Annotated in this window: 42 protein-coding genes (1 of these 42 running past the window's edge); 17 read left to right on the top strand and 25 right to left on the bottom strand. The window is 64.8% G+C overall.

Annotation, left to right across the window (positions count from 1 at the left end; all coding sequences use genetic code 11):
* On the bottom strand, positions 1-1622 hold the 5' portion of the coding sequence (locus tag ACJ7C5_RS12670; RefSeq protein ID WP_412704100.1) for a TonB-dependent receptor plug domain-containing protein. It extends 955 nt beyond the left edge of the window; the window shows 1622 of its 2577 coding nt (coding positions 1-1622); its start codon is at positions 1620-1622; its stop codon lies off the left edge, out of view.
* 312 nt (positions 1623-1934) lie between these two features.
* Between ACJ7C5_RS12670 and ftrA the strand changes: the two genes are divergently transcribed.
* Together ftrA and ACJ7C5_RS12680 are read left to right on the top strand one after the other, a co-directional pair.
* Positions 1935-2936 (top strand): transcriptional regulator FtrA, encoded by a 1002-nt coding sequence (gene ftrA / locus ACJ7C5_RS12675; RefSeq protein ID WP_412704101.1) that lies wholly within the window; start codon positions 1935-1937, stop codon positions 2934-2936.
* 79 nt (positions 2937-3015) lie between these two features.
* The gene (locus ACJ7C5_RS12680; protein ID WP_412704102.1) at positions 3016-4260 is read left to right on the top strand and encodes a hypothetical protein; all 1245 of its coding nucleotides are present in this window, start codon (positions 3016-3018) and stop codon (positions 4258-4260) included.
* 18 nt (positions 4261-4278) lie between these two features.
* Here the strand turns inward: ACJ7C5_RS12680 and ACJ7C5_RS12685 are convergent, their stop codons facing one another.
* The 3 genes from ACJ7C5_RS12685 to ACJ7C5_RS12695 all read right to left on the bottom strand — a co-directional run bounded on the left by ACJ7C5_RS12685 (position 4279) and on the right by ACJ7C5_RS12695 (position 6510).
* Complete coding sequence (locus ACJ7C5_RS12685) at positions 4279-4779, bottom strand: hypothetical protein (protein ID WP_412704103.1); 501 nt, start codon at positions 4777-4779, stop codon at positions 4279-4281.
* A gap of 90 nt (positions 4780-4869) precedes the next feature.
* A complete protein-coding gene (locus ACJ7C5_RS12690; protein WP_412704104.1) occupies positions 4870-5457 on the bottom strand; it encodes a TetR/AcrR family transcriptional regulator in 588 nt (195 codons plus the stop codon).
* 108 nt (positions 5458-5565) lie between these two features.
* Positions 5566-6510 (bottom strand): AraC family transcriptional regulator, encoded by a 945-nt coding sequence (locus ACJ7C5_RS12695; RefSeq protein WP_412704105.1) that lies wholly within the window; start codon positions 6508-6510, stop codon positions 5566-5568.
* Between the two features lie 108 nt (positions 6511-6618).
* Between ACJ7C5_RS12695 and ACJ7C5_RS12700 the strand changes: the two genes are divergently transcribed.
* The gene (locus ACJ7C5_RS12700; protein ID WP_412704106.1) at positions 6619-7458 is read left to right on the top strand and encodes an oxidoreductase; all 840 of its coding nucleotides are present in this window, start codon (positions 6619-6621) and stop codon (positions 7456-7458) included.
* A 48-nt stretch (positions 7459-7506) separates the two neighbouring features.
* On the opposite strand, the gene ACJ7C5_RS12705 is transcribed toward ACJ7C5_RS12700, so the two are convergent.
* Positions 7507-9276, bottom strand: coding sequence for an oleate hydratase (locus tag ACJ7C5_RS12705; RefSeq protein ID WP_412704107.1), 1770 nt, complete (start codon positions 9274-9276; stop codon positions 7507-7509).
* A gap of 206 nt (positions 9277-9482) precedes the next feature.
* On the opposite strand from ACJ7C5_RS12705, the gene ACJ7C5_RS12710 reads away from it, so the two are divergent.
* From ACJ7C5_RS12710 to ACJ7C5_RS12725, 4 genes are all read left to right on the top strand, one after another.
* On the top strand, positions 9483-9938 hold the full coding sequence (locus ACJ7C5_RS12710; RefSeq protein WP_412704108.1) for an SRPBCC family protein: 456 nt from the start codon (positions 9483-9485) through the stop codon (positions 9936-9938).
* A gap of 10 nt (positions 9939-9948) precedes the next feature.
* Complete coding sequence (locus ACJ7C5_RS12715) at positions 9949-10281, top strand: ArsR/SmtB family transcription factor (protein WP_094001837.1); 333 nt, start codon at positions 9949-9951, stop codon at positions 10279-10281.
* 2 nt (positions 10282-10283) lie between these two features.
* Complete coding sequence (locus tag ACJ7C5_RS12720; protein WP_094001836.1) at positions 10284-10751, top strand: SRPBCC family protein; 468 nt, start codon at positions 10284-10286, stop codon at positions 10749-10751.
* A gap of 101 nt (positions 10752-10852) precedes the next feature.
* Positions 10853-11617, top strand: coding sequence for a COG4705 family protein (locus ACJ7C5_RS12725; protein ID WP_412704109.1), 765 nt, complete (start codon positions 10853-10855; stop codon positions 11615-11617).
* On the opposite strand, the gene ACJ7C5_RS12730 is transcribed toward ACJ7C5_RS12725, so the two are convergent.
* Both ACJ7C5_RS12730 and ACJ7C5_RS12735 read right to left on the bottom strand, forming a co-directional pair.
* Entirely contained in the window at positions 11614-12396 is a 783-nt protein-coding gene (locus ACJ7C5_RS12730) for a 3-hydroxybutyrate dehydrogenase (RefSeq protein ID WP_412704110.1), read from the bottom strand. The two genes, ACJ7C5_RS12725 and ACJ7C5_RS12730, sit on opposite strands and share 4 nt — an antisense overlap.
* Before the next feature lie 38 nt (positions 12397-12434).
* Positions 12435-12935 (bottom strand): tetratricopeptide repeat protein, encoded by a 501-nt coding sequence (locus ACJ7C5_RS12735; RefSeq protein WP_412704111.1) that lies wholly within the window; start codon positions 12933-12935, stop codon positions 12435-12437.
* Between the two features lie 166 nt (positions 12936-13101).
* Between ACJ7C5_RS12735 and ACJ7C5_RS12740 the strand changes: the two genes are divergently transcribed.
* The 3 genes from ACJ7C5_RS12740 to ACJ7C5_RS12750 all read left to right on the top strand — a co-directional run bounded on the left by ACJ7C5_RS12740 (position 13102) and on the right by ACJ7C5_RS12750 (position 16887).
* The gene (locus tag ACJ7C5_RS12740) at positions 13102-14481 is read left to right on the top strand and encodes a hypothetical protein (RefSeq protein ID WP_412704112.1); all 1380 of its coding nucleotides are present in this window, start codon (positions 13102-13104) and stop codon (positions 14479-14481) included.
* A 151-nt stretch (positions 14482-14632) separates the two neighbouring features.
* Positions 14633-15007, top strand: a complete 375-nt coding sequence (locus ACJ7C5_RS12745) for a nucleotide pyrophosphohydrolase (RefSeq protein ID WP_412704113.1) — start codon at positions 14633-14635, stop codon at positions 15005-15007.
* Positions 15004-16887: a DNA/RNA helicase domain-containing protein gene (locus ACJ7C5_RS12750; RefSeq protein ID WP_412704114.1), complete on the top strand. Its 1884-nt coding sequence runs from the start codon at positions 15004-15006 to the stop codon at positions 16885-16887. Before ACJ7C5_RS12745 ends, ACJ7C5_RS12750 begins: the two co-directional genes overlap by 4 nt.
* A 69-nt stretch (positions 16888-16956) precedes the next feature.
* Here the strand turns inward: ACJ7C5_RS12750 and ACJ7C5_RS12755 are convergent, their stop codons facing one another.
* Positions 16957-17691 (bottom strand): hypothetical protein, encoded by a 735-nt coding sequence (locus ACJ7C5_RS12755; RefSeq protein ID WP_412704115.1) that lies wholly within the window; start codon positions 17689-17691, stop codon positions 16957-16959.
* 98 nt (positions 17692-17789) lie between these two features.
* Complete coding sequence (locus tag ACJ7C5_RS12760) at positions 17790-18629, bottom strand: type 1 glutamine amidotransferase domain-containing protein (protein WP_412704116.1); 840 nt, start codon at positions 18627-18629, stop codon at positions 17790-17792.
* Between the two features lie 97 nt (positions 18630-18726).
* Here ACJ7C5_RS12760 and ACJ7C5_RS12765 point away from each other — a divergent pair, with 97 nt between their 5' ends.
* Both ACJ7C5_RS12765 and ACJ7C5_RS12770 read left to right on the top strand, forming a co-directional pair.
* Positions 18727-19644 (top strand): LysR family transcriptional regulator, encoded by a 918-nt coding sequence (locus ACJ7C5_RS12765; RefSeq protein WP_329764028.1) that lies wholly within the window; start codon positions 18727-18729, stop codon positions 19642-19644.
* A 548-nt stretch (positions 19645-20192) separates the two neighbouring features.
* Positions 20193-20549: a hypothetical protein gene (locus ACJ7C5_RS12770; RefSeq protein WP_049449683.1), complete on the top strand. Its 357-nt coding sequence runs from the start codon at positions 20193-20195 to the stop codon at positions 20547-20549.
* Positions 20550-20584: 35 nt separating this feature from the next.
* On the opposite strand, the gene ACJ7C5_RS12775 is transcribed toward ACJ7C5_RS12770, so the two are convergent.
* On the bottom strand, positions 20585-21673 hold the full coding sequence (locus tag ACJ7C5_RS12775) for an MBL fold metallo-hydrolase (protein ID WP_412704117.1): 1089 nt from the start codon (positions 21671-21673) through the stop codon (positions 20585-20587).
* Between the two features lie 2 nt (positions 21674-21675).
* The gene (locus tag ACJ7C5_RS12780) at positions 21676-22308 is read right to left on the bottom strand and encodes a hypothetical protein (protein WP_412704118.1); all 633 of its coding nucleotides are present in this window, start codon (positions 22306-22308) and stop codon (positions 21676-21678) included.
* 155 nt (positions 22309-22463) lie between these two features.
* On the opposite strand from ACJ7C5_RS12780, the gene ACJ7C5_RS12785 reads away from it, so the two are divergent.
* Positions 22464-23444 (top strand): hypothetical protein, encoded by a 981-nt coding sequence (locus ACJ7C5_RS12785; RefSeq protein WP_412704119.1) that lies wholly within the window; start codon positions 22464-22466, stop codon positions 23442-23444.
* Positions 23445-23537: 93 nt separating this feature from the next.
* Here the strand turns inward: ACJ7C5_RS12785 and guaA are convergent, their stop codons facing one another.
* From guaA to ACJ7C5_RS12820, 7 genes are all read right to left on the bottom strand, one after another.
* Entirely contained in the window at positions 23538-25103 is a 1566-nt protein-coding gene (gene guaA, locus ACJ7C5_RS12790) for a glutamine-hydrolyzing GMP synthase (protein ID WP_412704120.1), read from the bottom strand.
* Positions 25100-25627 carry a hypothetical protein gene (locus tag ACJ7C5_RS12795; protein ID WP_412704121.1) on the bottom strand — a complete coding sequence of 176 codons (528 nt, stop codon included), beginning with the start codon at positions 25625-25627 and terminating at the stop codon, positions 25100-25102. Before ACJ7C5_RS12795 ends, guaA begins: the two co-directional genes overlap by 4 nt.
* A 56-nt stretch (positions 25628-25683) precedes the next feature.
* Complete coding sequence (guaB, locus tag ACJ7C5_RS12800) at positions 25684-27141, bottom strand: IMP dehydrogenase (RefSeq protein ID WP_005409308.1); 1458 nt, start codon at positions 27139-27141, stop codon at positions 25684-25686.
* Between the two features lie 482 nt (positions 27142-27623).
* Complete coding sequence (folD, locus tag ACJ7C5_RS12805; protein ID WP_005409307.1) at positions 27624-28502, bottom strand: bifunctional methylenetetrahydrofolate dehydrogenase/methenyltetrahydrofolate cyclohydrolase FolD; 879 nt, start codon at positions 28500-28502, stop codon at positions 27624-27626.
* Between the two features lie 169 nt (positions 28503-28671).
* The gene (locus tag ACJ7C5_RS12810; protein ID WP_412704122.1) at positions 28672-30504 is read right to left on the bottom strand and encodes a monovalent cation:proton antiporter-2 (CPA2) family protein; all 1833 of its coding nucleotides are present in this window, start codon (positions 30502-30504) and stop codon (positions 28672-28674) included.
* Between the two features lie 217 nt (positions 30505-30721).
* The gene (gene moeB / locus ACJ7C5_RS12815) at positions 30722-31858 is read right to left on the bottom strand and encodes a molybdopterin-synthase adenylyltransferase MoeB (protein WP_412704123.1); all 1137 of its coding nucleotides are present in this window, start codon (positions 31856-31858) and stop codon (positions 30722-30724) included.
* Positions 31859-31909: 51 nt separating this feature from the next.
* A complete protein-coding gene (locus tag ACJ7C5_RS12820; RefSeq protein ID WP_412704124.1) occupies positions 31910-32839 on the bottom strand; it encodes a LysR family transcriptional regulator in 930 nt (309 codons plus the stop codon).
* A gap of 110 nt (positions 32840-32949) precedes the next feature.
* Here ACJ7C5_RS12820 and ACJ7C5_RS12825 point away from each other — a divergent pair, with 110 nt between their 5' ends.
* Positions 32950-33984, top strand: a complete 1035-nt coding sequence (locus tag ACJ7C5_RS12825) for an alcohol dehydrogenase catalytic domain-containing protein (protein WP_412704125.1) — start codon at positions 32950-32952, stop codon at positions 33982-33984.
* An 87-nt stretch (positions 33985-34071) separates the two neighbouring features.
* Here ACJ7C5_RS12825 and der read toward each other — a convergent pair whose 3' ends face one another.
* The 7 genes from der to ndk all read right to left on the bottom strand — a co-directional run bounded on the left by der (position 34072) and on the right by ndk (position 40703).
* Positions 34072-35469, bottom strand: a complete 1398-nt coding sequence (gene der, locus ACJ7C5_RS12830; protein WP_014036905.1) for a ribosome biogenesis GTPase Der — start codon at positions 35467-35469, stop codon at positions 34072-34074.
* A gap of 17 nt (positions 35470-35486) precedes the next feature.
* Complete coding sequence (gene bamB / locus ACJ7C5_RS12835) at positions 35487-36695, bottom strand: outer membrane protein assembly factor BamB (RefSeq protein ID WP_094001817.1); 1209 nt, start codon at positions 36693-36695, stop codon at positions 35487-35489.
* A complete protein-coding gene (locus tag ACJ7C5_RS12840) occupies positions 36695-37333 on the bottom strand; it encodes a YfgM family protein (RefSeq protein ID WP_094001816.1) in 639 nt (212 codons plus the stop codon). Before ACJ7C5_RS12840 ends, bamB begins: the two co-directional genes overlap by 1 nt.
* A 65-nt stretch (positions 37334-37398) precedes the next feature.
* Positions 37399-38253: a RodZ domain-containing protein gene (locus tag ACJ7C5_RS12845; protein WP_412704126.1), complete on the bottom strand. Its 855-nt coding sequence runs from the start codon at positions 38251-38253 to the stop codon at positions 37399-37401.
* A gap of 36 nt (positions 38254-38289) precedes the next feature.
* Positions 38290-39075, bottom strand: coding sequence for a type IV pilus biogenesis/stability protein PilW (gene pilW / locus ACJ7C5_RS12850; protein WP_412704127.1), 786 nt, complete (start codon positions 39073-39075; stop codon positions 38290-38292).
* Entirely contained in the window at positions 39062-40267 is a 1206-nt protein-coding gene (gene rlmN / locus ACJ7C5_RS12855; protein ID WP_005409296.1) for a dual-specificity RNA methyltransferase RlmN, read from the bottom strand. Before rlmN ends, pilW begins: the two co-directional genes overlap by 14 nt.
* Positions 40268-40277: 10 nt before the next feature.
* Positions 40278-40703: a nucleoside-diphosphate kinase gene (gene ndk / locus ACJ7C5_RS12860; RefSeq protein ID WP_008265389.1), complete on the bottom strand. Its 426-nt coding sequence runs from the start codon at positions 40701-40703 to the stop codon at positions 40278-40280.
* Between the two features lie 321 nt (positions 40704-41024).
* Between ndk and ACJ7C5_RS12865 the strand changes: the two genes are divergently transcribed.
* The 3 genes from ACJ7C5_RS12865 (at position 41025) to ACJ7C5_RS12875 (ending at position 45398) form a co-directional block, all read left to right on the top strand.
* Entirely contained in the window at positions 41025-41678 is a 654-nt protein-coding gene (locus ACJ7C5_RS12865) for a TetR/AcrR family transcriptional regulator (RefSeq protein WP_014036900.1), read from the top strand.
* Positions 41679-41717: 39 nt separating this feature from the next.
* Positions 41718-44090, top strand: coding sequence for a 3-hydroxyacyl-CoA dehydrogenase/enoyl-CoA hydratase family protein (locus ACJ7C5_RS12870; RefSeq protein WP_097047913.1), 2373 nt, complete (start codon positions 41718-41720; stop codon positions 44088-44090).
* Between the two features lie 99 nt (positions 44091-44189).
* A complete protein-coding gene (locus ACJ7C5_RS12875; protein ID WP_088025721.1) occupies positions 44190-45398 on the top strand; it encodes an acetyl-CoA C-acyltransferase in 1209 nt (402 codons plus the stop codon).
* Positions 45399-45814: the final 416 nt, after the last annotated feature.

A 45814-nucleotide genomic window follows, 5' to 3' on the forward strand; every position in this document is an offset into this window, starting at 1 on the left:
CGCACACCCAGCGCGTCGGTGAAGTCGAATCGCGTGGTCAGGCGGCCGGTAGAGACACTGCCGAAGTCGGAATGGTCCTCCCAGCGCGCGGCCGCATCCAGGTACCAGCGCGAGGTGATGTTGGTGGCCGCACCCGCGTACACCGCCTTGCTGTTGCGGGTCGCCTTCACCGCGTCCGCAGTGGAATAGCCGACGAAGGCCGCCGCACCGAAGCCGGTATACGACTCCCACTGCCCTGCCCCGCGCTCGTACTGTTCATGCTGGTACTCGGCGCCGGCGCTGACCTCCAGCGGCGAGGCGAACGCCGCCACCTCGAAGCCACGCCGCAGGTCCAGGTTGGCGATCCCCTGCTGGTAGTCCAGCTTGCCGTCGTAGAAGTCGGTGGGCGAGCCGGGGTACGGCAGCGAGTAATTCACCGAATTGCGCGTGTAGGTGCGCAACGTGCTGCGGTTGCTGGTCAGGCTGGCGTCGTAGTCCCAACCCGCGATCTGGCCTTTCACACCGGCCGTACCGGTGTACTGCTTCTCCTTGGTTTCCAGCACCGGCAGGAAGCCGTCGGGAAACACGCTCAGTACGCCGGGGGCCTTGTAGGTGGTGAAGATGGTCGCCGGCAGACGGAAATTCTGGATCGCCTGTGCGGTGCGATCGCTGGCCGTAGCATTGGCGTAGAACTGCGCGCTGTCGCCCAGGCCATGGCCCACGTTCACTGCGAAGGCCTTCAACGCATACGACGGCGAGCTGAGGATGGTGTTGGCCTCGGCATTGCGGTTGGCCTCAGCCGGGTTCGGCGTGGCACCTGCAGGCAGTCGATTGTTCGGCCGCAGCGCCACCAGATTGCCGTTGCCATCCACCGCCGGGTAGCTCAGGTAGCCATCGATGTAGCGGCGGGTGCGGATCGCATGGTGCTGGCGGGTGGTCTCACCGGACAGGTTGACGAAGCCATCCTCGCCCCACGGCAGGCCGACGTTGGCGCGCACGCTGGTACGCGAACCATCACCATCGATGCTCTGCCCGCTTTCCACGGCAAACTCGCCACCGTGCGCCTGCGATTTCAGGATCACGTTGACCACGCCGGTGATCGCATCCGAGCCGTAGATGGCCGAAGCGCCATCGCGCAGCACTTCCACGTGGTCGATGGCCGAGACCGGAATCAGCGCCAGGTCGGCCCAGGCATGTCCGGGGAAGCCGCCCCCATTGGCACCGCTCACATAGGCACTGGCATTGCGGCGCTTGCCGTTGACCAGTACCAGCGTGTAGCCCGGTGACAGGTTGCGCAGCTGATAGCCGCGGATGAGGCTTTCCTGGTCGCTCTGGTAGCCGCCGATCTGGCTCAGCGACGGCAGGCTGCGCTGCAGGGCTTCGAGCAGGTTGCCCTGGCCGGTTGCCGCAAGATCTTCGGCGGAAATCACATCGATGGGCGTGGAGCTGTTCTTCACCGTGCGCGTGCTGGTGCGCGAACCGGTGACCACCACCGCATCCAGCGTGGAAGCCGCCACATTGGCGGTGGCTGCAGTGGTGGCAGGGTCTGCATCGGCTTCCGCCGCATGGCTGGGCGATGCAGCGAGGGCGGCCGTGATCAGGACGGCAAGAGTGCTCAGGACTGGGGCGTAGGCGGCAGGCATGGGGGCTCGTGGGGGTGGGCCGGAAACACGCTTCCATTCAAGGGCCTGTTCACCCACCGCGACAGGCGGGATCGCGTCACCCAGCCGTAACATCCGGCCACCCACATGACCGCTGGTAATGACGTTAGGCGGCCTGCACCGGCGCACTGCTCTCTGTAGAGCCGAGCCATGCTCGGCTCAATGCCAGACGAAGCCCATTCAATTGAGCCACAAAGAGCAGCCGAGCATGGCTCGGCTCTACATGCTCCGCAGGCATCACCTCATGCCCGCGCACCACTCTGCGGCGCGCACCTCCACCCGTAGCATCAGGCCATGCCCAGCCCACCCACCGATCCCACCGCGCCGCTCGTCGCCATCGTTGCCTGCCACGGCCAGGGGCTGTTCGAGTTCGGCTGTGCGGTGGGCCTGTTCGCGCCGATAAGGCCCGAGTTGGGCGTGGCCTGGTACCGCACCCAGCTGTGCGCAGGCGAGCCCGGCGCACTGCGCATGCTCGGCAGCACCCAGGTGCAGCTGCCCTACTCGCTCGACGCCGTTGAAGACGCCGACATCATCGTCATCCCCGGTTGGCGCGAACCCAGCGAACGTCCTCCGCAGGCCCTGCTCGATGCACTCATCCGCGCCCACGCACGCGGCGCACGCATCGCTTCGATCTGCTCCGGTGCCTTCGTGCTGGCCTGGGCCGGTCTGCTCGATGGCCGCCAGGCCACCACCCATTGGCGCCTCACCGAAGCGTTGGCACGCGAGTTCCCGCGCATCGATGTGCGCGAGGATGTGCTGTACGTGGATACCGGCAGCATCATCACCTCGGCCGGCTCGGCCACCGGCATGGATATGATGCTGCACATGGTGCGCAAGGATTACGGTGCGCGCGTGGCCAACCTGGTGGCCGAACGGCTGGTGCTGGCGCCCTGGCGTGATGCTGGACGCAGCCAGCGCGTCAGCCGCGCGATCCCCAACGGGGAACCGACACGTCTTGCGAAACTGATGGAATGGATGCGCCGCAACCTGCGTGAACCGCATTCACTTGGCAGCCTCGCCGAGCAGGCCGCGTTGAGCCAACGCACCCTGCAGCGGCAGTTCCTGGAAGCCACCGGGCTGTCACCGATCGACTGGCTGATCCGCGAGCGCGTGGCCTTCGCGCGCGAACTGCTGGAAACCACCGACCGGCCGCTGCAGTGGATCGCCGAGCAGGCCGGCTTTGGTTCGCAGGAGTCGTTCCGCCGCCATTTCCGCAGCCAGGCCGACGCCAGCCCGACCGAGTACCGCAGCCATCATCGCAGCGGCATCGGTGCCGACCGCCTGGTTGGCTGCTGAGCGCCCTCGTTCCCGACTTTCCACGCCATCACCACCGCTGCACTATAGGGGCACGCCCCACACTGCCGATGGAACGGTGATGACTGACAGCCCCTGCAGGCCCTACCGCGTTGGCATCGGCGTGTCGCTGCTGCTGGCCGTGCTGATCGCCGCGCTCTCACTCATAGCGGTGGCAACGCCCAACCTGGGCTGGGGCATCGTGGCGCTGGCCACCGTCGCGATCTGGGTCGGCCTCCCGCTGCTGCTGGTCCTGCTGCTGGTGTGGCTGCGCTACATGGTGCGGCAGCGCGGGCGCGTGCCAGGCCGTGTACACGCGTTGATGTTCGCACCGACCACCGCGGCCCTGCTCATCGTCCCCGTGTGGCTCTCCCTGCAACGCAGTTGGGACAGCGTTGCCGGTGGCTCGCGTGCGCCCATCGCGGAGATGCATATCAACCTCAGCGGGCAGCCCCTGTGGCTGGACACCTCACCGTATGCGTCCACCGGCTCCGGCGCTGGTCCGGACCTGCCCATGCAGGGCGACACGCCCGAGCGCTTCATGGCCTTCCACCGCTACCCCAACACGCAGTCCGACGCAGACCGCGCGTTCCCGTACGAAGACGCACGCCTGAAGCGCTCCGTTGACCACTACCGCTACGCCACGCCGTCCGGAGATCGCGCCGTCACCGATGTGCCACTGGTCCGCCAGGCGTATCCGGACACCACGCCGTTCAACGCCGGATGGCGCCGCACGGGCACACCAGAGCTCGTGCACCTCTATTACCACTACAGCGATCATGTGGAGGTCGCGCCCACGCTGGCACGCCTCAGCGGTCTCACCGCCGACGAGCTGGAGCGCAGCCGCTTCGAAGGCCTGGTGCTGTTCAAGATCCACAACTACGGCAGCGCGCCGATCGTGCGGATGGAAGTCAATGGCATCGCACTGGATATCGGCGACAGGGCCATTGCGAGCATCCCGGTCGCGCCCGTCGATTGCACCGCCTACGGCTTTCCTGCCGGTGTCGCGCTGATGTCGCTCGACCTGCCGCTGCGGGTGCGCTGGCAGACCGTCGCTGCGCCCACGCAATGGCACAGCGCGCGCGTGCAGGTGCCCACCTTCCGGCAACCGCAGCCACTGCAGGGTCAATCAACCTTGCAGCGCGTTCTGCTGTACGTGCTGCCCGATGATGCGCTGGCCGCAGAGCGCTACGCCGAGGTGTTTGACGGCGATTCTCGGCGCGGCATCAAGGCCACCGGCCTGCCGGCCAGTGCCGCGGCCCACGCGCGGTGTGGCAGCGCCCGCGCCACCTACGGCGAAGGCGCCGACACCGTGCTGGCTGACTGACGCCCGGCGGCGGCGCTGTCAGCCACGCGCGCGTACGCTGCGCTCATGAATCATCCAGCACTGCGCCAGAAAGCCGATCGCAAACACCACCGCACACCCCAGCAGCGTCTGCTGTATCACCGGCGCCAGCGGTGCGGCGGCAACAGGGTGGCCCACCGGCAAGCGGGTCAGCGTTTCGTTCACACCCGGCACCAGCGACAGCAGGAAACTGAAGGACAACGCGAACGTCGACAGATAGCGCGCCGAGCGTCCCAGCCAGCGTAGGCGTGCCGCCAGAACTCCGCCGAACGCCACCAGCAGCACGATCACGCCGAAGGCATGGCCTGGATTGAGCCCGCCTGTGCTGGAGACGGTGAACGAGGTCGCCACCGACAGCACCAGGCCAATCAGATAAACCTTGCCCGAGCGCGTGCCGGGGTCGATTGCCCGGTGGCGGATGAGGCCGTACAGGCCGGCCAGGATCGGCACCAGGCTGATGGCGGTATGGATCGCTCCGAGAAGGGAAAGGGGATGGGCCATGGCTCTCTCCGTTGATGAATTAAACCTACTAGTAGGTAGGCATGCAAACCCAAAAAAGGCCCGCGTAACCGCAGGCCCATCACACAAACGTCAGGCGGCCGCGCTCACCCGCGCGATGGCCAGCCGGGCCAGCGTCGCGAACGTGGCCGCATCACCGAAGCCGCGCGCAGCCAGCATGGCGCCGTGCACCGATGACATGAACGCCTTGGCCTCATCGGCCGCCGAGCCCTGCAACTGCAGTTGACCCATGGCAGCGCCCTTCTCCAGGGTCACCGCCAGCCAGCCGCTCAGATCCTCGAAATGGCCGCGCACTTCCTCGGCGATCTCCGCCGGAATCATCGGCGCTTCGGCGGCCAGCATCGCGCAGATGCAGAACGACGACGTGCCACCCGCAATGCAGCTGGACCAGTAGTCCACATAGGCATTGAGCTCCTGCAACGGATCGCCCAGCTGCCGGTCCAGCAGCGCCAGGCCTTCGCGCGCCTCGGCTCGGTAAATTTCCACTACCGTGCGCACCAGGTCCGCCTTGCTGGGGAAATGATGGTGGATGCTGGCCTTGCTGATGTTCACCCGCGCCGACACGTCGGCATAGCTGAAGCCGTTGTAACCACCGGTTTCCAGCAGCGATCGGGCATGCGCCAGGATCTCCTGGGCCTTGGGTGAGAGCGACTCTTTCATGGCAATTAACCTACTAGTAGGTAGACGCACTGTCAACCACTCAGATTCCCTGGTAGTGCCGGCCGCTGGCCGGCATGTCGAGAAAGCCGGTGAATCCCCGGCCGCCGCTCAATGCGAAGACACGTACAGCGCATCCGCTGGCGGCGGTGGCAGCGCAAAACTGCGCCGCATCCGCGCAACCTCGGCCGCCGGCGGCAGCGCGAACAGGCGCTTGAACTCGCGGTTGAACTGGGACGGGCTGGCATATCCCACCGCCAACGATGCCGCTTCGGCGGTCATTCCCTGCCGTAGCATCAGCAGCCGCGCCTGGTGCAGGCGGGTCGACTTCACGTACTGCATCGGCGACGTGCCGGTGATCGCGCGGAAGTGGTCGTGGAACGTCGCCACGCTCATGCCCGCTTCGGTGGCCAGTTGTCCCACGTCCAGGGCGGTGGCATATCCCGCATGGATCGTGCGCAGCACCCGGCCGATGCTGCCGAAGCGCCCACGCATGGCCAGCGCCTCGCGCATTGCGCCGCCCTGTGCCCCGGTAAATACGCGGAAGTACACCTCACGCACCAGCGCCGGCCCGAGCACGGCAGCCTCCAACGGGTCAGCCAGCGCCTCCAGCAGACGCAGCACCGTGGCCTGCATCGGCGCCTGCATCAGGCTGGACATCATGCTCTGTGCCGGTGCCTCCGATGTGCCCGCCTGTTCGCCCAGTTCAATCAACAGATCCGCGGCCAACTGCAGATCCAGATGCAGGTAGATCGCCAGCAGCGGCGCCTCTGCAGAGGCATCGGTTTCCATCGTGAACGGCACCGGCACCGACACCGCCAGATAGTGCTGCGCGTCGTACTGGTAGACCTGCCCGCCCAGGTAGCCGCGCTTCACGCCTTGGCAGACGATCACGATGCCGGGGTCATACAGCACCGGCGTGCGTGCCAAAGGCCGGTCGGAGCGCAGCAGCCGCACCCCGGGCAGCGGCGTGAGCGTATAGCCCTCCTCCACCGCCAGCGTCTTCAGCAGGCCGACCATGCGTGCCTGCACCTGCCACTGCAGGGAATCGACCACCGGCACAGGCGCTCCAGAGCAATAGGCAAGAATGGACGAATCCTAGGCCTGGGGCGGGCACCGTTCAAGCACTAACGTGCAAGCCCTGTCCACCACAAGTACCCCCTCATGCCCTCCACCCACCTTCTCCTCATCACCGGCGTCAGCAGCGGATTTGGCCGTGCCCTTGCCCAGCAGGCGCTGCTGTCCGGCCATCGCGTGGTCGGCACCGTGCGCAACGAACCCGCCCGCCAGGCGTTCGAAACGCTGGCGCCCGGCCGCGCGTTTGGCCGCCTGCTGGACGTAACCGATAGCGCCACCATCGATGCGCTCGTCGCCGATATCGAAACAAACGTCGGCGCCATCGACGTGCTGGTCAACAACGCCGGCTACGGTCACGAAGGCATCCTCGAGGAATCCACGCTCGCCGAGCTGCGGCAGCAGTTCGACGTGAACGTGTTCGGCCCGGCCGCGCTGATCAAGGCCGTGCTGCCGCACATGCGCGCGCGCCGCCGCGGCCACATCCTCAACATCACCTCCATGGGCGGATTCATCACGATGCCCGGCATCGCCTGGTACTGCGGCAGCAAGTTCGCACTGGAAGGCATCAGCGAAGTGCTTGGCAAGGAAGTCGCGCCGTTTGGTATCCACGTCACGGCCGTCGCGCCGGGTTCCTTCCGCACCGACTGGGCAGGCCGCTCGATGGCGCGGGCACCGCGCAGCATTGACGACTACGACGCGCTGTTCGATCCCATCCGCAGCGCGCGCGAGGCAAAGAGTGGCCACCAGCTCGGTGATCCGCTGAAGGCTGCGCAGGCCATGCTGCAGGTCATCGACAGCGACGCGCCGCCCAGCCACCTGCTGCTGGGCAGTGATGCACTGCAGCTGGTACGGGCGAAGCTGGCGTCGATGGCCGGCAGCATCGATACCTGGGAACATCTGAGCCGTTCGACCGACGGCGCGGTTTGAGGCCCGGAGGCAGCCGATGGTTTCATCGGCTGCCTCCATTCCACCCGCTCAGTCCTCCTGCACCAGCTTGAACTCGCGCAGCAAGCCACCGATCTGGGTCTTGTCCAGCTTGTTCATCAGCAGGTTACGCAGGAACGCCGGCCCAGGAATATCCAGTTCCTTGCCATCGCGCAGGCGACCGGTCGCCGCCAGCAACGAGCGCACGTCATAGGTGGAATTGAACACCTCCGGCACGCCGCGCTCGATACCCAGCAGGGTGTACACCGCTTCCATCGGTGTGCGCACCGAATACTCGGTGGTGAAGATGCAGTCGCGCTGCTTCGATTCGGCAAACTGGCCGATGAAGGCGAAGTTCACCGCCCCCTCCGGCACCACGTCCGGGCGGTCACCGGCCTGGCGCGGCATGAAGAACGCGGTGATGTACGGCATCATCACCGGTACCGTCTTCGCGCCGGTCGCGGCCAACTCATCGATCTCCTCCACCGGCACGCCCAGGTGATACAGCCACTCGCGGGTGATCTCCTCGCCGGTGCAGTCCTGCATCGGCTTCTTCACGTAATCCCCGGGCGTATCGACGAACAGTGAGTACACCCAGACCACGATCTGGTCCTTGGGCTGGTTCTTGAAATGCGGCTGGCGGTTCACCGTCCAGCTCATCAACCAGCGCGAATCGCGCACGCTGACGATGCCGCCGGTCACCACCTTGCCACTGAACGGGTCGCGCTTGGCGATCTTCTCGATGTAGGCCGGGATGCGCGCATCCAGCGTGGTCACCGTCGCCGATTCCCACTTGGTCTGCGGAATGTGCGCGCCGAATACATCTGGGCGGCCAAAGGCCTCGTCCTTCGCGGCGATGCGGCGCCACAGGTCCCAGGCCGGCGCCGCGCCTTCATTCAAGCGCGCAGCAGTGTGGTGATCGCCGTTATCCGAATTCTCGGTCAACGAACCGATCGTCATGAAGACAAGGTCATCCGCGCTCAGATCCACACTGCCCGTCACGCCCTCACGCGTCCAGTGGATGCGCGTGGCCTGCTTGCGGCCGGCCGCCAGATCGAAGTCGACGTCGGTCACCTCGGTGGCGTACTGGAACACCACGCCCTCGTCCTGCAGCCACTTCACCAGCGGCAGCACCAGCGATTCGTACTGGTTGTACTTGGTGAACTTCAGCGCCGAGAAATCCGGCAAGCCGCCGATGTGGTGGATGAAGCGGTGCAGGTACAGCTTCATCTCCAGCGCCGAATGCCACTCCTCGAACGCGAACATGGTGCGCCAGTACAGCCAGAAGTTGCTGTCCAGGAAATCACGGCCCAGCACCTCGTCGATGCGCTTGTTCTCCATCTCCTGCCGGGTGGCCAGGAACAGCGCGATGATGTCCTTCTGCGCCTGCTCGGTCAGGGTGAACAGGCCGTCGGTGTGTGCATCTGCGCCGCGATTGATCGTGGCCCGCTGCAGCGAATAGTTCGGATCATCCTTGTTCAACCAGTAGAACTCGTCCAGCACGCTGGCATCTTCAATCTCCAGCGACGGAATCGAGCGGAACAGGTCCCACAGACACTCGAAATGGTCTTCCATCTCGCGGCCGCCGCGGATCACGAAGCCCTTCTCCGGCACCTTCAGGCCATCCAGCGCGCCGCCGGCAATCTGCTGCTGCTCGAGAATGGTGATGCGCTCACCGGCCATGCGGCCGTCGCGCACCAGGAACGCGGCACCGGCCAGCGAGGCCAGGCCAGAACCCACGAACCATGCGCGCTTGCCATCGACACCGGCGGGCTTGCGCGGGCGCGCGAAGGCTTCGTAATTGCCACTGCTGTAGTACATACGCTGCTCCTTCCTGGAGGGGGTCATCCCACTCTAGCGCCGAACCCGTGTCCCTCATGCTTCAGCCCGCCTGCGACCCAGTGACGCAGTAGTGCCAGGCCATGCCTGGCAAGCCCCTCCAAACGACCACATTTGACATGCAGGCATTTACCTGCATATATTCCACTCAAGGGCGGCGCCTGCCGGCCCATCGCGAGGAACCTGCAATGGTGGATATCGCACATCGGGTCGGCATCAAGGCCCCCGCAAACCAGGTGTATCAGGCGCTGGCCACCCCCGAAGGCGTGGCCGCCTGGTGGGCCGAAGACACCCATGGCGACCGCAACATCGGCGGTACGGTCAGGGCACGTTTCACCGCCAACGGCCAGGAAATCGGCGCCATGGAAATGAAACTTGAGCAGCTCATCCCGGATGCACTCGTGCTCTGGCAGTTCCTCGCCGGCCCCAACGAATGGATCGGCACCCATGTGCGCTTCAAACTCAAACAGGAAGGCGACTACTGCATCGTCCTGTTCACCCACGAAGGCTGGAAAGAGCGCGTCGAATTCACCTCCCACTGCAGCACCAAATGGGCGGTGTTCCTGATGAGCTTGAAGGCGCTGCTTGAAACCGGCAAGGGCCAGCCCAACCCACACGACGTCAGGATCGACAACTGGAATTGAAGACATCCCCATGGCGGTAGACAACGTGCGCGACGCAGACAAGGTCTTCAAGGCACTGGCCGACCCCACGCGCAGGACCCTGCTGGACCTGCTCTGCACAGACAACGGGCAGACGCTCGGCCAGCTGTGCGAGCACCTGGACATGGCCCGGCAATCGGTCACCCAGCACCTGGGCCTGCTGGAAGACGCCAACCTGATCAGCACTGTGCGCCGCGGCCGCGAGAAGCTGCACTTCATCAACCCGGTGCCGCTGCATGAAGTCTACGAGCGCTGGGTACGCAAGTTCGAGCAGCAGCGCCTGAGCCTGCTGCATGACCTGAAACGCGAACTGGAAGGAGAATGACGATGTCCGCAGAGTCCACCCGCTTCATCCACGTGATCTACATCGCCTCCACGCCGCAGAAGGTGTTCGAGGCCATCACTCGGCCCGAGATCGCCAGCCGCTACTGGGGCCACGAAAACGTTTCGGACTGGAAACCCGGCTCGCGCTGGCAGCACGTGCGCGCCAACGAAACACGCTCGGTCGAACTGGTGGGCGAAGTGGTGGAAAGCACCCCACCCTCGCGGCTGGTCATCACCTGGGCCGCCGCTTCGCAGGCCGACAACCCGGACGCCTACAGCCGCGTCACCTTCGATATCGTGCCCTACCAGGACATGGTGCGTCTGACCGTCACCCACGACGAACTGGAACCCGGCAGCGGCATGGATACCGGCATCCGCCAGGGCTGGCCTATCGTGCTGTCGAGCCTGAAGTCGCTGCTGGAAACCGGCAAGGGACTGGATGTGTTTGCCAAGCCGAGTGCGGCCGTCTAGCTGAACCACGGCAATCGGTTGACACAAAACGAAGGCCGCTTCGACCGCGTTCCGACGCGCGCACCGACACGATCGCCCACAGGCTTCCCTGGCGACGTTCGATGAGTGCTTCAGACACAGATTCCCTGCACAGCAAAGTGGCGGCGGTCACCCTCGGCTTCTGGGTGATGAAGATCGCCGCCACCACTCTCGGCGAGACCGCCGGCGACCTGCTGTCGATGACGCTCAACCTGGGCTACGTGGCCAGCTCGGCCATCCTGCTGGCGATCTTCGCCGTCCTGCTGGCCGTGCAGCTGTCGGCGCGGCGCTTCCACCCAGTGCTGTTCTGGTCGGTGGTGCTGGCTACCAGCACCGCCGGCACTACGATGTCGGACCTGATCGACCGCACGCTTGGGCTCGGCTACGCGACCGGCGCCAGCCTGCTCGCCGGCTGTCTGGCGCTGGTGCTGCTGGCTTGGCGGGTATCGGAGAAGTCGATCTCGGTCAGCAACATCGCATCGCGTCGCGCCGAAGGCTTCTACTGGACCGCCGTGCTGGTCTCCAACACGCTGGGCACCGCCCTGGGCGACTTCCTCGCCGACGATTCCGGGCTGGGCTTCACTGGCGGCGCACTGCTCATCGGCAGCCTCATCGCGCTTACCGCGCTGGCCACCCGCATCAAGGGCATCAACCGAGTCATCCTGTTCTGGATCGCCTTCGTGCTCACCCGCCCGTTCGGTGCCACCTTCGGCGACCTGCTCACCAAGCCATTGGAAAAGGGCGGCCTGGGCTTCGGCACGGTGGGCTCGTCGCTGGTGCTGTTCACCATTCTCGCCACGCTGGTGGCACTGCCGATGCTGCAGCGGCGCGCACAGCCCGCTGGCTAGCGCGCCGTCCAGCCACCATCCACCGGCAACGCCGTGCCGGTGATCTGCGCCGCAGCGTCCGAGGCCAGGAACACCACCATCTCGCCCAGCTGCTCGGGCGTCACGAACTGCAACGACGGCTGTTTTTCAGCCAGCAGCGCACGCGCAGCGGTCTCCTGATCCGTGCCTTCGCGCTCGGCCAACGCGGTGATCTGCTGCTCGACCAGCGCCGTCCGCACCCAGCCCGGGCAGATCGCATTGGCGGTGATGCCAGAGCCCGCATTCTCCAGCGCGGTCACCTTGGTGAATCCCACCACGCCATGCTTGGCCGCCACGTAGGCCGACTTGTTCACCGAGCCCACCAACCCGTGCACGGATGCGATGTTGATGATGCGACCGGCGCCCTGCTGCTTCATATAGGGCAAGGCCGCCGCCGTCGCATGGAACACCGCCGAGAGATTCAGCGCCAGGATCGCATCCCACTTCTCTACGGGAAACTCGTCGATCGACGCGGTGTGCTGGATGCCCGCGTTGTTCACCAGGATGTCGATGCGCCCCATCGTCGAAACGGCGTGGGCGATCATTCCGCGCACTGCCTCGCCACGGGACAGGTCGGCGCCATCATGCGCCACCCGCACGCCGAACTCGGCTTCCAACCGGGAACGGAGGCGCTCGATTTCCGCTGCATCGCCGAAGCCATTCAGCACGATGTCGGCACCCTGCCGCGCCAGCGCCGTGGCGATGCCAAGACCGATACCGCTGGTGGAGCCGGTGACCACCGCAACCTTTCCACTGAACATCGGCGAGCTTCCATCGGGCGTAGGCAGCCAGTGTAACGTCACCGGCCCCCGCACCCACGTTCTACGCGTCCACGCCCAATGAATACCAACAGGAACTCCCTGGCGTACTCATTCCCACCCTGCGCCGAAGCGCGGATCAGGTACACCGCACGTGGTACGTCCCTGGCCACACCCTTGCCATGGAACAGCGCCAGGCCAAACTCGTACATGGCCGACGGATACCCGGCCTCCGATGCCCGCTCAAAATGCGCGGCCGCCCGCGTGACGTCCTGCTCAACGCCGTCACCCATCAGCAGGCACAGCCCCATCGAGTAGATGGCCGGGATGTAACCCTTCTCTGCGGCCCGATTGAGGGTCGTGAAGCTGTCCGCCTCTAGATGTGCATCGTCCTCGCCAGCAGGTATCGAAGAAGAAAGGAACAACGCTTCGGCACAGCCTCGCGCAAGAGGCGGAGCGAGCAGCCGCCGCGCCTCGGCAATGTCACCACGGTCGAGCACCGCATCGAAGTCGGTCGTGAGCTGGGTGGGCATGTTCGTCATGGCGCAGGCGTCCTTCCTCTTCGCGGGCATCCGTTCGCCCCGCCGGCATTATGCCTGCACCATGCCAGGGTATTCCGCCAGCCCCACAAGACCGGGTGACCAGAAGACTCTCCGCGTCCCTCGATGTTGGCCCTATAGTCAACGCCATCCACCCAAGGATGGCCCGATGAACCTCTGCACCGCCCTGCTGCCCGCCGCCCTGATCGCACTGTTCGCCCCCGCCACCAGCGTGGCCGCACCGACCGCGCAACCGGCCACGCCGTTCACCACGGGCGGCGTGCGGCTGGATATTGCCAGTGGCCGCGTCGAAGGCGATGTCTGCGTATCCAACCTCCCAGCCGCATCAAAGGGCTCGTTCGTGCTCAACGCCGGCCTGAACGTCGCGCGGGTCACCGACGGTGACGGCAAGCCGGTAGGGTTCGATGGCTGGTACGACCCGGGCGTGGACGGCGAGGCGCGTGTCTACACCCTGGCCGAGCCCACCGCCACGCTTTGCGTGCAGTACGTAGGCGCGTTCCCGCTGTACCCGAAGCACGACGCCCTGGGCGACTTCAAAGGCATGATGGCCTTCAACGGCGACAGCGCCCGCTTCACCGAGCAGTCCGCATGGTTGCCGCAGGCGTTCGACCCCAAGGCCCGCGTGCGCAGCAGCGAAAGCCGCTACGACCTGCAGGTGGACTGCAACGGCTGCCGCTTCCTGTATCTCAACGGCAGCCCAGCCATCGAAGGTGCGCAGGGTCGCTTCCGCAGCGACAACGCGCGGCCGATCCTGCTGTTCGGCGGCAGCGGCCCGACCACCCGCACCGCGCAGGTCACGATCCTCAACGAGACCCTGCCCCCGGCGAAGGTCGATGCACTGTCCAGCACGGTGCAGAAAATAGCCGACGTGCACAGCCGCTACATGGGCGTGCCGCTGGTCGACCGCCCCACCTTCCTGCGCATGGTCACGCTCAACCAGATCGAGCGCGACCGCGAGGGCAGCGAATGGGGCTTTGCCACCTGGCCGACCATCGCCATGAGCGGCAGCATCGGCAACGTGGCCGATTCACTGCTGGCCGGTGGCGAGAAGGCCGAGCGGCGCGTGCAGTACATCGCACACGAAATGGGCCACTACTACTTCGGCACGCTGAACCGTCCGCAGGGTCCCTACTTCTGGGTGCTGCTGGAGTCTAGCGCCGAGTTCCTCTCGATCAAGGCGCTGCGCGAGATCAGTGGCGATACCGCGGCGGATCGCTACATCGCGCGACTGCAATCGGCCATCGAAAAGCAGGAGAAGCCGCTGCCGGCGTTCGATGCCATCGACGGAAACTCGGATCTGGGCGAGATGTATCGCTACGTCTATGCGCCCTTGCTGCTGCTCTCGTTGGAGAAGCAGGTGGGCGAAGTGAAAATGCAGGCCTTCATGCGCGGGCTGCTGGCCTCGCCTTCGCCGAAGAGCTGGGCGGAGCTGCAGGGCATCGCGATGAAGGCCAGCATCGACGCCAAGGCCTGGGAGCATTGGCGGGCAAGCTGTGTGGCAGGTGGCACGCCGAGGTGCCGGGGCTGATGCCTCCACGGGCATCCATCGCCTGATCGCTTCATCAACAAGGGCGCCCATTGGCGCCCTTGTTGCTTCCAGGCGAATGAAGGGCGAGATGTCGCTTACGCCCCGTCAGCATGGGTAGAATTGGCCAAATTCTGTCGTACAAGGCCATGCCATGGATCACCCTCTTGTTGAGGTTCGGGGCGCTGCCCAAGCGCTCAGGGAGTTCGCCGAAGCCCGTGACTGGGCCCAGTTCCACTCCCCCAAGAACCTTGTCATGGCCCTTTCCGGCGAAGTTGGAGAGCTGAACGAGATTTTCCAGTGGATGGCCGAGGCCGACTCCTTCAAGGCAGCGTCTTCAGAAGCCACTGCAAGCGCCGTACGCGATGAGATCGCCGACGTAGCGCTGTACCTCATCCGGCTGTCGGACGTGCTCGGCATCGATCTGAACGAGGCCGTCAGCAGCAAGCTGGCCACCAATGCCGCCAAGTACCCTGTGGACCTGTCGCGAGGCGTCAGCACCAAGTACAACAAGCTGTCGCAGCCATGATCGTCTACCAGGCAGACAAGGCATCCTTCCTTCGTCAATGCAACGACGAAGAGATCGAGGAGGTCATCCGCGCCAGTTTCAAGGCCGCGACGAAGGGTGACGTGGGCGAGTCCGAGATCCGGTCCTGGCGCGAGTCGCTTCGGTACGTTGCGCGTGCGCTCACCCATCACTCCATTCCCGATGACATCGGCGTGGCGGTGGAGTTCATTCTTCCCCAGTCGAAGAAGCGCATCGACGTCGTCCTGACCGGTCACGCCGAGGATGGCTCGCCGCACGTCATCATCGTCGAGCTAAAGCAGTGGTCCGCCATCAAGCCGACCAAGCGCGACGCCATCGTAGAACTTCGTGAAGGGCAGCCACTCGTCCACCCCAGCTATCAGGCGTGGTCCTATGCTGCGTTCCTGGAGGGCTTCAACGAAGCGGTCCATGAAGGAAAACTCCAGCTGCACCCCTGCGCCTACCTGCACAACTACGTGCCGGACGGTGTCATCAACTCGCCGCACTACCAGCCCTACATCGAGCGTGCCCCGCTCTTCCTGAAGAGCACCGGGGATCTGGAAGGGCTGCGTAGCTTCATCAGCCAATACACCTGCAAGGGTGGTGGTGCGTCCGTGCTTGCCGAACTGGAGAATGGCCGAATCCGCCCCTCCAAGGCGCTCGCCGACGACGTGCATCGGCTGCTGAGGGGAAACAGCGCCTTTGCGCTGCTTGATGAGCAGAAGCAGGTATTTGAAGCTGCCAAGGCTGCGTGTGCCCAAGCGCACGCCAGCGGAAAGCCCCGTGTCGTCATCGTTGAAGGTGGCCCGGGCACGGGCAAGTCGGTTGTCGCGGTGAACCTTCTCGCGGCGCTTCGCGATGGGTTGACCGTCAAGTACATTTCCAAGAATGCAGCGCCTCGTGCCGTGTACAGCAACACGCTCATCCAGAAGCCCGAGAATGCCCATCTGGTGCATCTTTTCGGTGGATCCGGCTCGTTCACCGAATCGGCGCAGAACGCGTACGACGTATTGGTCGTGGATGAGGCGCATCGCCTTACCGAGAAGAGCGGATTCTATGGCAACCTCGGTACGCACCAGATCCAGGAGTTGATCAACGCCGCACTGTGCAGCGTGTTCTTCATTGATGAAGACCAGCGTGTCACGCTCAAGGATATCGGCACCAAAGAGGCCATTCGTGACTTCGCACTCGCCCGTGGCGCGACGGTGGAGGAATACGTCCTGTCCTCGCAGTTCCGCTGCGCAGGCTCGGACGGCTATCTCGCATGGCTGGATGACGTGCTTCAGATCAGGCCCACCGCAAACACAACGCTGGATGAGAACAGCTACGACTTCCAGGTCTTCGATGATCCGTCCGCGCTGCATGCCGCCATCGAAGCCAGGAACACCGGCAACCGCGCCCGCGTGGTCGCTGGCTACTGCTGGCCGTGGAACAGCAAGAAGAACAGCAAGGAGATGGACATTGTCATTGGCAACTACCGGCGGCAATGGAACCTCAATGACGACGGAAGCCTTTGGATCATCTCGCCGGATTCGGTTTACCAGGTAGGCTGCATCCATACCTGCCAGGGGCTGGAAGTCGACTACATCGGGGTGATCATCGGACCGGACCTGGTCATGGAAGACGGTGCCCTCAAAACCGTGCCTCGCGCGCGTGATCGGCACGACAAGACCATGAAGGGTTTCGTGAAGCTCTCAAAGTCCCATCCCGCCCATGCCGCCGAGCTTGCGGACACCATCATCAAGAACACCTACCGCACCTTGATGACACGAGGGATGAAGGGCTGCTACGTCTACGCGACCGATCCGCAAGTTGCCGCCTATTTCGCAGCCCGACTGCAGCGACAGGCAGCCGTCGAACAGGCGGTTGAAGTGGAGGCCTAAGCGCCTCCACCTGACAGCTGACCAGAGGTAGATCCACGCCACGCGCGGATGCTCTCTCTCAATGCCCCATCACTTCCAATGATCGGGCCCCAGGAACGGCAGGCTCAACACAAACACCGGAACCGCCACAGGAACCAACGCCGCGCCCAGCACCTTGCCGGCGGCCGTTCCAACCCCCGGCTTGTCCGTATCGTCCGGCCGGATCCGCTCAGCCCGCGCGGTGATCGACTGCGGCAGCTTCGCCTTCGCGGCCAGCGCAGCAGCGTCCGGCAACTTCACCCGCTCGCCATCACTCTCGAACAGTGCGCTGTAATAGCTGCCGCCCTGCCTGGAAAGGTTGCAGTCCGGGTTGGCCGCCAGCTCGTAACGGCTCCGGGCTTCGAGGATGTACGGCCGGCGCGTCAACTCGTCAATGGCCTTGGCCACCCGCGGGCTGATCTCCAACCGCTCCAGCTTGAACTGCGCGGCCTGTTCCTGCGTCACCTGCTCCGGCCGCAGCAGCAGCGCGTAGCTGCCATGCACCTTGGTCCTGTCGGCCGGAACGCGCCAGTCCTCACGGAAGTACAGCTGCGCGCAGACCACGGCCTCGCGCAGCGGGCTGTCCATCAGCGCACGGTAATCGCGGAACGGCGCGGCGTCGAAGCGCATCGGCTCGTCATAGACCGGCAGCAAGTACAGCTTGCCGTCCTCGGCCACGAATGCGCTGGTGATCTCGCGATTGGAATGGTGGTAATCCGGCCCGCTGGCGCAGCCAGACAGCAGGCCAAGGCACAGGGCGGAGAGAATGAAAAAAGACGTTCGCATGTCGTGTTCGAGGGCTTCCCTGGGAAAACGGCCCCGCCCGGAAGGACGAGGCCAGCCCGTCATGGTGCCACGGCACCGCATGCGATGCAGAACCCGCCCTACTTCAACCGCTCCACCAACCGCTGCCCCACTTCCAGCGCCGAAGCCGGGTTCTGCCCGGTAATCAGCTCGCGGTCCACCACCACATGCCCCGTCCAAGGCGCACTGTTGCTGCTGAACTTCGCACCCGCCCGCTCCAACGCGGTCTGCGGGTAGAACTTCATCTCACCGCCGCCCAGCAGCGGCTTGGCCTGCTCCTCTTCCTGGTTGCTGATCACCGTCATCTGGTAGCCGCTGTAGATCCACTTCGGCGTAGGCGGCATCGCACCGGCCTCCAGCTTCGCCACGAAACCATCCGCATCCGGCAGCGTGGACAGCAGCGCGATCGGCCCGTGGCAGACCAGTGCGGTGGTCTTGTTGCGCTGGTGGAAGTCGGCCAGCAAGCGGCCCAGCGCCGGGCTCTTCAGCAGGTCCTGCATCGGCGCGTGACCACCGGGAATGTAGACCGCATCGAAACGCGCGTAGCCCTGCTGCTCGATGCGCGCCAGGCTGACCACCGGCGAGGCCTTCGGCGAGGTCAGCGCCAGCTTATCCAGCAGCTCCTTGTGCAACTTCAACTGCGCGGCATCGTTGCCGAAGTATGCCGCCGTCACCGAGGACGCATCCACCGTCGGCGCCCGCCCCTGTGGCGTGGCGAAGGTCACCTCGTGGCCCGCGTCCAGCAGCAGCTTGACCGGCTGCATCAACTCGTTGAGATAGAAGCCGGTGGACAGCACCTTGCCGTCCTTCAGGTCCAGGTGGTTTTCGTCGGACAACACCACCAGCACGTTGGCGGCATGCACGCCGGTCGCGGCCAGGGTAAGGGCCAGCGCTGCAGCCAGCCGGGTCATCAGGTTCATGGGGTAGCTCCTATCGGGGAATGGCCGCCACTTTATTCATCGCCCCGGCGGCGATAAATTGGCCCCATCGCAAAACATCTGTTCCCCGGAGAGCCAAATGAGCCGCAAGTTCGACTACCTGGGCGATGTGGAGGTGTTCCTGGCGGTGGTCGAGCACGGCTCTTTCACGGCTGGCGCGGTGGCGCTGTCCACCACGCCCTCGGTGCTGAGCCGCGCGGTCACCCGCCTGGAGGCGCGGCTGGGCCGGCAGCTGCTGCAGCGAACCACCCGCCGCGTGGGCCTGACCGACGCCGGGCGGCTTTATCTGGAACAGGTGCGCACCGCCTTCGGCCTGCTGGACGACGCCGAGCGCGACGTACTGGCCCAGGACGGTGCGCTGGCCGGCCGCGTGCGCCTGAGCGTGCCCACCACCTATGGCCACTACCGGCTACCGCCCGTGCTGGCGCGTTTTGCGCAGCAGTACCCGCAGGTGCAGGTGGAACTGAACATCACCAACCGCAACGTGGACCTGGTGGCCGAAGGCTTCGACCTGGCCATCCGGCTGGGCCAGCTGCCGGACAGCGGGCTGGTGGCGCGCAAGCTGGAAGACGCGCCGCTGCTGCTCGTGGCTTCGCCAGAGTACCTGCAGCGCCGCGGCACTCCGCAGACGCTGGACGACCTGCAGCAGCACCTGTGCCTGCCCTTCGTGATGCCGCGCACCGGGCGGCTGGCGCCGTGGATCTTCCGCGACGACGGGCGCGACGTGGACTGGCTGCCGCGTTCGTCCATCGAGACTTCCGACGATGTACTGGGCGTGGTGTCGCTGGCCGAACAGGGCATCGGCATCTGCCAGAGCTATGAGTTCATCGTGCGCGAGCGGTTGCAGCGTGGGCAGTTGGTGGAAGTGTTGCCGCAGCTGCGGGGAAGATCGCGGCCGTTCTCGGTGATCTATGCGCCGCACCGGCGGCAGTCGGCGGCGGCGCGGGCGATGATTGAGTTGTTGGTGGGCAATGCGGCTGAGAATCGCGCTGGCTGAAGCTGCGAGCTTGTTAACGGTGTCGGGTTTGAACCGCTTTTCGAGGTGTGCGGCTGATCGCGCGCCGTTGCTTGGCGAGGCGGACTAAGAACTGTTGCAAAGCAGGCCGTCGCGCTATTCGCTTGTGGCATGGTCGATTGCGCCACTTTGATTCGCCATCAGCAGAGCAGCTGCGCGAATGCGTCTGCTGGTGTCGCGTGCTACACGAATGGTGCGTGCAACAATAGTTCTTCGCTCTCGGATTCCGCGATTCCTTCGCGAATTTCTATTGGCATTCGAAGCGGCTGCGTAAACACCATGACGTGCCACCGACAACGGGTGGCTCCGGGTCTGCAAACCCGCGATGAGCAACGACTGTTGTTTACGCTTGCCCGTCGGCACCGTCCTTAACCGGTGCCGGCGGGCAATCCGTCGGCCTATCTGGCGGGCGGTGCGTGGGGGTCTTCGGACCCACCGGTCATTCGTTGCTTCGTCCCGGTTTGCAGCCACGCATCGTCCGCCACCTCTTCACGGTGGCGCTGTTAAGCACAGCCACGGAAGCCGACGCCATGAACGAATCCGACACCTTCTCTTCGTACACCGTTGTTGAGCCCATCAACGACGACACTCCCCTGCCCGACCTGAACTCCCTGCTCGGCATCCTCAAGCGCATGCGCGGCTGCGAGGGGGCTGATGGGCACCCTTGGCCAGAAACCGATGTGTCGCCCGGGCGTCGCGTTAGCCTGGCCCGGAGCGAGCGCGCGATGGTGGGGGCGCTGACGGTGCTGGAGTTGCTGCACGCGGCAGACCGCTGCCGGGTGGCAGCGGAGCCGGAGAGGCATTTGGATGAGGGGGTCGTTGATGGGTTGTTCCTAGCCTGCCGAGGTTTGGTTGAGTGGGCCTGTCGGGAGGTTAGGCCCGAATAACTGGTATCGACTCGCTTCAATCACGCGACTTGAGCTTACTCTTCGTGCGAGTCCGGATAGGGATCACCTTCTACTGGGGTCCAATCATTGCGCTTCGGCGCATCGCCTCCGTAACTGCGAATCGAACGGCTTTCGGTAGCAATGAATCGCGCGCCCCGATGAATGAACGCCCTCTTGACCGCAAGCCTAGGGTGCGCCTCGTCGAGCTTTGCCGAACTACAGACGGCGGTCCAAGTCTCTTGTCCCTTATCGACCATTGATGGAAGACGGGGGCCAAAAAGCTCATCCATAATCTCAGTACTCAAGTTCCTTCTTGATCCGTGATGCGGAACCTGAGCTCGCCTGAATCCTGGAAGCACAAGGCCGGAGTATGGGGCGTAGTTGATTGCTTCTGTCAAACCACCCCTTCCCGCATCACCCGTTAGAAGAATTTTATCTCCACAAAGCGAAGCCCACTGGACTACGCTCATTTCATTCTCAGCGCTTGTTTCCTGAGAGGAAAAAAGCTCAACGTTCCAAGCAGCGTTAACGATCCTAGCCGCTCGCTTTAATAGCTCTCTAATGGCCCAGAAAGCTCGATCAGACGATGTTGCCGCCGCATCCTGAACGGACTCAGGAGTTTTCTCAGAATCAACAATCAAGTCGAGAAAGCGAGCACGACTGGGTGCGAGAACCTTGAATGGCCCAATTACCGAACCTTGAAATGGATCTGAAATCTCCACTCCAAGATCGTTGGCTTTCGTCTCGATTTCTACCAACTGCCAGTATATTTGCCTAAGGCGACGACGCAGACCATCTACCGTGCCCACCTCAAACCTATTAATTAGTTCATCTGCATAGGCCCATGGGCGCAGCATCCATAGGCGCTTGACCTTCAAATTCTCAAGAAGATGAACTGCGCCACCAGTATGATCTCCATCACAGTGAGTAATTACGAGATGATCGACCACATCGGTCTGATAGTGCTTCAGGACATGATTTACGATGCCAGGCCCTGTGGCTTGATATCCCGTATCTACAATGTGAATCGAACGGACACCACCCAATTCATAGCGAACCGTGATTGCATCACCACTCTTCTTTGTTTCGACATCCAAGAAATCTATTTCGTAGAAATCCCCCACGATCATTTCTCCTGCGAAGCAATTGCCATTGAATTGGTCACAAGCCTAGCTGCGTGATTTCTTGCAGAATTTGAAGCCAACGCGAATTGAAAAATCAATACTGCGGTGTAAGAAATATAAACAATTGGCGACTTGATTAGAAGAAGACCCAAAGTGCCAAACACAAACAGCGCAATCACCATCATCGACGCATAGTCGCGACCAAACAGAAAACCTCGATTTGCATCGGTTATAGATGGCTGATCGCGAACTGTTTGATAGATTGTGTACCAACGGCGGTTCTGCTCGTTCGGATCCACAGGGAATGGCCCGTACTTCTTCTGCAGCGCCGTCACATCAATTCGATTATCCCGGTACACGAAGAATGAAAAGGCACGGCAACCGGGAAGAGGATGACTCCAATCGAGAAATACCAAGCGGGCCTTCGCCAACGGACTCAGCTGCGAATTCAGTATCCCCGTTAGTACCAAGGCCAACGCAATCGGAGCGGTGCCCTTAACATTCCCCTGAATTGACCCGATCCACGCCGCCGGATCAACTTGCTGGGTAGTAACCAGCCCCCAAAACGCAATGGAATTCGCCGCAAGCACCAACATCAAAGCCATCCGGTTGGCATCTTTATGCGAGGCTGCCATCTGCAAATCCTCCATCCCTGCTGAACCAATTGTTGGGCTTTGTGAAGCTAGCGTCAAGTACTACGTTTGAAACGGTAAGAATCTGAAGGAGAAGCGTCTCATCCCGAGAGACGGCGCGTCTTTACTCTCAACTTCAAATACCGTGAGAGCACGCCATGCAATCGACTGTAGCGGGCACAAGACACTTTGCTTCGATCTCTGAAATTGCCGACGAACCAGGATTCTCAGCCGAGGCCCCAATCGACGCCGACTCGTATCAAGAGCTAGTTGGGTGGTACGCATTCCACGATCAGAAGCTGAGATGCTGCGTGCTCAAGCCGAGTGCGGCTCTTTGCCTAACCCATCATGGAAAAGGATGGGTCGCACGAAGAAAAGACGGCACCGCAACCCTTATTGGAGGCGACTGCGCGAGAAGCAAATTTGCGGCCGGATCTATTGCAGTGGACGATATGAGACGAGCCCAATCAGAGATCGTTCGCATCAACGCCGAAGTTCGGCTCCAAGAGCTCCTTCTGTTGAAGGACGAGAGGATCGCCGAGATCACCAACACTCTCAGTCAATTGGACTCCCTAAGAACGCGTCTGCAAAAATTTGCAACCGAGGTCGGGCCAGCAGTCTGGAAGGCGCTATGCCGCCAAGCTACCGAAGGAACGACCCGAATTGTGATTCAGGGCCATACCCCAGCGACGCGAGACCACAATGGCAACATCATCAAACAGCGAAAGAGTGCAAGCATTGTCGTCGGATCGCTGCCCGGAGTTCGAGTCTGTGATCAAGGGCTGCTCCAACGAGAAGTTGGTCGCCTCACCGAACTTAAGCGAAGCTACTTGGCCGACCTCCCGAACGAAGGTAGAAAGCGCGCAAAAGCACTGAGAGAAATCACCGCAATTCTTAGTAGTCATTCCCAGCAGATTCAAGAAGCTCAGCGACTTCTAACCGACGGAGAATCCTTTGGACGCTGTGATCTGAGCCCAGTAATTTTTTTGACTTCAGATCAAAGCACTCGAATAAAGTTGGCGCAGTTGGTGCATCAGCAGATGGGAATAAGAATAGGCAGGAACTCCGCAAAGGAGTGGCTACAGCTGCGTGATCGGACCATCTTGGCGAGTGGTGGCGTATCAAAGCTGGATCTGTAGCGAGGAGTCCGATATCGACTTGCACAAGACTTCAGCTGGCCATGTCTCTTCAAATACAACAAGGGCGCCTCTCGGCGCCCTCGTTCTTTCAACTCACTCCCACTCAATAGTAGCCGGCGGCTTCCCAGAGATGTCATAGACAACCCGTGACACCCCCCGCAACTCATTGATGATCCGGTTGCTCACCGTACCCAGGAAGTCATACGGCAGATGCGCCCAATGCGCGGTCATGAAGTCGATCGTCTCCACGGCCCGCAGCGCAATCACCCACTCATAAGCACGCGCGTCGCCCACCACGCCCACCGACTTCACCGGCAGGAACACGGCAAACGCCTGGCTGGTCTTGTCGTACAGGTCCGCCTTGCGCAGCTCATCAATGAAGATGGCGTCAGCCTTGGCCAGCAGCTCGGCGTATTCCGGCTTCACTTCACCCAGGATGCGCACGCCCAGGCCCGGGCCCGGGAACGGATGGCGGTAGACCATGGTACGCGGCAGGCCCAGCTCAACACCCAGGCGGCGCACTTCGTCCTTGAACAGCTCGCGCAGCGGCTCCACCAGGCCCAGCTTCATGTGCTCCGGCAGGCCGCCCACGTTGTGGTGGCTCTTGATCACGTGCGCCTTGCCGGTCTTGCTGCCGGCCGACTCGATCACGTCCGGGTAGATGGTGCCCTGCGCCAGCCACTTGGCGTTCTTCAGCTTGTTCGACTCTTCGTCGAAGATCTCAACGAACAGGTTGCCGATGATCTTGCGCTTGGCTTCCGGGTCGCTCACGCCTTCCAGCGCGGCGAAGTAACGGTCGGCGGCGTTGACGCGTACGACCTTTACGCCCATGTGCTCGGCGAACATCGCCATCACCTGGTCGCCTTCCTGCCAGCGCAGCAGGCCTGTATCCACGAACACGCAGGTCAGCTTTTCGCCGATCGCCTTGTGCAGCAGCGCAGCCACCACGGACGAATCGACGCCGCCGGACAGGCCCAGGATCACTTCGTCATCGCCCACCTGTTCGCGCACGCGCGCGATCTGGTCGTCGATGATGTTGGCGGCGGTCCACAGGGTCTGGCAGCCGCACACATCCACCACGAAGCGGCGCAGCAGCGCCTGGCCCTGCAGGGTGTGGGTCACTTCCGGGTGGAACTGCACGCCGTACCAGCGCTTTTCTTCGTTGGCCATGGCGGCCACCGGAATGCGGTCGGTGGTGGCGGTGATGGTGAAGCCTGGCGGCGCAACGGAGACGTGGTCGCCGTGGCTCATCCAGACATTCAACTTCGGCTCGCCACCGTGGTCACTCAGGCCCTTGAACAGCGCATCGTGGTTGATCACGTTCACTTCGGCGTGGCCGAACTCGCGCTGGTCAGCGGCTTCGGTGGCACCGCCCAGCTGCGCGGCCAGGGTCTGCATGCCGTAGCAGATGCCGAAAATCGGCAGGCCGCTGTCGAACACTTCCTGCGGTGCGGCCGGCGCACCCGGCAGCGTGGTCGATTCCGGGCCGCCGGACAGGATGATGCCCTTGGCGCCGAACGCGGCGATCTCGGCCGGGTTGTGGTCCCACGCCCAGATTTCGCAGTAGACGCCCAGCTCGCGGATGCGGCGGGCGATCAGCTGCGTGTACTGCGCGCCGAAATCGAGGATGAGGATCTTGTCGTTATGGATGTTGGTCATGGTGCCGTTCCAGTGGTGTTTTTCGCAGCGCCCGGCGCTTCAAGGCTCTGCGTCAGCGCGGCGATGAACGCCTCGCGTTGTTGAATATGTGAGGTGTCTTCCTCGTCCCAGCGCAGCATCAGCAGCCCGTGCGGTGCGTTGGGGTTGGAGCGGTCGGCGCGCGGCAGCTCGGCGATTTCCTGCACTTCGGTGCCGGGCACGATGCGCCGTTGCAGCGCCGCCATCGAAGCGCCCGAATCCGCAGCGCCCCAGGACGCCCAGCGTACGCTCATCCGTGCGGGCTCCAGCGCGCCCAGTACTGGCGTCAGCACCGGATCATCCGGCCCGTGCAGCAGCTCGGTAATGCACTGCAGCGTGACCTGCAGCGGGCGCTCGCCGGTGCCCTTCAGCAGCCAGCGCTGCTCGCCAGCGGCCTGCACCTGCCAGCCCTTCGGCAGCGAAAACGCGTTCTGGCACGCCTGCACGTCCTGCAATTGCGAAACCGCCGCGCCCGGAGACCCGGAGCGCGGCGGCGGTTCGGACAACGAACAGCCTGCCATCAGCAGGCTGCCCGTAATCGCAAGAGCAGTTCGCAAGCGCATCAGGCGCGGTAGTTCGGCGGCTCTTTGGTGATCGTCACGTCGTGGACGTGGCTCTCACGCTGGCCGGCGCCGCTGATCTTCACGAACTTGGGCTTGCTGCGCATGTCTTCGATGGTGGCGCAGCCCACGTAGCCCATGGTGGCGCGCAGGCCGCCCATCAGCTGGTGGATGATGCCACCCACCGGGCCGCGGTACGGCACGCGGCCTTCGATGCCTTCCGGCACCAGCTTGTCGGCGGTGGCGGCGTCCTGGAAGTACCGGTCCTTCGACCCCTTTTCCATGGCGGCCAGCGAACCCATGCCGCGGTAGCTCTTGTACGAACGGCCCTGGTACAGCTCGGTCTCGCCCGGCGATTCCTCGGTACCGGCCAGCAGGCCACCGACCATGATGGTCGAGGCACCGGCGGCCAGCGCCTTGCCGATGTCGCCCGAGTAGCGGATGCCACCGTCGGCGATCAGCGGGATGCGGTCCTGCAGCGCTTCGGCCACCAGGTCAATGGCGGTGACCTGCGGCACGCCGACGCCGGCGACGACGCGGGTGGTGCAGATCGAGCCCGGGCCGATGCCGACCTTCACTGCGTCCGCGCCGCTGTCCAGCAGCGCCAGTGCGGCTTCGCCGGTGCAGATGTTGCCACCGATGACCTGCACGTTCGGGAAGTTCTTCTTGACCCAGCTGACGCGGTCCAGCACGCCCTGCGAGTGGCCGTGCGCGGTATCGACCACGATCACGTCCACGCCGGCGGCGACCAGCGCTTCCACGCGGCGATCGGTATCGCCACCCACGCCGACGGCAGCGCCGACCAGCAGGCGGGTCGACAGATCCTTGGCAGCGTTGGGGAAGTCGGTGTTCTTCTGGATGTCCTTGACGGTGATCAGGCCACGCAGTTCGAACGAATCGTTGACCACCAGCACCTTTTCGATGCGGTTGCGGTGCAGCAGCTGCAGCACTTCGTCGGACGCGGCGCCTTCCTTGACCGTGATCAGGCGATCCTTCTTGGTCATGATGTGGCGGACCGGATCGTCCAGCTCGGTCTCGAAGCGCATGTCGCGATGGGTCACGATGCCGGCCAGCAGGCCGTCGCTGCCCACCACCGGCACGCCGGAGATGTTGTGCGCCTGGGTCAGGGCCAGCACGTCGCGGATGGTGGTTTCCGGGCCGACGGTGATCGGGTCGCGGATGACACCGGCCTCGAACTTCTTGACCTTGGCCACTTCCGCGGCCTGCTGTTCCAGGCTGAGATTCTTGTGGATGATGCCCATGCCGCCGAGCTGTGCCATGGCGATGGCCAGGCGGGCTTCGGTGACGGTATCCATGGCTGCGGACAGGATCGGAAGCTTCAGCTTCAGGTCGCGAGTCAACCGCGTTTCGAGGTTGACGTCCTTGGGCAGGATGGTCGAATGGGCGGGGACGAGCGAGACGTCGTCGTAAGTGAGTGCTTCAGCCTGGATGCGCAGCATCGGCATACCCGAGATGTGGGGAAGCGCGACATTTTACCCTGTTTCTGGAGCCAAGAACAGCATTTTTGGTATCCAGAATTGGATTTCTGCGCGACACAGTGTCGCGCCAGCGGTGATCCGTTCAGGGCACCCAAACGCACCGCCTTTGGTAGGTGCCAACCTTGGTTGGCACAAACAGGGAGAGGCCTTCACCCCATCTGGGGTCCAGCGCCGGACGGATCGTGCCAACCAAGGTTGGCACCTACCAACAGCCGGTCGTCGGCCTGCCTGTGGTGGGTGCGGACCGTTGGTCCGCACTCTCTCTCAGACACCAGCGCCCCAGCAGGAACCCCACCCCTCTGGCATTGTGCCGACCAACGGTCGGCACCCACCAGCAGCACATCTCGCGAGCAGACCCAAGGGCCAGATCCAGCCGCTTTAGGTGGGTGCGGACCGTTGGTCCGCACTAACCCTCAGACACCTGAGACCAGCCCCAGGTGCGCTCAGCTCAGCGCTTCCGCCGCTTCCAACGTGTTCTGCATCAACGTGGCCACGGTCATCGGTCCCACGCCACCCGGCACCGGGGTGATCCAGCTCGCCCTCTGGGCGGCGGCTTCAAACCCGACGTCGCCCACCAACCGGCCGTCATCCAAGCGGTTGATACCCACATCGATCACCACCGCGCCCGGCTTCACCCACTCGCCCGGCACGATGCCCGGGCGGCCCACCGCCACCACCAGGATGTCGGCGTTGCGCACGGCCTGTTCCAGCACGTCCTTGGGGGTGAACTTGTGGCAGCTGGTCACGGTGCAGCCGGCAATCAGCAGCTCCAGGCCCATCGGGCGACCGACGTGGTTGCTCACGCCCACGATGGTGGCGTTGCGGCCACGCACCGGCTGGTCGGTGTGGCCCAGCAGCGTGGTGATGCCGCGCGGGGTGCACGGGCGCAGGCCGAATTCGCGCAGGGCCAGGTGGCCGACGTTTTCCGGGTGGAAGCCGTCCACGTCCTTGCGCGGGTCGATGCGCTGGATCAGCCGGCGCGCGTCGGGGATGCCCGGCAGCGGCAGCTGGATCAGGATGCCGTTGATCTTGGGATCGGCGTTGAGCTGGTCGATCAGGTCGAGCAGCTCGGCTTCGGTGGTACCGGCCGGCAGATCGTAGTCATGCGCCTCGATGCCGACCTTCTCGGCGGCACGGCGCTTGTTGCGCACGTACACGGTCGAGGCCGGGTCGCCACCGACCAGCACCACGGCCAGGCCCGGACGGCTGCCACCGGCGGCCACGCGGGCGTCGACGCGCACCTTCAGGCTGTCGAGCAGGTCCTCGGCGATACGGCGGCCATCAAGGATGCGGGCAGGAAGCTGGGAGGCGGAATCGGTCATCGGGAGCGGGCGTGGGGCGGCGGGGACGCTATTGTCCCCGATTCAGGCCCCCTCGCCCACCGCCACGGCTTGGGTAATTCCCCACCTGGTAGTGCCGGCCGCTGGCCGGCAACCTCATGACGTCGGAACGTTCCCGTATCTGCCGGCCAGCGGCCGGTACTACCGGGGGCTACTCTTCCTCTTCCGGCACATCCTGCGGGTTCAGCGTCTTGCTCTCCCGCTTCGGCGCAGTGAACGGCGTCGGCGTCGGTACGCCCTGCGGGCTGTTGCCGTAGATCATCCGCGCCCCGGCATTCAAACCACCGCCGGCAATCTCCAGCTCAAAGCGCTCGGCATCGCGGCGGCGGATCTGCTCGGCGATCTCGATCGCGTCGTCCTCATCCGCACCCAGCTCCACCAGCGCAGCCTGGCCGAACAGCACCGCCGATTCAAAGGTCTCTCGGATCTGGAAATCGACACCGGCATGGATCAGCCGCAGCGAATGCTCGCGGTCGAACGAACGCACCATCAGCTTGGCCTGCGGGAACTCATGCGCCACCAGTTCAACGATGCGATCAGCCGCCTCGGCCTTGTCCACGCACACCGCAATCGCCCGCGCGGTGGCCGCGCCCGAGGCATGCAGCACGTCCAGACGCGTGCCATCACCGTAATAGATCTTGAAACCGAAGCGCGCCGCGCTCTGGATCATCTCCACATCGTTGTCGATGATGGTCACGTCCACGTCGCGCGCCAGCAGCGATTGGCTGGCGACCTGGCCGAAACGGCCAAAGCCGATCAGCAGCACGCTGCCGGACAGGCCATCGGCCTCGTCCACGCCATCCATGTTCACCGTCGGCTTCGGTGCGATGCGCTTGTAGACCAGCACCACCAGCGGGGTCAGTGCCATCGACAGCACCACCACGGCGGTGAAGTTGGCATTGATCTCCAGATTGATCACGCCGGCCGATGCGGCGGCGGAGAACAGCACGAAGGCGAACTCGCCGCCCTGCGCCATCAGCACGCCACGGTCCAGCGCCTGTGCGTGGTCGCTGCCCATGATGCGCGCCACCACGTAGATGCACAGCGCCTTGGCCGCCATCAACGCCAGCACCAGGCCGAGGATCAGCTGCCAGTGCGCGGCCACCACGCTCAGGTCCAGCGCCATGCCGACGCTGAGGAAGAACAGGCCGAGCAGGATGCCACGGAACGGCTCGATGTCCGCCTCGATCTGGTGGCGGAAGGTCGACTCACTCAGCAGCACGCCAGCGAGGAATGCACCCATCGCCATCGACAGGCCGGACAGCTGCATCAGCAGCGCCGCGCCCAGCACCACCAGCAGCGCGGCGGCGGTCATCACCTCGCGCGCCTTCGATTCGGCCAGCACGCGGAACAGCGGGTTGAGCAGGAAGCGACCGACCAACACCAGGCCGACGATGGCACCGACGCCAATCGCCACCGACAGCCAGCGCGAGCCCTCGCCATCGGCACTGCCTGCGCTCGGGCCCATCCAGGCCACCAGCGCCAGCAGCGGCACAATCAGCAGGTCTTCGAACAGCAGGATGGAGACGATCTTCTGCCCCGACGGCAGCGCGATGTCGCCGCGCTCGGCCAGCAACTGCATCACCACCGCGGTGGAGGTCAGCACGAAGCCGGTAGCGCCGATGAAGGCCACCTGCCACGGCAGGCCGAACAGCTTGGCGATGCTGGTCAGCACCAGCGCGCAGGTAACGATCTGCAGCGTGCCGAGCCCGAAGATTTCCTTGCGCAGGCTCCACAGGTGCGAGGGCCGCATTTCCAGGCCGATCACGAACAGGAACATCACCACGCCGAGCTCGGCGGTATGCAGGATGGCCTGCGGGTCGGAGAACCAGCCCAGCCCGAACGGTCCGATCGCCAGGCCGGCAGCGAAGTAGCCCAGCACCGAGCCCAGGCCGGCCCGGCGGAACAAAGGCACCATCACCACCGCCGCACCCAACAGGGCGACGACCTTGACCAGCTCGCTGGTCGCTGCTTCTACCGCCATGCGGTGTTTTCCCCAAGATCCAGAATCGGGTTCAACAATAGAGCAATGCCGATGACGGCAATAGCACGCATGTTGCGTCGGATTGTCTTGGAGATGGAACGATGCCAGGAGCGACCCCCAGCATCATCCCGAATCCCTATACATCCATGCACGCATGGCGTGGATCTACCGACGCATTAGTAGATCCACGCCATGCGTGGATGATGCCCAGCCGAACTCACCCACCCCGACAGAACGCGGCGTAATCGATATACCCCGGGAACGGCCCCCCCGGCGCGCACACCGGGCAGTGCGGGTCCGGCCGGATGCCGGTCTCGCGGAAGCGCATGCCCAGCGCATCGAAGCGCAGCAGCCGGCCGACCAGCGGCTCGCCGATGCCCAGCAGCAGCTTCAGCACCTCGGTGGCCTGCAGCACGCCGGCCAATCCCGGCAGCACACCCAGCACGCCCGCCTCGGAGCAGTTCGGCGCGAACTCCGGCGGCGGTGGCTCGGGGAACAGGCAGCGGTAGCACGGCGCCACGCCACGCTGGCGGCCGGCGTCAAACACGCTTACCTGACCGTCGAAGCGCTCGATGGCGGCATACACCAGTGGCTTGGCGTGCTTGATGCAGGCGTCGTTGAGCAGGTAGCGCAGCGGGAAGTTGTCCGAGCCGTCCAGCACCACGTCCACGCCCTCCAGCAGCGCATCCACGTTCTCGGACGTAACCCGCTCGGGCACCGCCTCGACCTCGATCGACGGGTTCAGCGCCAGCAGCCGCTCGCGCGCGGAATCGACCTTGAACTGGCCGACGCTGGCTTCGGTATGCACGATCTGCCGATGCAGGTTGCTGCGCTCCACGCGATCGTGGTCGGCGAAGCGCAGGTGCCCTACCCCGGCCGCAGCCAGATAGAAGCCAGCCGGCGCACCCAGCCCACCCGCGCCCAGCACCAGCACGCGCGATTGCTGCAGCGTACGCTGGCCGGCCTCGCCCACCTGCGGCAGCAGCAGGTGGCGAGAGTAGCGATCAAAGAAGTCGCGGTCGGCGGCGCTGGCCAGCGGCTGTACCAGCGGCAGCGACTGCTCGCGCCAGGCCACGGTGCCGCCCGTCACGGAAGCGACGCGGGTGTAGCCGGCCTCCAGCAGGAACTGCGCGGCATCGGCCGAGCGCTTGCCGCTCTGGCAGATCAGCAGGATTTCCTGGTCGTGCCGCGGCAGATGCACGGCCGGGTCGGCCTGCAGCTCGCCCTTGGCCACGCCTCGCGCGCCCTCGGCCATGCCCCCGGCCCGTTCATGCGCCTCGCGTACATCGATCAGCACGGCGCCATGGGCCAGGCGCTCGCGTGCCTGCGCGGGGGAAATCTCTTGGATGCTCATGGCCGCATTATCACGCAGGCCGCTCTGCCTTGCCTTGACCAATGCCCGGCGCTACCCGGGCTGCCCGCGGCCGCCGTGCTGTTCCTGCAGAAGGCCGATCAGCGCTTTCAACCCGGGCGGCACGTGCCGATGGCCCGGGTAGTACAGCGAAAGGCCAGGAAACTCGGGACACCAGTCCTCAAGCAACCGCAGCAGGCGGCCATCGGCCAATGGCTCCAGTGCCAGGTGTTCGGGAACGAACGCAATACCGATGCCGTCAACGGCGGCGTCGACCATCAACGGCTGGTCCGTCAGCGTGATGGGCCCGGAGACGTTCACCCGCTCGGTGGTGCCTTGATGCTCGAACTCCCAGCGGTAGATCGCCCCACTTTCGAAGCGGAAACGAATGCAGTCGTGCTGATGGAGATCCAGCGGCCGCAGCGGTCGGCCACGCGCCTGCAGGTACGCGGGCGAAGCAACCGCCGCGAACCGCATGGGCGCGGTCACTGCAATCGCGACCATGTCCTGGGGCACGGCTTCGGTAAGGCGGATACCCGCATCGAAACCCTCCGAAACGATATCGCCCAACCTGCCGTCACTGACGATGTCCAGGTGGACCTGCGGGTACTGGCGCAGGAACCGCGCGAGCACGGGCTTCAGCACGAGCCGTATGGCGCCTTCACTGGCGTTGATGCGGACCGTGCCACGCGGCGTGCCGGCCTCAGTATCCACCGACTGCAGGGCCTCTTCGATCGAGGCCATGGCCGGACGCAGTTTTTCCGCCAGCCGCTCCCCGGCGTCGGTCAGCGAGACGCTGCGCGTGGTGCGATTGAACAGCCGCGCACCCAGCCGCTGCTCGAGCGCCTTGATCGCATGACTGATCGCCGAAGGCGTGATGTTCAACTCCGCCGCCGCGCTGCGGAAGCTCCGATGCGCTGCCACCGCCAGGAACGCAGTGAAGGCGGCCAGATCACCCCCTCTGGATTGTTGAATACGACTCACCATATCGTGAAATATTGAAGCGATTGTCTTGATAGTCAACCGATTCTACGCTCCGGGATGTCCGCGGGCACACGCCCTCGGCGCTCACCCACCGGGACAGGATCAAGACGATGAAAACGATGAAAGCGGTTGTGATGACCGGGCCGAATGCGCCGTGGCAGGTACAGGACGTGCCGATGCCCGTGATCGAACCGGGCCAGGTGCTGGTCAAGGTCTACGCATCAGGCATGTGCTACACGGACGTGTGGGCAACCCAGGGCTATGGCGGCGACATCTACCCGCAGACACCGGGGCATGAAGTGGTCGGCGAGGTCGTGGATGTGGGCGCGGGCGTGCACACGCGCCGGGTGGGTGATCGCGTGGGGACCTCATGGGTCCAATCCGCATGCGGGCGATGCCCCTATTGCCGCGAGAGCCGCCCCTTGTCCGGGCAGACCGCGATGAACTGCGATGCCCCCCGCACCACCGGCTTCGCCGCACAGGGTGGACACGCACAGTACATCGCCATCTCTGCCGAAGGCACGGTACTGCTGCCTGACGGCCTCTCCTATGTGGACGCCGCGCCGATGATGTGTGCCGGTTACACCACCTGGAGCGGGTTGCGCGATGCGGCGCCCCAGCCACGGGAGAAGATCGCGGTACTGGGTATCGGTGGCCTGGGCCACGTCGCCCTGCAGCTGTCCAAGGCCTGCGGCTTCGAGACCATCGCCATCACCCATTCCGCAGACAAGCATGCGCTCGCCCTGCAGCTGGGCGCCGACCAGGTCGTGGCCAATGGCAAGGAGTTGAAGGCCATCGGTGGCGCCGACGTGCTGCTGGTGACCACCAATGAATTCAGCTCGGCCGAGGAGGCAATGACCGGCCTGCGTGTCGACGGGCGCGTTGTGCTGTGCGGCCTGGACTTCAGCCAGCCCTTCTCGATCTCGTCCGAGGGCGTGCCGTTCCACATGATGCGCCAGCGCGTGATCGGCGCCACCCATGGTGGGCAGCACTACCTCAGCGAGGTGCTGCAGCTTGCCGCCGCCGGCAAGGTGAAGCCGATGGTGGAGACCTTTGATCTGGACCGGGCGACCGAAGCGTATGACCGCCTGTCGTCGGGAAGGATGAGGTTCCGTGGTGTGCTGTTGCCGTGGGGCAGCGCCTGAGAGCGGGCGCCCGATGCCGCCGGGCATGGCCCGGCGCTACCGGCATCTGCAACGAAAAAGGCGGCCCTGCGGCCGCCTTTCTCTGCATCACTTGCCCTTGACGTGCTTCATCAAGCGCCGCTTGGCCTTGACCTGCCGCTCGGTAAGGACGTTCTTCTTGCCCTCGTACGGGTTGGTACCCTCGCGGAAGATGAAGCTCACCGGCGTGCCGATCAGCTTGAAGCGCTTGCGGAAGAAGTTCTCCAGGTAGCGCTTGTACGATTCCTGCAGTTCCTTCAGGCGCGTGCCGTGCACGATGAAGGTCGGCGGGTTTGCGCCGGCCGGGTGCACGTAACGCAGCTTGGAGACGTGGCCGCGGATGGTCGGCGGCGGGTTGGTCTCGTAGGCCACTTCCAGCGCCTTGTTCACTTCGCTGGTGGTGAAGGTCTTGTTCGCCGATTCGTGCGCACGGTGCACCGCACGGAACAGCTCACGCAGGCCCGAGCCATGCTTGGCCGAGATGCGCACGGACTCGGCCCACGGCACGAAGCCCAGCTTCAGCGACAGCATGGTTTCAGCCTGCTCGCGCTGGTACTCGGTCAGGCCATCCCACTTGTTGATGGCAATGACCAGCGCGCGGCCGGCGTCAAGCACGGCACCGAGCACGGTGGCGTCCTGGTCGGTCACGCCTTCGGTGGCGTCCAGCATCAGCACGGCCACCTGGCACTGCTCGATCGACTGCATGGTCTTGACCACCGAGAACTTCTCGACGACCTCGTCCACGCGCGAACGACGGCGCAGGCCGGCGGTGTCGATCAGGCGGTATTCGCGGCCGTCACGCTCCAGGTCCACTGCGATCGAGTCGCGGGTGGTGCCCGGCACGTCGGAGGCGATCATGCGCTCCTCGCCAAGGATGCGGTTGACCAGGGTCGACTTGCCCACGTTCGGGCGGCCGACGAAGGCGATGCGGATGCGATTCGGATCGTTGTCCAGCTCTTCGCCGCTGCCTTCTTCCGGCAGGCGCTGGATCACTTCGTCCAGCAGGTCGTCCAGACCCTGGCGATGCGCGGCCGACACGGTCAGCATCTCGCCGAAGCCGTAACGGGCGAACTCCGAACGCACGGTGTCCTCGTCGGTGCCGTCGATCTTGTTGATCAGCAGCAGCGTCGGGCGCGACAGCTTGCGCAGCCAGGCCAGGATCTCGTCGTCCATCGCCGAGGTACCCTCACGGGCGTCGACCACGAACAGGATCAGGTCAGCTTCCGCCGCAGCCGCGCGGGCCTGGCGGGTGGTAGCCCCTGCCAGACCCTCTTCCTCTTCGGCGATACCGCCGGTGTCGACGACGAGGAAATGATTGTCCTCGTCCAGACGGCAGACACCGTAGTTGCGGTCGCGGGTGACGCCGGGCTGGTCATGGACCAGCGCGTCACGGGTGCGCGTAAGCGCATTGAAAATAGTCGACTTGCCGACATTCGGCCGTCCAACCAGGGCGACCAAAGGCAGCATCGCGATTACTCCAATTTTTAATTTGCCAACCGGAAGGCGGTCAGCTTGCCATCAACGTTCTGCACCAGCAGCACCCCGTCTACGACGACCGGCTGGGCCAGCAGGGCGTCGCCGCCACTTTTTGCCCGTGCCGCCATCGCACCATCGGAGGTCTTCAACCAGTGCACGTATCCCTTGTAGTCGCCGACGACCACGTAATCGCCGTGCAGCGCCGGACCGGTCAGCGAACGACGCGCCAGTTCGGTCTGCGACCACATGGCGGCGCCGGTCGCCTTGTCCAGGCCGAACACGCCACCCTTGTTGTCGGTGACGAACACATTGCCCGACGACACCGCCACGCCACCCGCACCGCCATGGTCGCGCGCCCACAGCGGGCGACCGGTCGGGCCTTCGATGGCCATGGTCTGGTTCTTGAAGCTGCTCACGTAGAGGGTGTTGCCCTCCAGCACCGGGGCGCCGTCGACGTCGGCCATGCGCTCCAGCTCGGTACGGCCTTCGCCGTTGCCGAGGTTCTGCTCCCACAGGGTACGGCCATCCTGCATGGCGAGCGCGGCAACCGCGCCTTCGTCCTTGCCGATGAACAGCACGCCCGGGCCGGTGACCACCGGCGCGTTGCCGCGCACGGTCAGCGCCGGCAGCTCGCTCGGGTTGAACCACTTCTGGGTGCCGTTGCCGGCATCGAAGGCCGTGACGCGGCCATCATTGCTGCGCACGAACACCAGCCCCTGGGCCACGGCCGGTGCCGCAATCACTTCACCCGGAACACGGGCACGCCACTTCTCGCTGCCATCGTTGATGTCCAGGGCGATGACCTGGCCATCCAGCGTGCCGATCACGACCAGGTTCTCACCGACACCCGGGCCGCCGGACAGGCGCAGCTTCGGCTTCTTCTTTTCCTTCTGCGGCTCCCAGGTCCAGACCTTCTTGCCGGTCTGCAGGTCGATGGCGTGCACGCCACCGGTGATCGCCGCGGCGAACACATGGCCGTTGGCCACGGCCGGGCCCTGGCGCACGCCGATGCGGCGCTCGCCCTTGCCGAGGTTGACCGACCAGGCCTTGTTGACCTTCACGCTCGGCTCGAACTTGACCAGCTCAGCCGGCTCCTGGGCCTTCTTCGCTGCCGCGTCCTTGCCAGCGAACCAGCCCTTCATGGTGCTGCAGCCGGTCAGGGCCATGCCCATCAGGAGCACGGTGGCGACGCGGGTGATCATGACCTTCTGACTCATCAAACCGACTCCGCAGGGGCGGCGACCGTGCCGCCGGCATCCATAACCTTGGTTTCCAGCAGGCGCCGCTGCGGCGCTGCCACGTCCAGCGACTTCAACGCCTTCTCGTACTGTGCACGGGCATCATCACGCTTGCCCTGCGCCAGCAGCGCGTCGCCATGGATTTCCAGGCTGCTGCTGTCGGTGGCGCTGCCCAGCAGCTTGATGGCCTCGTCGCTCTTCCCGGTGGCCACCAGCAGGCGGGCCACACGCTGGTCGACCACGCGCTGCAGGTCACCTTCGACCTTCACGCCGCGCAGGGTGGCCAGCGCTTCTTCATTCTTGCCGGCGTCGACCTGGGCCTTGGCCAGCTGCAGCGCCGCGAGGTCGCCATAGATGCTGGACGGACCGGCTTCGAGCGCCTTCACCGCCTTGGCGGCATCGTCGAGCTTGTTCTGCTGCAGGCCGACCAGCGCCTTCTGGTATTCGACATTGGCCGAGGCCAGCTTGCCGCCCTGATCCTTCTGGTACCACTGCCAGCCGGCAATGGCACCGATCGCGATGGCTACGCCACCGAGGATGCTGGCGCCATTCTTCCGCAGCCAGCTGCGGACGCGTTCACTTTGTTCGTGCTCGTCGAGCAGATCGTCGATCGCCATGCGTACTCTCGCCCCGCCCGTCGGGAGGGACCATTGGGATTAATCGAAGGTGGTGAAACCGCGCCTCAGTGCGAAACCGGGACTACGGAGCCTTCAGAGGATACCTGAAAGCGTGCCACGTTGGCTCGCTGGTAGGGGGTCAGATCGACGATAGCGCCGTTCTGCTGAACCTGGACCGCCGATGCGTTGCCCAGGGTCACCCGGGTCACCTGGCCCGGGGTGAAGCTGCGGCTTTCGCCGGACTTGATCAGTGCCTTCTCGACGGTGGCACCGTCCGGGCCGCCGATATCGACCCAGCTGTCGCCGCTGAACTGCATTTCCAGCGTGTTGCCGACCGCGGCCGGCGCCGGGGCCGAACGCGGCACCGGGGCCAGCGAGGCCACGTACGGGGTCGCCGCCGGCTTGCTGGCCGGGACGCTCGCCACATCAACCGGTGCCGCCGGCTCCACGCCTGCGGCAGACGGGGTCACCGGCACGGCGGCCGGGATCGCATCCAGCGAGGCCGTGTTCGGCGACGGGGTGGCGCTGCCATCGAAGTGGCCACGGGTGGCGAACCACACCGGCACGGCCAGCACCGCGGTGATGCCGACATAGAGCATGCGCCGGCCGAGGTTCTCGGCAATACGGCGCGCACGCGGGGTATGGGTATGGCTGACCAGGGTGGGCGGCACCACCGGCCCGACCTGGGCCTGTTCCAGCAGCTGCCCCACGTCCACGTTGAGCAGGCGCGCATAGCTGCGCAGCTGGCCACGCACGAACACCGGCGCGCCGAGCTTCTGCCATTGTTCTTCTTCCAGCGACCTGACCACCTGGACCGGCATGCGCAGGCGCGAGCCGACATCTTCGAGGGTCAGTCCGGCCGCCTCACGGGCCTGGCGCAGGCGGGTGCCGCAGCCGGCCGCAGTCTCGAGAGCGCTCACAGTCTGGTCATCAATCACAATGCATCAACCCTGGAGTTAGGAGCCCGCTTCCTGCGGAAATTCCTGTCGAATCCGCTGAATATAGCGATCAGATGCCGCCCGATCACCCAGCCGCGCTTCGATTTGAGACGCAAGTTGTAACACGGAACGCGTTGCGGGTGCAGCCGCAATCCTACGTTCGGCGAAGGCCCGAGCCTCCATGTAGCGGCCCTGGCGGAAGCTCAGCTGAGCCATCGCCTCCAGCGCAACCGGGTTTCCGGGCAGCGTTGCCAGCGCCGCACGCAGGTCGCGCTCGGCACGTTCGAACTGGCCCGCATCCAGCGCACAGCCGCCGGCATTGGCCTGCGCCTCGGCCGCCGTGGCGTAGCCCGGCGCCTGCAGCGCACGATCGAACCAGACCAGCGACTCGGCCGGCCGCCCCTGCTGGCACAGCCACGCGCCGTAGTTGTTGAGGATGTCCCCGCGCTGGGGCGCCTGTTCGGCAGCCCTGCGGAAGCTCTCACCGGCCTGCTGGGTCCGGCCACGACGCTCGTCGATGCCAGCCAGCAGCACCAGCGCATCGGGCGATTCAGGGGCCAGCTTCAGCGCCTCGCGCGCCTTGCGTTCGGCCGCATCGAGGTCGCCGACCTGCATGTCGCGGGCGGCCAGCGCCAGCAGGTCCTGCAGGCGCACCTGACGCCGCACGTTGTCCGGATCACGGACCGAGTAGACCGGCGCCTCACTGGGGCCCAGCTTGGCCTTGGGATGGGATTTGCAGCCGCCGACCGCAACGGCCAGCACGCCTGCGAACAGAACCAGCCAGAGGCGGTCAGGCCGCGGCATCGCTCCCCTTCCCCGCCTGCAGCGTCTTGTTGAACTCGGCCTGGCGGCGGGTGCGGTCCATCACCTGGCCCTTGAGCTGGCCGCAGGCGGCGTCGATGTCGTCGCCACGGGTGCGGCGGACCATCGTCAGCACGTTGCTGTCGAGCAGGATCTTCTGGAAGGCGCGGATGTGCGCTTCTTCCGAACGCTCGTAGCGGGTGCCCGGGAACGGGTTGAAGGGGATCAGGTTGACCTTGCCCGAATCCTTGGCCTGCACCGCGTTGTCGAACTGGCGCATCAGGCGGGCCAGCTCGCGGGCATGCTCGGGCTTGTCGTTGATGCCCTTCATCAGGGTGTATTCGAAGGTGACCGATTCGCGGCGCTTGTTGGCGCGCAGGTAGCGTGCGCACGAGGCCATCAGCTCGGCGATCGGGTACTTCTTGTTGAGCGGCACCAGGGTCTCGCGCAGCGCGTCGTTCGGCGCATGCAGCGACACCGCCAGCGACACGTCGCTTTCGGCAGACAGGCGGTCGATCTGCGGCACCAGGCCGGAGGTCGACAGGGTCACGCGCTTGTTGGCCAGACCGTAGCCCAGGTCATCGCGCATCACGCTCATGGCGCGCACGACGTTGTCGAAATTCATCAGCGGCTCGCCCATGCCCATCATCACCACGTTGGTGAGGCGGCGCATCTGGTGCGGCACGTTGCCCAGGTGGCGTGCGGCAACCCACACCTGGCCGATGATCTCGGCGGTGGTCAGGTTGCGGTTGAAGCCTTGGGTGGCGGTGGAGCAGAACGTGCAGTTCAGGCCGCAACCGACCTGCGAGGACACGCACAGCGTGCCGCGGGTCTTGTCCGGGATGTACACGGTCTCGATGGCGTTCTTGCCATCCACGCCCATCGCCAGCAGCCACTTGTGGGTGCCGTCGGCGGAGGGCTTGTCGAACACGATGTTCGGAACCAGCACCTCGGCATGGGCCTGCAGCTTGGCGCGCAGGACCTTGCCGAGGTCGGTCATTTCATCGAAGTCGGTGACGTAGCGATGGTGGATCCACTTCATCACCTGATGGGCACGGAACTTCTTTTCGCCAAGAACCTCGACGAAAAACTTCTCCAGGCCCGCGCGATCGAGGTCGAGCAGGTTCTGCTTGCCAGCCGTGGGTGCCGACTTCGGCAGCGGCTGGATGGCGGGGGACTGTACGACCTCGTTCACGGCATTACTCTCAGCGCGAAACGACTTCGGTGGCGGCGAAGAAGTAGGCGATTTCAATCGCGGCATTCTCGACCGAGTCCGAGCCGTGGGCGGCGTTGGCATCGATGGATTCGGCGAAGTCGGCGCGGATGGTGCCCGCAGCGGCTTCCTTCGGGTTGGTGGCGCCCAGCAGGTCGCGGTGGGCCAGGACGGCGTTCTCGCCTTCCAGGGCCTGGATCATCACCGGGCCGGAGATCATGAACTCGACCAGCGCGTTGAAGAACGGACGCTCGCGGTGCACGGCGTAGAAGCCTTCGGCTTCACGGCGCGACAGCTGCTTGTACTTGGCGGCCACGACCTTCAGGCCGGCCTTCTCGAAGCGGGCGTAGATTTCGCCGATGACGTTCTTGGCAACGGCGTCCGGCTTGATGATCGAAAGGGTGCGCTCCAGCGCCATGGGATGTCTCCAATGGAATCGGGCCGCTGATGGCCCGAAGGGTAACATGAAAAAAACCCGCGTCGGGACGCGGGCTTAGCCTGATAAACGTAGGCGAATTGTAAAAGATCCCGTTCAGTAGTGCCAGCCCATGGCTGGCAGGCAGGATGCGGGATCTCGAGCGCCGGAGTCTGCCCATTCAGGATCAGGCGTTGCCAGCCATGGGCTGGCACTACTGAATCCCTTGTAACCGGGCGACAGGATTTTGCTGCACTGCAAAATGCCATACGCTACCGTCTGGTCCTAGTATCAAACAATCGTTTGATTAAGGTCCGCCCGCCGATGGCCAAACCCGCCCACTTCTCGACCAAGGACCGCATCCTCGGCGCGGCCGAGGAGCTGTTCGCACAGCACGGCTTCGCCGGCACGTCGCTGCGCCAGGTGACCAGCCAGGCCGACGTCAACATCGCTGCGGTCAACTATCACTTCGGCTCCAAGGAAAACCTGGTCAACGAGGTGTTCCGCCGCCGCATGGACGAGATGACCGGCGCGCGCCTGGCGCAGCTTGAGCGCGCCCGCAGCGAACACCCCGGGCAGCTGCGCCCGGTGCTGGCCGCCTTCGTCGAACCGGCGCTGGCGCTGGCCCAGGACCGCCAGAACGGCGGCGCCTTCGTGCGCGTGATCGCCCGCGCCTACGCCGAGAAGAACGACAACCTGCGCAAGTTCCTGTCCGACCACTACGGCCACGTGCTGCGTGCGTTCGGCAAGGCCATCGGCGAGTGCGTGCCCGACCTGAGCAAGGAAGAGCTGTACTGGCGCCTGGATTTCCTTGCCGGCTCGCTCACCTATGCCATGGCCGACTTCGGGCTGATCAAGCGTCCCGCCGGTGTCACCGAAGCGGCGCATCGTGCCCATGCCGCCCACGAACTGATCCATTTCGCCGAAGCCGGGTTCCGCGCCGCCGCACGCGCCAGCGCCCTGCCCGCTTCCCTTTGATTCCACCCAGTAACTGCTGACCAACAAAGGCCCTACACCATGTCCAATTCCCTGCTAGTCCGCCGCGCCGCCGTGCTGGGTGCCGGCGTCATGGGTGCCCAGATCGCCGCCCACCTCACCAACGCTGGCGTCGACACCGTGCTGTTCGACCTGCCTGCCAAGGAAGGTCCGGCCGACGGCATTGTGCTGAAGGCGATCGCCAACCTGGGCAAGCTGAGCCCGGCGCCGCTGGCCAGCAAGTCGCTGGCCGAAGCCATCACCCCGGCCAACTATGAGTCGGGCCTGGAGCAGCTGAAGGACTGCGACCTGATCATCGAGGCCATTGCCGAGCGCATGGACTGGAAGCAGGACCTGTACAAGAAGATCGCGCCGTTCGTGGCCGACCACGCCGTGCTGGCCTCCAACACCTCGGGCCTGGGCATCAACAAGCTGGCCGACGTTCTGCCCGAGCAGCTGCGCCATCGCTTCTGCGGCGTGCACTTCTTCAACCCGCCGCGCTACATGCACCTGGCCGAGCTGATCCCGGCCACCACCACCGATGCCGCCGTGCTGGAAGGCCTGGAAGAATTCCTGGTCACCACCCTGGGCAAGGGCGTGGTGTACGCCAAGGACACCCCGAACTTCATCGGCAACCGCATCGGCGTGTTCTCGATCCTGTCCACCATCCATCACACCCAGCAGTTCGGCCTGGGCTTCGATGAAGTGGACGGCCTGACCGGCCCGCTGGTCGGCCGCCCGAAGTCGGCCACCTACCGCACCTCCGACGTGGTCGGCCTGGACACCATGGCCCACGTCATCAAGACCATGGGCGATACCCTGCCCAATGATCCGTGGCATGAGTTCTTCAAGTCGCCGAAGTGGCTGGACGCGTTGATTTCCAAGGGCGCACTGGGCCAGAAGACCGGCGCCGGCATCTTCCGCAAGGTCGGCAAGGACATCGTCGTCCTCGACCTGGAGAAGCAGGACTACCGCCCGGCCGACCGCACCGCCGCACCGGAAGTGGTCGAGATCCTGAAGATCAAAAACCCGGCCGAAAAGTTCGCCAAGCTGCGCGAAAGCCAGCACCCGCAGGCGCAGTTCCTGTGGGCGACCTTCCGCGATCTGTTCCACTACAGCGCCTACCACCTGGCCGACATCGCCGAGACCGCGCGCGACGTCGACCTGGCCATCCGCTGGGGCTACGGCTGGTCGCTGGGCCCGTTCGAAACCTGGCAGGCCGCCGGCTGGAAGCAGGTGGCGCAGTGGATCGCCGATGACATCGTCGCCGGCAAGAGCATGAGCAACGCCCCGCTGCCGGACTGGGTGTTCGATGGCCGCGACGGCGTGCACGCCGCCGAAGGCAGCTACAGCCCGTCGCGCAACGCCAAGCTGCCGCGTTCGTCGCTGCCGGTGTACCAGCGCCAGCGCTTCCCGGATCCGCTGCTGGGCGAAAAGTTTGCCCCGGGCGAGACCGTGTTCGAGAACGATGGCCTGCGCATGTGGCACGACGGTGATGGCATCGCCGTGGTCAGCTTCAAGACCAAGATGAACACTGTGTCCGACCAGGTGCTGGACGGCCTGCAGGAATGCGTCAGCCGCGCCGAAAAGGACTTCCAGGGCCTGGTGATCTGGCAGCAGAAGGAACCCTTCTCCGCCGGTGCCGACCTGGCCGGCGCGCTGGGCCTGCTGCAGGCCGGCAAGGTCGACCAGTTCGAAGAAATGGTTGCCAACTTCCAGCGCACCAGCCAGCGCATCAAGTACTCGCTGGTGCCGGTGGTGGCTGCCGTGCGCGGCCTGGCGTTGGGTGGTGGTTGCGAGTTCCAGATGCACAGCGCCAAGACCGTGGCCTTCCTGGAAAGCTACATCGGCCTGGTCGAGGCCGGCGTCGGCCTGCTGCCGGCCGGTGGTGGCCTGAAGGAACTGGCCGTGCGCGCCTCGCAGGCCGCGGGCCCGGGCGGTGACGTGTTCGCCGAACTGAAGAAGACCTTCGAGACCGTGGCGATGGCCAAGGTGTCCAACTCGGCGGTCAACGCCAAGGAACTGGGACTGCTGCGCAGCACCGACAAGGTGGTGTTCAACAGCTACGAGGCCCTGCACATCGCCAAGGCCGAAGCACGCGCCCTGGCCGAAGCGGGCTACCGTCCGCCGCTGCCGGCACGCCGCATCCAGGTCGCCGGTGACGTGGGTATCGCCACCTTCAAGATGATGCTGGTCAACATGCTGGAAGGCCGTTTCATCAGCCCGTACGACTACGAGATCGCCGAGCGCATCGCCACCGTGCTGTGCGGTGGCAAGGTCGACCGCGGCACCCTGGTGGACGAAGAGTGGCTGCTGACCCTGGAGCGCAAGCACTTCGTCGAACTGGCCCAGCAGGAAAAGACCCAGGCCCGCATCGCGCACATGCTCAAGACCGGCAAGCCGCTGCGTAACTGATTGATGGCGGGTGCCGACCCCAGGTCGGCATCCCTCTGCCTCTGGTGGGTGCCGACCGTTGGTCGGCACTCCGGCTAAAAAATTCGAGAGATCACTGCAATGACCAAGCAAATCCAGGACGCCTACATCGTCGCCGCCACCCGCACCCCGGTCGGCAAGGCGCCCAAGGGCATGTTCCGCAACACCCGCCCCGACGACATGCTTGCGCACGTGCTGCGCAGCGTCGTTGCCCAGGCCCCGGGCGTGGACGTCAACCGCATCGATGACGCGATCATCGGCTGCGCCATGCCGGAAGCCGAGCAGGGCATGAACGTGGCACGCATCGGCGTGCTGCTGGCCGGCCTGCCGAACACCATCGCCGCACAGACCGTGAACCGCTTCTGCTCCTCCGGCCTGCAGGCCGTGGCGCAGGCCGCCGACGCGATCCGCCTGGGCAACGCCGACCTGATGCTGGCCGGCGGCACCGAGTCGATGTCGATGGTGCCGATGATGGGCAACAAGATCGCGATGGCACCGAGCGTGTTCGACAACGACCACGTCGCCATCGCCTACGGCATGGGCATCACCGCCGAGAAGGTGGCCGAAGAGTGGAAGGTCTCGCGCGAAGACCAGGACGCTTTCGCCCTGGCCTCGCACCAGAAGGCCATGGCCGCGATCCAGAACGGCGACTTCAAGGACGAGATCAGCCCGTACGAGATCGTCTCGCACCTGCCGGACCTGGCCGATGGCCAGCGCATCATCACCCGCAACAAGATCGCCGACACCGACGAAGGCCCGCGCCCGGACTCCTCGGCCGAAGGCCTGGCCAAGCTGCGCCCGGTGTTCCGCAACGGCCAGTTCGGCGGTACCGTCACCGCCGGCAACTCGTCGCAGATGAGCGATGGCGCCGGCGCCGTGCTGCTGGCCTCCGAGCAGGCGATCAAGGACTACGGCCTGACCCCGCTGGCCCGTTTCGTCAGCTTCTCCGTGGCCGGCGTGCGCCCGGAAGTGATGGGCATCGGCCCGATCGCCGCGATTCCGAAGGCACTGAAGCAGGCGGGCCTGACCCAGGACCAGCTGGACTGGATTGAACTGAACGAAGCCTTCGCCGCGCAGTCGCTGGCGGTGATCCGCGATTGCGGCCTGGACGCGAGCAAGGTCAACCCGCTGGGCGGCGCGATCGCCCTGGGCCACCCGCTGGGTGCGACCGGCGCGATCCGTACCGCAACCCTGCTGCACGGCCTGCGTCGCCGCCAGCAGAAGTACGGCATGGTGACGATGTGCATCGGCACCGGCATGGGCGCTGCGGGTATTTTCGAGGCGCTGTAAGGTTCAGAGCGTTGCCGGTCGGGATGTCGGTGTACTGAGGGGCCCGGGTGGGTGAGACTGCCCGGGACACGCCGCAAGTACATCCCTGTAGGCTTGGCAGCGGCATCCATGCCGCTGACAGTCCCGGTCAGTCTCACCCACCCGTGCCAGCCGCCATTCCACGCGGCGGAGGGGTGAGCAGAAGCAAAGGCTGGGGTCAGAGCCCTTTGCTGCGCAAAGGGATCTGACCCCAAAAGAAAAAGGCAGCCATTGGCTGCCTTTTTTGCTTCTGCTCTTGCCCTTGATTCCGCCCTTCCCGTCCGCGCTGCACGGAAACTGTCGAGAGGGGGGGGGGGGGGGGGGGGCCAAGAGGGGGGGGGGGGGGGGGGGGCCCCCCCGCCCCCCGCCCGGGGGGGGGGGGGTTTTGTTTGGGGGGG

This window comes from Nocardiopsis yanglingensis, from assembly GCF_045809185.1.
Classification (GTDB): domain Bacteria; phylum Pseudomonadota; class Gammaproteobacteria; order Xanthomonadales; family Xanthomonadaceae; genus Stenotrophomonas; species Stenotrophomonas yanglingensis.

Bases quoted from the DNA above. Each gene is read 5' to 3' on its own strand.
- ACJ7C5_RS12810 (WP_412704122.1), bottom strand. From the start codon at position 30,504: ATGGCGGTAGAAGCAGCGACCAGCGAGCTGGTCAAGGTCGTCGCCCTG.
- ACJ7C5_RS12750 (WP_412704114.1), top strand. From the start codon at position 15,004: ATGATCGTCTACCAGGCAGACAAGGCATCCTTCCTTCGTCAATGCAAC.
- ACJ7C5_RS12785 (WP_412704119.1), top strand. From the start codon at position 22,464: ATGCAATCGACTGTAGCGGGCACAAGACACTTTGCTTCGATCTCTGAA.
- ACJ7C5_RS12745 (WP_412704113.1), top strand. From the start codon at position 14,633: ATGGATCACCCTCTTGTTGAGGTTCGGGGCGCTGCCCAAGCGCTCAGG.
- ACJ7C5_RS12720 (WP_094001836.1), top strand. From the start codon at position 10,284: ATGTCCGCAGAGTCCACCCGCTTCATCCACGTGATCTACATCGCCTCC.
- ACJ7C5_RS12760 (WP_412704116.1), bottom strand. From the start codon at position 18,629: ATGAACCTGATGACCCGGCTGGCTGCAGCGCTGGCCCTTACCCTGGCC.
- moeB (WP_412704123.1), bottom strand. From the start codon at position 31,858: ATGAGCATCCAAGAGATTTCCCCCGCGCAGGCACGCGAGCGCCTGGCC.
- ACJ7C5_RS12680 (WP_412704102.1), top strand. From the start codon at position 3,016: ATGACTGACAGCCCCTGCAGGCCCTACCGCGTTGGCATCGGCGTGTCG.
- bamB (WP_094001817.1), bottom strand. From the start codon at position 36,695: ATGAGTCAGAAGGTCATGATCACCCGCGTCGCCACCGTGCTCCTGATG.
- ACJ7C5_RS12875 (WP_088025721.1), top strand. From the start codon at position 44,190: ATGACCAAGCAAATCCAGGACGCCTACATCGTCGCCGCCACCCGCACC.
- guaB (WP_005409308.1), bottom strand. From the start codon at position 27,141: ATGCTGCGCATCCAGGCTGAAGCACTCACTTACGACGACGTCTCGCTC.
- der (WP_014036905.1), bottom strand. From the start codon at position 35,469: ATGCTGCCTTTGGTCGCCCTGGTTGGACGGCCGAATGTCGGCAAGTCG.
- ACJ7C5_RS12840 (WP_094001816.1), bottom strand. From the start codon at position 37,333: ATGGCGATCGACGATCTGCTCGACGAGCACGAACAAAGTGAACGCGTC.
- folD (WP_005409307.1), bottom strand. From the start codon at position 28,502: ATGACCGATTCCGCCTCCCAGCTTCCTGCCCGCATCCTTGATGGCCGC.
- ACJ7C5_RS12705 (WP_412704107.1), bottom strand. From the start codon at position 9,276: ATGTACTACAGCAGTGGCAATTACGAAGCCTTCGCGCGCCCGCGCAAG.
- ACJ7C5_RS12765 (WP_329764028.1), top strand. From the start codon at position 18,727: ATGAGCCGCAAGTTCGACTACCTGGGCGATGTGGAGGTGTTCCTGGCG.
- ACJ7C5_RS12685 (WP_412704103.1), bottom strand. From the start codon at position 4,779: ATGGCCCATCCCCTTTCCCTTCTCGGAGCGATCCATACCGCCATCAGC.
- ACJ7C5_RS12725 (WP_412704109.1), top strand. From the start codon at position 10,853: ATGAGTGCTTCAGACACAGATTCCCTGCACAGCAAAGTGGCGGCGGTC.
- guaA (WP_412704120.1), bottom strand. From the start codon at position 25,103: ATGACCAACATCCATAACGACAAGATCCTCATCCTCGATTTCGGCGCG.
- ACJ7C5_RS12690 (WP_412704104.1), bottom strand. From the start codon at position 5,457: ATGAAAGAGTCGCTCTCACCCAAGGCCCAGGAGATCCTGGCGCATGCC.
- ACJ7C5_RS12865 (WP_014036900.1), top strand. From the start codon at position 41,025: ATGGCCAAACCCGCCCACTTCTCGACCAAGGACCGCATCCTCGGCGCG.
- ACJ7C5_RS12730 (WP_412704110.1), bottom strand. From the start codon at position 12,396: ATGTTCAGTGGAAAGGTTGCGGTGGTCACCGGCTCCACCAGCGGTATC.
- ACJ7C5_RS12825 (WP_412704125.1), top strand. From the start codon at position 32,950: ATGAAAACGATGAAAGCGGTTGTGATGACCGGGCCGAATGCGCCGTGG.
- ftrA (WP_412704101.1), top strand. From the start codon at position 1,935: ATGCCCAGCCCACCCACCGATCCCACCGCGCCGCTCGTCGCCATCGTT.
- ndk (WP_008265389.1), bottom strand. From the start codon at position 40,703: ATGGCGCTGGAGCGCACCCTTTCGATCATCAAGCCGGACGCCGTTGCC.
- ACJ7C5_RS12740 (WP_412704112.1), top strand. From the start codon at position 13,102: ATGAACCTCTGCACCGCCCTGCTGCCCGCCGCCCTGATCGCACTGTTC.
- ACJ7C5_RS12735 (WP_412704111.1), bottom strand. From the start codon at position 12,935: ATGACGAACATGCCCACCCAGCTCACGACCGACTTCGATGCGGTGCTC.
- ACJ7C5_RS12770 (WP_049449683.1), top strand. From the start codon at position 20,193: ATGAACGAATCCGACACCTTCTCTTCGTACACCGTTGTTGAGCCCATC.
- ACJ7C5_RS12700 (WP_412704106.1), top strand. From the start codon at position 6,619: ATGCCCTCCACCCACCTTCTCCTCATCACCGGCGTCAGCAGCGGATTT.
- ACJ7C5_RS12780 (WP_412704118.1), bottom strand. From the start codon at position 22,308: ATGGCAGCCTCGCATAAAGATGCCAACCGGATGGCTTTGATGTTGGTG.
- ACJ7C5_RS12755 (WP_412704115.1), bottom strand. From the start codon at position 17,691: ATGCGAACGTCTTTTTTCATTCTCTCCGCCCTGTGCCTTGGCCTGCTG.
- pilW (WP_412704127.1), bottom strand. From the start codon at position 39,075: ATGCCGCGGCCTGACCGCCTCTGGCTGGTTCTGTTCGCAGGCGTGCTG.
- ACJ7C5_RS12870 (WP_097047913.1), top strand. From the start codon at position 41,718: ATGTCCAATTCCCTGCTAGTCCGCCGCGCCGCCGTGCTGGGTGCCGGC.
- ACJ7C5_RS12715 (WP_094001837.1), top strand. From the start codon at position 9,949: ATGGCGGTAGACAACGTGCGCGACGCAGACAAGGTCTTCAAGGCACTG.
- ACJ7C5_RS12710 (WP_412704108.1), top strand. From the start codon at position 9,483: ATGGTGGATATCGCACATCGGGTCGGCATCAAGGCCCCCGCAAACCAG.